The organism is Sporosarcina koreensis (assembly GCF_001531445.1).
GTDB classification, from domain to species: Bacteria; Bacillota; Bacilli; order Bacillales_A; family Planococcaceae; genus Sporosarcina; species Sporosarcina koreensis_C.
Genome location: NZ_LQYA01000047.1, coordinates 38,747 through 95,488 on the forward strand (window position 1 = coordinate 38,747; position 56,742 = coordinate 95,488).

Below are 56,742 nucleotides of genomic sequence, written 5' to 3' on the forward strand. Positions count from 1 at the left end.
CTTGAACTTGATTGTCGTCCTTTGGCAATCGGCATTGATCATTTCATTTCTTTCGTTCTTTTTCGGCTTATTCACCAAGTCTAAAACGTCTTTGCTAATAAGCTTTTTCACTTCTTTACCGATTGCCTATTATTTTTTCGGAGCTAACAATGCATTTAAACTAATTGCGCTGTTCCCGATTATCACCTTATTGATCATCTATTTGTTTTATCGGCATGAAAAAAGGAGAGTGGAATCATGACCTTTACAGAAACGTTAGGTATTCAACATCCCATCATCCAAGCCCCAATGGCGGGCGTGACCACGCCGGAATTCGTGGCGGCCGCAGCAGAGGCGGGAGTTTTAGGGTCCATCGGGGCAGGCTATTTATCCGCGGAAGCAACGCGGGATTTCATTCACGAAGTCAAAAAGCTCACAGATAAGCCGTTCGCAGTAAATTTATTCGTACCGGAAAATACGGATATAGACCAAGATCAGCTCCGTCAGGCATACTTAGGATTACAACCGATCGGTAAAAAGCTCGGGATGCCTTTTTGGAAGGCGCCGCTGTCCGAGCAGTCATTTGCTGGACAAATCGATGTGATCATTGAAGAAGACGTTGGAATCTGCTCCTTCACTTTCGGTTTGCCCGACGAATCGACTGTCCAGAAATTAAAGGAGCATAACATCTACTTGATCGGCACGGCAACGTCAGTCGAAGAAGCCGTTGTAGCCGAACAGGTCGGAATGGACGCAGTCGTCGCGCAAGGAAAGGAAGCAGGTGGGCATCGTGGTTCATTCCTCGGTGAACAGCTCTTGCCGCTCGCGGAACTACTTCCTTCAATCGTCGGGGCTGTCGGCATTCCGGTAATTGCGGCTGGTGGAATCGCTAACCGCGAGCACCTCATACTGCAACTTTCCCGCGGAGCCCAAGCCGTGCAGATCGGCACCGCGCTGCTTGCGGCTGATGAAAGCGGGGCACACCCGCTTTACAAAGAGGCGGTCCTTAAGGCAACCGGGAATTGCACCGTGCTTACGAAAGCCTTCTCCGGAAAACCCGCAAGAGGCATCCGAAACGAGTTCATCGACAGGATGGTGAACGTCCCAATCGCACCTTATCCGTACCAAAACGATTTGACGAAGAAAATCCGGAGCGAAGCAGCAAAGCTTGGAAAACCGGGATTCATGTCCCTTTGGGCGGGGGAGAACGTGCACGAAACAGTTGTTGGGACTGTCGAGGAGATTATTAAGAAGTTTATATAGAGAAAAAAGGCATGTGCCGGATCAACCGATCAGTGCATGCTTTTTTGTGTTCAATTAACAGAAAATAATGATTTAACTACTTTTTTGAAGTATACTAAACATCAAATATCACAAGTTGCTGGAGGAATGACAATGTTGGATTTGCTTGTGATCATGCTGGAGCGAGTGGGGACGATCGTGGCGGTGGCGTTCATCTTGACGCGCTTCCGCTTCTTTAAAAATATGGTTCACCAAGATTCATTGGACCGGAAGCAGGAAATGACGGCCATCCTGTTTTTCGGATTCTTTGGTATCATTGGCACGTATTTCGGGGTGGCGTTCAATACGCATACGCTTCATTTCAATAGTGTTTCCATCGAATTGACAACGGATGAGGCAATCGCGAATTCGCGGGTCATCGGAATTGTCGTCGCGGGTCTGCTAGGGGGTTATCGGCTTGGCGTCGGAGCTGGGTTGATTGCTGGAATCCACCGGATGTCGCTCGGCGGATTTACGGCTATTTCATGCGGCGTCTCAACGATTATTTCCGGATTATTGGCAAGCGCATTTTACAAGCGCGGAAAGCATATTAAGCCACTGGCCGCTTTCGGTATCGGAGCGTTTGCGGAGACGATTCAGATGGGTCTCATCCTTTTGATCTCCGAGCCGTTTGAAAAAGCGCTCTCTTTAGTCCAGACGATCGGGTTGCCGATGATTCTTGCGAACGGTATAGGAACAGCCCTTTTCCTACTCATCGTCTACAATGTCATCAGCGACCAAGAGAAAGCGACCGCCATCCAGGCCCAGAAGTCTTTACGGATCGCTGACCAGACAATCGGCTATTTGCGCAAAGGGATGAATTCGGAAACAGCCCTCGCCGTCTGCAATATTCTGTTTCGAGAACTGAAACCGAGTGCGGTCGCCATGACGAATAAGACGGATATCCTCGCCCATGTAGGGGTGGCGGATGACCATCACAAAGCATCAAGCCCCCTTCAGACGCATATTACAAAGAAAGTGCTACAACATGGAGAACTTGTCATCGCCAATGAGGAATCGATTCATTGCGTCCGGGATGATTGTCCGTTAGGGGCGGCGGTCATTGCGCCATTGAAATTACGGGATGAGACGATCGGGACATTAAAACTCTATTATCCTTCTGAAAAAGCGATTACGAATGTCACGATCGAATTGATTGCCGGGCTCAGCTCCCTTCTGAGCAATCAGCTTGAAATTGCGGAAGCTGACAGGTCGTTCCAGCTTGCCAAAGATGCGGAAATTAAAGCATTGCAGGCACAAATCAGCCCGCACTTCCTATTCAATTCTATGAATATCATCGTTTCCTTAATACGGACAAATCCCGATGAAGCGAGAAGGCTGCTTACATCACTTTCCTATTTCCTCCGTCAAAATCTTGAAGGGACGACTGCCGAGAAAGTAACTTTGGAACAGGAGCTTGCCCATGTAGAAGCCTACTTGAAGATTGAAGAAGCTCGTTTCATTGATAAGTTGAAAGTATGCATTGATGTAGATCCGTCCATCCTCCAAGAAACGATTCCTCCGCTCACGTTGCAGCCACTCGTCGAAAATGCCATCAAGCATGGCATTAAAGATATGGAGAAAAACAGCATCGTGCAAGTGATGATTCAAGATGAAGGAGATGCGATCAGTATACTTGTCCAAGACAATGGTATGGGGATTGTAAAAGAAAGGCTTCCTCTTCTATGTGCCCATCAAATCGAATCCGACACGGGTACGGGAATGGGACTCTACAATGTAAATCGTCGGTTACTGATGACATTCGGGAAACAGGCCGCATTGCATATTGAAAGCGAAGTCGAGAACGGCACGGAAATATCTTTCCGAATACCGAAAATGGGGGTGGGCATATGAACCGGAAGATTCGCGTCATTGTCGTGGATGATGAACGATATGCGAGGGAGGAATTGATCTATTTAATTGAACAACAGCCTTTTTTCCAAGTCGTCGGCGAGGCGGATTCCGGGGAGGCTGCCATCATGCAAACAATTCAACTTCAACCCGACGTTCTGTTTTTGGACGTGGAGATGCCAAAAATGAACGGGATGGATGCGGCAAAAGCCTTGGTGGAACTAAAGAAAGTACCCCTTATCGTTTTTGCGACCGCTTATCCGCAATTCGCGGCTGAAGCTTTCCGTATCAATGCGGTCGATTATTTGCTAAAGCCGTACGATGAAGCACAAGTAAAGCAAGCGATCATGCGGATCCAGGAAAGATTGATGCCGAATCAAAGCACAGAGAAAGCATGGACTTTAGGGAAGCTTGCGATCGAGATGGATGGGGAAATCGATTATATCCCGATCCATAAAATCCTCTATATGTTCCGCAACGAAAAAATGACGAAGATTGTAACATTGGAAAGGGAGTATGAGTTGCGGATGACGCTGAAGGAGTTGGAAAGCAAATTGACGCCGTTTTCGTTTTTTCGTATCCATAAAGGCTACCTCGTCAACCTATTGCATGTAAGAAGGTTGACGCCTTGGTTTAACGGAGCTTACCAGCTGGAAGTCGAAGGTCGGAGCGAGAAGCTTTCCGTTAGCCGGAATTATGTCCGGGATTTGCGGCAACGGCTTGAGCTCTATTAAACTTGCATGTTATATCGCCTATCCTGCATGTAAATCTACGATTTGGGCATCTTACGATAGAATCGTCCGTTTTTGGAACATTTCCTTTAAACTGAATGAAATCGCTATCATTTGGGGAAGGGGAAACAGAAATGATTACATTTTTATTTGGTATCGTCTTATTAATTCTCGGGTATTTCACGTACGGAAAATTCATCGAGAAGATGTTTGGGGTGAAGGAAAACCGTGCGACACCTGCGTATACGAGTGGGGACGGAGTGGACTATGTGCCGATGAGCACGAAGAAAAACTCGCTGATCCAGCTTCTGAACATTGCGGGGGTTGGTCCGATTTTCGGTCCGATCATGGGGGCGCTTTATGGTCCGGTTGCTTTCATTTGGATTGTGATCGGCGCAATTTTCGCAGGTGCTGTCCATGACTATTTGACGGGGATGATCTCGATCCGTAACCGTGGAGCTCATTTGCCGGAGCTTGCGGGCAAGTTTTTAGGGAAATTCATGAAACATATTGTAAATGCTTTCGCTATTCTTTTATTGGTGCTCGTTGGAACGGTTTTCGTTTCCGCACCTGCAGGGTTGCTGTATAACTTGATGAACGGTTGGATGGCAATGGGTATTATCGTTGCACTAATTTTTGCTTATTATATTTTTGCAACACTATTGCCGATCGATAAGATCATCGGCCGTTTCTATCCGATTTTCGGTGCGCTTTTGATTATTAGTGCTGTCGGGGTTGGCGGAATGATGGTCGTCAAAGGCGTCAGCATTCCTGAGTTGACGTTTGCCAATATGCACCCTGACAAATTGGCGATTTTCCCACTTTTATTCCTAACGATTTCATGCGGTGCATTGTCCGGTTTCCATGCGACACAATCACCGATCATTTCACGTACGACGCAAAAAGAAGGGCAAGGCCGTAAGATTTTCTACGGCATGATGATTGCAGAGGCGATCATCGCGATGATTTGGGCAGCTGCAGGCATGGCGCTGTTCAATGGGTATGGCGGCTTGAGTGAAATGCTGGCTGCAGGCGGTCCTGCGTTGATCGTCAGCGAAGCTTCCACGATGATGTTGGGCGCGGTTGGTGGAACACTCGCAATTCTCGGTGTCATCATTCTTCCGATCACTTCCGGCGATACGGCTTTCCGTAGTGCACGTATGATCATTGCGGACTACTTCAAGATGCCGCAAGTGAAGATGGCAAGCCGTCTTTGGATTGCTGTTCCGATGTTTGTCATTTCCATCGCTTTGACGCAAGTCGACTTTGACATCCTTTGGCGCTACTTCTCATGGGCGAACCAATCGACAGCGGTGATTGCATTATTTGTAGGTGCGATGTATCTGTTCATTGCACGGAAGAACTACTGGGTGGCACTCATCCCGGGAACGTTCATGCTAATGGCGACAATGACATATATTTTGAATGCGACGATCGGCTTCGGATTACCGATGAATGTTGCGTATATTGGGGCGACAGTCATTTCGCTCTTCCTCGTCGTCCTATTTTTCTTAGCAGCGGTTCGGGCACGAGCTGCACAAATTCCTTTGGAAGAAGACATTTCCAATTGGAAAGGTGCAATAAACTAATTACCATAAAGGAAAAGAGGCGGCTGAAGCTGCCTCTTTTTACATGTACCAAAGCAAGTCGTACTTCATCTTTTTCCCACTCTGGCTGTCCTGATCAATGACTTTCCAAATGCCATTCTCTTTCAGGACTTTGTAATAAAAGTTAGTTCCGTCAGCTGTCTTGAACAGGATGAAACCTTCATTGCCTTTAACAAAAGTTACCGGATTGATCACATTTTTGTAAGGTGGTTGAATTTCGGTGCTTAGAATATTGATGACAACCTCCTCTGCGATATGTGCCAGTGAATTGAAGTCATTTTGTTTTTCAGCCTTGTACCGCAACTGGTTGTAATCGTATCGTTCGTATGGCAATAAATTCAAGTGGAACGACTGTTTAATATCGATGAGCACTTCTTTATAAAACTTATGGATTTTCTTTTCTTCGTCATCGCCTTCGTGCGTAAAGTCGAGCAGTTTGACACCTTTCGGACTTATCTCAAACTGCAGTGTCTCCTTGCCGTATGGCGGGTTCTCCGCGGTTTCGAATGTATTCACTTGCACTTCAACTGTAAAGGAAAATCCGCCTTTCTCTTCCCGTTGGATAGTCAGTATTTCCGCATCAAACAATCCGTATGATTTATCGTAGCCGTAATAGTCGATGATTCCCTCCGAAATATATGGTGAAAGGATTGCCAGCAGTGCATCTTGAGCGGATTGTTGATCGGCCTTGGTCTGTTCCGCTTGGGGTGCAAAAGGTTGGATAAGCAGTGAAATCAATAAGAGTGGAACTAGGTAACGTAAATGTTTCAATAGGGAACCTCCTAACCGGGTTTTGAGCTTATGTTTTCCTACGTAAGTGAAACGATACATGATCCGAAAAATATAGCCGTAAATGAAAGTAATTGCGCTATAATAGATTCAATTGAAAAAGTGGATATCGGAGGATCATATGAAGAAATATATTGGTGAAATCGGATTGCTGTTAACAGCAATCATTTGGGGAAGCGGGTTTGTCGGCAGTGCGGTTGCATTGGATTCCTACACGCCTTATCAAATTTTAGCGGGCAGGTTTCTAATCGGCGCCCTATTATTATGTGCCGTTTTTTATAAAAAATTGAAGTGCATTTCAAAAAACACCTTGATCAAAGGGGCTGTTTTAGGCGTTTTCTTATACATAGCATTTGCGTTGCAAACGGTCGGGCTCCAATTCACAACTCCATCCAAAAATGCATTTTTGACGGCGGTGAATGTGGTCATTGTGCCGTTTATTGGTCTGGCGATTTATAGAAGGAAACTGGATGTGTTTGAACTCGTCGGCGCTTTTCTTGCGATGTTCGGCGTGGCGGTTCTGTCACTGCAATGGTCAGCGGGACTTAATATCGGCGATTTCCTTTCGTTTTGCTGTGCCATAGGATTCGCGTTCCATATTTTTTACACATCCCAATTCGTGAAGACTGAAGACCCGATCGCTTTGACGATTGTCCAAATGGCGACAGCGGCTGTCATCGGCTTCGTCGTTGTGCTGATGAAAGGAGAAATGGCATTCAGCATGCAGCCGGAAGGTTTGTGGTCGTTGCTCTATTTAGGCGTTTTCTCGACGACGATTGCGTTTTTATTGCAGACCGTGTCACAGAAATTTATTACAGAAACGAAGGCAGCCATCATCCTTTCGACGGAATCATTATGGGGGATGATCTTTTCCGTCATTCTCTTGAGCGAAATCCTTACGCTTAAGATGGGGATCGGCGCGGTTTTAATACTTGCTGCGATTATTTTATCGGAAACGAAATTAAGTTTTTTAACGAAAGGAAAACAAGTTCAGTTATAGAAAAGATTTTTGTTGACCTGTCCCTTAGAGGCAGGTTTAAAGTAAACAAAAGCAGAGGGTGGCGTTTAGCTGCGACAGGCATAAGACAGATCTGCTAAACGGCGTAATTTGCCGTGCAGCGGAGCTGGCTTATAACCCAAGCAGCTACCACCCGGAGCTGGATGTGGAAAAAGGGAGGGGAGCTATGCTATCAATCGGGAAAACCGCCTATCTTGTCGGGCTGACAACGAAAGCGATCAAACATTATGAGGAAATCGGGCTTGTCCAGCCTGCTTATGTGAGTCCGGAGTCGGGGTACCGGTTTTATTCACAAAAAGAACAGCAACAGCTTGTACGGATCAAAACGTTAAGGAATTTCGGCGTATCCCTTTCCGATATTTTGCGGGAGGGTGATGAACAGATGGAATCATTGTTGATGAACCGAAAAAAAGAAATTGAGCAGGAAATTAACGAGCTGCAAGGGAAGATGGAAGGAATCGACCAAATATTAAGCAAAGGGGAGAAGGAAATGGAAACACGTATTGTGGAAAGCGAAGGGTTTACAGTAAAAGGGTATGAGGTGGTAGGTCCTGTTTCAGAGATTCCAGCTGAATGGGATCGGTTAATCAAGGAAATTAATGAGAACGATGTCGTTACAGAAGAATCATTTGGCGTCTGTTTGAAGATGGAGAACGACATCATCCATTATATTGCGGGACTCAAAAAAGAATTGACGGAAGGATTCCCGGACACGAAAGAGGTTGTCATTCCAGCAGGCAAGTTCATTGTTGCGAAGGTGGAAGGCGGAATTCCAGGTATCCCGGCCGCGTATGACTACATCATTCAAATGGAGGATATACAACTACGGGATTGCTACGATTTTGAGCGATATGTCCATCCGGTTGGGGCGACGGAAGACGTTATCGAGATTTGGATGCCGATTGAGTGAGAAGGGAGATAGGAGAAATGGAAACACGTATAGAACATGTTGAACAATTTACGGTGAAAGGCTATGAAATGAATGGGCCGGTTACAGAGATTCCGAAGCTATGGGACAAATTGAATGGAATCATCTGTGAAAAGGGTGCTACTCCTGAAGAGTCTTTCGGGATTACGTTAGGAATGGAGAATGGCAACTTCCACTACTTGGCGGGTATCCATTCGGAATTGGCAGAAGGATTTATGGATACGAAGGAATTGTTGATTCCTAGCGGTAAATTTATTGTCGCGAAGGTCGAAGGCGGAGTGGAGGCAATTCCGGCTGCTTTTGATGCACTGATGCGCAATCCAGATGTGACACTTAGACATAGCTACGGGTTTGAGCTATATATCCATCCAATTGGATCTGAAGGCTATGAAACGGAAGTTTGGGTGGCGATTGAATAGGGGCAGGATCTGGCTTTTAGCCGGGTCTTTTTTTATTGAGTAATAGTGAATCCAAATGGTGTTCGTTACGTATAGAGAAGTAAACAGATAACGGGGAGAGGTGTTTACATGTGGATTATTATTTTTCTACTTCTCATCATATCGCTCTTGTTTGCTGTACTTTACAGTCTATCAACCATTATACAGCAATTAAAAATGATATCGGAGCACTTTGATGTGAAAGAAAAGGAAATAGAAGCAGTTACAATAAGTGACGAAGAGATTGAAAAGGAATTGGAAGACGAAGACGAATTCATGAAGAAATAAATGCATGATGTAGGGGTGGCAGCATGAAAGAAATTTATCGGAAGACATCGATTGCCGGTTTTATTGGTGGAACCGGTTTGATTCTATTTAGCATTCTATATTATTTTATTTGGTATGAAGGTTTTTCCGTGAATGGCGATGTTTTATTTGAAATAGGGATTGTTGGAGTGTTTTCACTTGGGGCAGGAGTTTATTTCAAAAAAGCGTACGAAAAGCTGTTGTATCACCCTGTTGTTGAAAGTGAATGGGATATGGAGAACATCGGGGAATTAAATCTGAAACGTGTTCCCTCGCTCCTGCCGAAATTTGTCCATGTCGATCATAATGGACAGCCGTTGTTTCAAATCCAGCCAACAAAGGGGCAGTTCCGCAGAAACCTTCTCTTCTTTCAGCTATTTGAAAAAGGGATGATGTTTCCAGTGGACTATGACGTTTCCACAATGGATGGAAATGTTTTGGCGACCTTCCGAATCAAAAACAATGTGAAGGAATATGCATTGACGTTAAAGAAACCGGATGGAACGGTCATTGGCCGATACATACAACAATTATCAAAATCAGCGGTGAAAAACCGCGGTACGCTTTATCACTCGGACGATTCGGTCTGGCGGCAGCTTGAAGCGAAAAATATGGCTGGCGATATCGACGTTACAGATGAGGAAGGCAATCGGACAGCTTCCTATCGCTACGGCCTGTTCCCTTATGCGACGCTTCCTGCATTTCAAAGTACCGCACATCATGAGCATATTCGTTTTGGGGCGCAAATTTCAACGGAGGAAAAGCTTGCATATGTGATGATCTTTTTCTTTTGGTTGGATGGATGAAAGTTGGAGTTGATTTTTTAACATATAAAAAAACCACCAGGTTATGGTGGGGAAAGTACCTAATTAAATTTGTATGAGCAGCAAAATGATTGAAGATAAACAGAGACATGCGCTAGCTAAAAACAAAAAGGCAAGTACTTGTTTCGGTTTCAGGCCAGCACGCAGTAAACGATAGTGGATTTGACTAGCATCTGCTTGAAAGATAGATTTTCCTTGCACATAACGTTTGGCTATGACAAAGAGATTGTCAAAGATTGGCACTCCCAATGCCAAGATGGGAATGAACAATGAGAGGACGGTCGCTTGTTTGAAGACTCCATCCAAGGCGATGACCGCAAGCAAAAAACCAAGGAAACTTGCACCCGCATCGCCCATGAAAATCTTGGCAGGTGGCTTGTTGAATCGTAAATAGGCAATAGAAATTCCTACCAGAACAATAGCCATTACGGCGGAATTCGGCTGGCCTTTTGCCACCGCAACAATAAAAAGCGTAACAGCAGAAATTGCAACAAGCCCACCGGCAAGACCATCCATGCCGTCCGAAAAATTAATGACGGTTGTCACTCCGAATATCCATAAGATCGTCAAGAGAAATTGAAGAATAAACGGAAGGGTGACATATTCACCCGATAGCGGATTGACGAAACCACTGAAAGTTATTCCCGAAGCAAAAACTAGAATCGCTGCAGATACTTGCACGACGAATTTCGGGAAGGCAGGAAAGTCCTTTCCTTTCGTTTTATACCAGTCATCAATCGTCCCGATGGTTAACAGCAATACCCCGCCAGCAAAGATTGCGCCAGTCTCCCAAGTGAACTCTCTAGTAAAAAGAAGATAGACGGAAAAAAAGCCGATAAAAAGTGCGTAACTCGCCGTCAGCGGAATTGGTTTACGGTGTAATTTACGTTCAACGTTTTCCTGGGGCTTGTCCACAAAATTGAGCTGGAAAGCGAGCTTTCGCAACGGGGGAATTAAAGCATAGACAATAAGAAATGACGCAAAAAATGCTAATATGTAAAAGATTTTTCTCACCACCGTTTTAATAATTTTCTATTAACAGCCATGTCTAAATAGTAGACGTATTACTTTTTGTTTGGTTCCCCATTTACTTCTGACATTTCCCACTGCATCAGATCGCCCTCTTGCCCATTCTTTTTCATTCCCAACCTTTCCAACACTTTTATGGAAGCGAGATTATCGTGTAAACATTCAGCAATGATTTTCTTCACTTTCCCAGTTGCAAATGCCCATTCAATTAGCGCTCCTACTGCCTCAGTCGCATATCCTTTTTTTTGCGCAGCGGAAATGATGCCGTAACCGATTTCCACGGTAAGATCGGAAGAAGGCTTTCCTTTAAAGCCGATGTCGCCGACAATGCTATTCGTTTCTTTATCCATAACGAACCAAACACCCCATCCTAATTGGGTAGCGTCGTTTTGAAGTTCAGCAACATGTTCCCTTACATGATCACCTATTTCATAACTCTCGGGCGAAATGGTTGATAGAAATTCAGGTGTGCAAGCGATTACTTTAAGTCTATTTGTATTGATAATCAATGAATATTCCCCCAATTAAGTCGATGAACTCATTATACTTGAAATTCCTTTCAAGTTCTTTATTATTTTGTGTTGACTCTCACGTTACGTCATACTCTATAGTCAATAGTGAAGGGAGGCAGGGAGTTATGAAAGTGAAAGAAGTAGCGGATTTGACCGGTGTGAGTGTGCGCACGCTCCATCATTACGATGAAATCGGTTTACTTGTTCCGGACAACGTGACGGAGGCGGGCTATCGGGTTTATTCCGATGAAAACTTGACGACCCTCCAGCAAATCTTGTTCTTCCGTGAAGTCGGCTTCCCTTTGAAGAAAATCAAGGAGCTATTGGATAGTCCATCGTTTAACCGGTTGGAGGCGTTCGAGCTGCAACGCGATATGTTAGTGGCGAAGCGCCGGCAATTGGAAACGATGATTGAGACGATCGACAAGACGCTCCAATCTGAGAGAGGAGAAATGACAATGACGAACGAAGAGAGATTTAAAGGATTCGATTTCAGTTCGAATCCTTATGAGCAGGAAGCACGTGATCGATGGGGGGATGAAGCGGTCGACAAGGCGAATCAGAACGTTTCGAAATTCGGTGAGAAAGAGCAAGAGGAGATGAATCGGATTTATTCCAATCTAGCGGCATTGCGCGGTACTGATCCGGCTGCAGCGGAAGCTCAGGCGGCAATCAGTGATTGGTACATGTTCTTGAATAAAATCGGTGACTATTCAATGGAAGCGTTCGCTGGGTTAGGTGAAATGTACGTTGCGGATGAACGGTTTACGAAGAACATCGACCAGTTCGGAGAAGGCTTGGCTGTATTCATGCGCGATGCGATGAAAGCATATTCAGAAAGTAAATGACATAATGGCTGGCACCTGCGATAATAGCAGGTGCCTCAGCCTGTTGACAAACGCTCGCATCCGTTGTTGAGGCCTACAGGAAGTAGGTCATGCATCCGTTGCCGCAGGACGCGGCGCCCTTAGGATGCCTACCTTATTTGCTCGTCCGCTCATGAACTTTAGTTCTATTCGCGTCTTCGCTCGACTTCGCGCGGGCTCGCAGGAAGCGAGTCATGCAACCGTCGCCACAGGACGTGGCGCACTTAGGTTGCCTTCCTTGGCAAGCATTTTCAATCAGGCTGAGGAAATTCCTGCCCATTGCTACTTGCTTTTTGAGCCTAAACATTTATTTTCAAGAAAAGCAAGAAAGTCGGAGCGATTCGTAGTATAATAGGAAAACCATCGATAGATGAACGATCGTTACTTCCCTGACATCTAGTGCCCACCGCTTTCAGGGGGATTGAAAAATCTTCGGAAAGTGAAACTCTACGTATAGTTAAAACGTATAATACATATATAGAAAATGCTTGAACTGTCCACACCCCGTATCTTGACTACAACTTAGGGCTTAGAAGGTTTCCACCTGTAGACGGTTTAGGTTCCCAAAAAAATTGTACATACTTGTAGAGAGAGATGAGTTAGGGGTTGGAATAATGGGAAAAACAATCTATATCGTACTTACTGACACGGGAACATTGTTGTCAAAGGCGATTGGCATGTATACGCGCAAGGATCTGAATCATGCATCCATCGCATTCGACGAGCAATTGACCGAAATTTATAGTTTCGGTCGAAAGCAGCAATACAATCCGTTCATAGGTGGATTTGTACGTGAAAATGTTGCGGAAGGCATTTTTCAGGAGGCCGATTGCGCTGTGTATCGTTGCGAAGTTTCCGCGGAGGCATATAAGCGGATCCGTCAGAAAATCGTCCAGTTCGAGTTGAATCAAAGTAATTATAAATATAATTTTATCGGTTTGTTTGGCGTGGCGCTGAATAGAGAGATTCGACGGGAAAGGGCTTTTTTCTGTTCACAATTTGTCGCGACGGTCATGCAGGAGAGCGAGACGCATCGACTGCTAACGCGGCCTTGCCTGACAATGCCGCATCATCTGGCGTATTTGCCGCATATGGAAATGGTGTATGAAGGCAACTTGAAGTCGTATTTGAATAAGGTAAGAGGGCCGCAAACGGAACGTCCACTTCGTATGGGACTTTTGAAAAGTCTGGCGTTTCGTCTGCTTGCCTAATGTGGAAGCTTCTCCGTTACGAGAAGCTTTTTTCATGTCTTCATGCGATAATGAAAAAAATGATGGGAAAAGGATGACACGATGACGAAAACAATTGATGTACAACTGAATGCGCAAAGTATAGCGGCTTTTAAAAAGGGCTACCCATTGATTTTGAAAGATGCAGTGATGAATTCGGAAATATTGAAAGAAGAGGGAACAATCATCCGCCTGGTCGATAAATATCGTAAATTTATTGCAAAAGGCTATTATGGTAATCAAAACAAAGGGATCGGATGGGTTTTGACGAGGGACGACAACGAAGCAATCGATTTTGTATTTTTTGAATCAAAGATTGCTGCAGCTATTTCGAGACGGGAGTCTTTCTTCGATGATAACGAGACGACAGCATTCCGCGTCTTCAATGGAGAAGGCGATGGCGTCGGCGGGTTGACGATCGATTATTTTGATGGCTATTACATGGTGAGCTGGTATAGCGAAGGGATTTATTCCTTGAAGCATCATGTGTATGGCGTGCTGGACAAGCTTGTGGACTACAAAGCGGTCTATGAGAAAAAACGGTTTGATACGAAAGGCCAATACATCGAGCAGGATGATTTCGTGAAGGGAACTCCTGGCGATTTCCCAATTATCGTGAAGGAAAACGGCATGAGCTTCGCCGTCGATTTGAATGACGGCGCCATGACGGGGATTTTCCTTGATCAACGCGATGTCCGTAAAGCGTTGCGGGACAAGTATTCAGAAGGCAAGCATGTGCTGAATACATTCTCGTATACAGGTGCGTTTTCGGTTGCCGCGGCTCTTGGCGGTGCACGGGAAACGACGAGTGTCGATTTGGCGAAGCGCAGTTTGCCGAAGACGATCGAACAGTTCAGTGTGAACGGGATTGACTACGAAGCACAGGACATCAAAGTGATGGACGTGTTCGATTATTTCCGTTATGCAAAACGCCATGAATTGAAATTCGACGTGGTTGTATTAGATCCACCAAGCTTCGCACGTTCGAAGAAATATACATTCAGCACAGCGAAGGACTACCCGGCGCTACTGATGGATGCGATTGCCATTACTGAAAAGAACGGCATTATCATTGCATCGACGAATAATGCAAGCTTCAGCATGAAGAAATTCAAGACGTTCATCGAGAAAGGATTTGCGGATGCCGGATCGCGCTATAAGATTCTGGAGGAATCTTCATTGCCGAAGGATTTCCGCACAAACCGGGACTTCCCGGAATTCAATTACTTGAAAGTCGTCATTTTGCAGAAGTTGAAGTAAATTGGAAGCGATCTCCGTAGGGAATCATTTATGATACAAGTGAAGACATTTATTTTAGATCCCAAAATTCAATATCCCGGAATAGTAGGCCAAGAGCTTCTCGAGAACTTTTTCATTGATATTGAAGAGCCGTCTAGGGAGACTGAGCTAAGAGATATTTTTTCAGGCGGAGGAAATATATATGCCTGCATTCTAATCACTCAAGATGATAAGGTTATTCTAAACGATGAGGTCTTGGAACGTGTCCCTTTGTATTGGATCATTTGGGCTGATCTTTTAGAGGATTACCTAGCAATGGAAGACGGAAATGATGTCGTTTCTATAGAACCGTACTTTTCACTTGAGAAAAAAGCGAATGATACAATTCTTTTAATCTATAGTGGGGGAGTATTTTCTTTCCATCTCCCGGAGAAAGAATTTCTACTTTCCGTTTTACAAGGCGGTATGAATTTCTTCAGAAAATATCAAGGGTTAAATCCGGGTGCAATTATTGATCATGCGGCGGAAGAAAAAATTAACAGACTGATACCATTAGCGAAGAATCTATAAATAAATTCTTTTTAAAACGTACGAAATGAGAAGCCATCTCCGCATTAGGAGATGGTTTTTTTCGGCTGTAGCGTACAACATTTCTCATTGCAATTAGTATGAGAAAGCCTTTCAATAGATAGAAAGAGAAAAAAGGGGGAGAGCCGATGATGATTGAGGCAGTTCTACATGGCGTTATTCTGGCAATTGGACTTATTTTGCCGCTAGGCGCTCAAAATGTATTTGTGTTCAATCAAGGGGCATTGCAGCCAAAATTGGTAAGAGCACTTCCCGTTGTAGTGACCGCAGGCGTTTGCGACACGATTCTAATTGTGGCGGCTGTTTCGGGTGTTTCTTTGCTTATCTTAACTTTCAATTGGTTGGAAACCATTATGTTGGCCGTCGGTATTCTGTTTTTATTGTATATAGGAATCTCTTTATGGCGGAGTATCCCTTCGTCAATGGAGGCCGAAACAGAATGGTTTTCTTCGAAAAAACAAATCTTGTTTGCTGCGTCGGTTTCTTTACTGAACCCCCATGCAATCATTGATACGATTGGCGTCATCGGGTCGAATGCATTAAGTTATTCGGGAGAGATCCGTGTCGCGTTCACGTTGACGACGATCCTCATTTCTTGGTGTTGGTTTTTCGGGCTTGCTCTTGCAGGAAGGTTGCTTGGCAAGATGGATACGAGCGGGAAAGTCATTGGCATGTTGAATAAAATCTCCGCCGTTGTCGTATGGGCGGTCGCCATCTATATGGCAATCCGGCAACTCGGCAAGTTTTTTTGAAAATATCTATCGAATCGATGGAATTATCTATTAAATCCGGGAAGTTATCTATCGAATCCCGCAAGTTATCTATTGAATCTGCAGTTTTATCTATTGAATAATGAGAAATATTACCGAAAAAGGACTTTGTAACTAATGAATAAAGAATCGTTTTTGTTGTTGCCTGTGTAAGTGCATTTATGAAAATTTAATAAAATGTATAATAATTCAACTATAAAGCCGACGAAACTTACTATCGTTGGCTTTTTCGTATTCATTTATACAATAGTGGTGCATAGTCGGAATAGTGTCATGCACAGGTACCTTAATAATTCTTTACATTAAGAATATTTCTGCTTAACAATCACCGCGTAGAATATGAGCTGTAAGAAATCGGAGGAGAAAAGGAGGCAAAGGGCATTTCATACCCGGGTTTATCAATCAATGAGGCTACTAAACTATCAATTGCTAACTGGAGGAGACAAGTTGAAAAACATTGGACGGTTCATCACATTGCTCGTTTTAGTTTTAGTATTAAGCGCATGCGGAGACAACCAGGAAGGTACAGGCAGCAAAGATAACAAAGCTTCAGCGGATAGTGGCAGGACGGAAATTACGTATTGGTATGCATTCGGGGATAAGATCGGGGAAAACAATGAGAATTTAGTTAAAATGTTTAACGATTCACAAGATAAAATTTTGGTGAAAGCGGAATTCCAAGGCGGATATGGCGACCTTCATTCCAAAACGCAAGCGGCTTTTGCAGCGAAAAATGCACCGGAAGTTACGTTGAATGAAATCGCATCGATGGGTGTATTCGCACGTTCGGGTATGACGGAAAACTTGACACCGTTCATTGAAAACGACAGTGACGTTAATTTGGAGGACTTCAATCCTGGCCTGATGGGCAACTCGTATGTGGACGGCAACATCTACGGGCTTCCGTATTTGCGGAGCACGCCAATCCTCTACATGAACGCTTCTATGTTGAAGGAAGCGGGTCTTGACCCGGCAGGCCCGAAAAACTGGAAGGAATTTGAGGAATATTTACGGGCATTGACAGTTGATGGACAGAGTGTCGGCATGAGCATGCCTGTAGGAATTTGGTATTTTGAGGCATTCGTTGGAGCGGGCGGCGAGGATATGTTAGCATCCGACGATTCTGAAGTGACATTCAATGGAACAGCTGGGGTAGAAGCGCTGGAATTTTGGAAACGCCTTGCAGAAGAAGGCATCTTGAAAATCCATGCTGGTGATGAAGCCGCTGCACAAGCAACACAGGACTTTGCAAACGGCCGATCTGCAATGATGTTTACATCCACTGCAAACCTGACGCAGAACTTGGCGATTGCAGAGGAGAACGGATTTGAACTGAACACGGCATTCATGCCATCAAATAAAACGAGCGGTGTACCGACGGGCGGTGCAAACCTTGTCATGACGGCTGGGCTGTCGCCTGAAAAACAGCAAGCCGCTTGGGAATTCATCAAATGGATGACAGCGAAAGAACAGACAATCTATGCGAGTAAATACACAGGCTATTTGCCAAGCCGACTGTCCGCAATTGATTCGGAAGAGATGCAAAGCTTGTATGAGGAAATTCCTCAATACAAAGTGGCTGTCGACCAATTGCAATATGGAAAAGCTCGCCCGATGGCGGAAGCCTATCCGGAAATTTCGACGATATTGGCAGATGAAATTACGAGAAGCTTATTGGAGCCGGATCTGTCACCAAAAGACGCGCTGGATAAAGCAGCTGAATTGGCGAACCCCCTCTTACAATAATCCGATTCGGGAAGATGGGCAATCGGGCTCCCTCTTCCTGTTTTCGTAAAGGAGACGATCACATTGAACTGGATGACGAAAGTGAAAGTGGCGATTTTCGATATGGACGGGACGTTGTATCAGGACGATGCTTTTTTAGGACGGTACGTAACGTATTTATTAGATGGAGTAATGGATGAAGAGGAAATAGCAATAGCCGTATCTGAAGCCTACGATATTTTAGACGGCAGTCATACTGTAAAGCTTGGCCATTTCTTTGATCGGGAACAACATATCTTCTATGAGCATGACCAATTCCTGCCAACGAACTGTTACTCCTGGGAAGGCAAGAAGCATGAAAATCCATTGGAGGAAAATGCCTCGCTTTTGTTTATCGGAGATCCGTGGGGAGTCGCCAATCAATGCGCCGAAAAATATGGCATTCCTCGTGAAAGCAGAGCGGAAGCATTTGAAAAAGTACGTTATGAAATGATTGAAGATCCATTTAAAATCAGACTCCATGCGCCTCTATTCGATAGCATCACCGCACTTGGAATAAAGAAAAAAATATTTATGACAAATACACCGGGGGATACCGGCCCTGCTTTCGTTACGTATTTGAATATCGGATCGGTATTTGATGATTATGTGTTTGACGCGAAAAAGCCGCTCGGAATGGAAACGATCGTGAAAGGTCTATTGAAAGAAGGATACGAACCGGACGAAATACTTTCCATCGGGGATAATCCATACAATGACTTGGCGCCGGTACGGAAACTGGGAGGACGGACTTGCCTCATTTCACCGTACACACATTTTGGAATGCAAGAGTGGGATCACACTGTCAAAACTGTGGAAGAGTTAGCGGATTTCTTGCACCAATCATCCGTTGTAAAGCTATAAAGCGAAAAGGAGATGAACGGAATGGCTGAAATCAGATTAGTGAACATCGTGAAAAAGTTCGATGAGGATACAGTGGTAAACAATTTGAATCTTACAATCGAGGACGGCTCATTCACTGTCATCGTTGGTCCCTCGGGCTGTGGGAAATCGACGACGCTTCGGATGATTGCCGGGTTGGAAACACCGACGAGCGGTGAAATATGGATTGGCGATGAATGCGTGACGAATATGGAGCCAGGCAAGCGGAATATCGCAATGGTGTTCCAAAACTATGCCCTTTATCCGACGATGACGGTGCGGAAAAATATCGAATTCGGCCTTGTGAATAAAAAAGTGCAGAAAGCGGAGCGTGATTCTTTAATTCAGGAAATCAGCGATATCGTCGGTTTGACGGATCATTTGGATAAGAAGCCACATCAATTGTCGGGTGGGCAAAGGCAACGGGTCGCATTGGCGAGGGCAATGGTGAAAAAGCCGAAAGTCTTCATCTTGGATGAACCACTTTCCAATTTGGACGCTAAACTGAGAGGGCAGATGAGACGTGAACTGATTCAGTTGCATAAGCGTTTGGGCACGACGTTCGTCTACGTAACCCATGATCAAGTCGAGGCAATGTCGATGGGGGATCAAATCATCCTTCTCGATAAAGGCGTTACGCAACAAATGGATTCTCCTATGAATATGTACCATGATCCGAATAATGTATTCACCGCTGAATTCATCGGCACCCCACCTATGAATATTCTCGAACGCGGACATTTGAATGCCGTTTTACCGACGTTATTTGAAGATGTGAAATATGTCGGGTTCAAGCCGGAGCATGCGGAAATCATTGCTGGCTCGGAAGAAAGACAAGATCATGTCGTTTTGAAAAGTGAGATATTGACGACGGAAACATTAGGCGCGGAAACAATTTACACAGTGTCGAACGCTGCTGGCATGATGAATGTCAAAAGATTCGACACGCCAATCGAGGAGACGAATGATGTGCAAATCGCCATTCCATACGAAAAGCTGTATTTCTTCGACGGACAGGAAGAACGGATCCGTTTCATCGAAATAGACAGAACGGCTCCACAACAACCGAAGCCGGTACTTGTTGGAGGCGTCTAAGATGACATTGGCAAATAGTAACGAGACGTTACATCGTAAACGCGAGCAATCAGCGCTTTCTGCTTTAAACTGGGTGGCGGTCAGGCCTTACATGATGATTTTTCCAGCAATCATCGTGTTTACGCTTTTCTTCCTTTATCCGATCGGCTATATGATTTATTTAAGTTTCCATGATTGGAACTTCGTCAGCCCGGATAAGGACTACGTCGGATTTTCCAATTTTACTGCCTTGCTGCAAGACGCGAAATTCCAGCAAGTGTTGCGAAATACCTTCATGTATTCGTTCGCGACGGTGTCATTGACGATCAGCATCTCTTTGTTATTGGCCCTTTGGTTGAATAAAAAAGGGGCGATGTACGGATTTGTACAAGGGGCGATCTTCAGTCCGCATATCATTTCTCTCGTATCGATCTCAATGCTTTGGATGTGGATTATGGATACGGATTACGGGCTGTTGAATTGGTTTTTGAATCTATTTGGCATCTCCAACATCCCTTGGCTGACAGACCCGAAAACGTCGTTGCTGTCGCTCATCATCGTGGCGGTTTGGAAAGGAATCGGCTATTACACGCTTATATTCATCGCAGGTTTGCAAAGCATTCCGAAAGACATTTACGAAGCGGCAGCGCTTGACGACACGAGCAAGGTACGGACCTTTTTCAAATTAACGTTGCCGATGCTGTCGCCGACATTGTTCTTCTTGACCATTATTGGCTTGATCGGCTCATTCCAAGTGTTCGAAACGATTTCGATCATGACGAAAGGCGGACCGATAAATTCGACGAATACGATCGTTTATTACATTTATGAAAACGGCTTCCGTTTCTTTAAAATCGGCTACGCTTCGACAGCGGGTGTCATATTGCTGTTAGTCGTAGGTGTATTCACAATCATTTATTTCAAACTGCTGTCACGGAAAGTCCATTACCAATCATGAAAGGTAGGAAGACATGAAGAGAAATCCGATTTGGATGGTCGTCAATGGAATCGGCTTGGTACTACTCATTTGCATTTTTGCGCTGCCGTTCGTCTGGATGATCTCCACCTCCTTTAAAACGTTAGGAGAAACGATGACCTTCCCGCCGAAATGGATTCCGAACCAATTGTTGTGGGAGAACTTTTCAAAAGCATGGAATTCAGGACCGTTTCTTAAGTATTTGATGAATAGCACGATCGTCTCCGTCGGCATTCTCATTTTACAATTTGCAACGATCATTCCCGCGGCATACGCATTTGCACGCTATCGATTCAAAGGGAGCAATTTTTTCTTCGGAGTCACTATGATTACGCTGATGATTCCAACACAACTCATATTTCTTCCGGTCTATTTGCAGATGAGTTCATGGGGACTTTTGGATACGCTGTGGGCTTTAATATTGCCGTTTGCGTCAAGTGCGTTCGGAATTTTCCTGTTACGCCAGTCGTTCAAGCAAGTTCCGGAAGAGTTGTTGGAAGCCGCTCGGTTAGATCAGGCCAGTGAATGGAAGATTATTATGAAAATCATGGTGCCGATGGCGAAGCCTGTCCTCATTACGTTCGGAATGTTCAGCTTCATCGCGCATTGGAATGATTATTTCTGGCCGCTCGTTATGACGACGACCGATGCTTCTCGCACGCTACCACTTGGAATTACAAAGCTGCGCGAAGTGGATGGCGGTGTTGCTTGGAATATCTTGATGGCGGGGAACCTCATATTGGTCATCCCAATCCTATTTATTTTCTTTTTTGCCCAAAGGCAGATTATTCGAGCGTTTATTTATACGGGTGTGAAATAAAAAAACAGCTTAGATCTAGTGAATTCCATGAAAGCGGGTGAGCAAATGGAACAGTTGATGATTTCGTTTGTCATCCCTTCCTACAATGAGGCGGGGAATATTGCTAACGTGATGAAGGCAATTAAAGATGAAATGGTGCAGCAGCAAATGGCCTATGAAGTGCTGTTCGTCGATGACGGCAGCACGGACGGGACAATGATTGAAATAAGGGATATCCAATATATGCACCCGGAAGCTGAATATGTTTCATTCACACGGAATTTTGGAAAAGAGGCTGCAATCATAGCTGGACTGCAGCATGCAAAAGGGCATGCAGTCATTTTAATGGATGCTGATTTACAGCATCCTCCCGCGTTAATATCCGAGCTATTGAAAGGCTTTGAAGAGGGCTATGATCAAGTGATCGCGAAGCGCAACCGGAAAGGGGATTCCCGTCTACGTTCGCTGCTATCGAGCACTTATTACCGCTTTGTCAATAAAGCGATTGACGTTCAATTGAATGATGGGGAAGGTGATTTCCGGTTGCTGAGCAGGAGGGCAGTGGACTCGCTTTTATTGCTTAGCGAAGGCAATCGTTTTTCAAAAGGGCTGTATGCTTGGATTGGATTGGAACAGAAGACGATTACTTATGAAAATGTCGCGCGCGAACATGGGGAGACGAAATGGTCTTTTTCGAAGCTGTTGAACTATGCAATCGACGGAATTGTTTCTTTTAACACGAAACCGTTGCGTCTTTGTATGTACATCGGCTTAGCGACATTGACTGCGGCATTTGTTTATATTTTCGTCACTCTTGTCGGCATTTTTCTGCACGGGGTGGCGGTGCCCGGGTATTTCACGACGATTTCCGCTGTCCTTTTCTTAGGTGGGGTGCAATTGCTGTCACTCGGAATCATCGGTGAATACATCGGAAGGATCTACAATGAAACGAAAAAGCGCCCGCATTATTTAGTCAAGCAGACGAGCATCGAATTGAAAAGGGAAGGAAAGGCGACCATTCATGGCTCGTGAGTTCAATTTGTTTTTCATCGTAGGCGTCGTAAATACGGGCATTTACTACGGCCTCTATTTGGGCGGATTGCACGCATTGCATCTGCAATATGTGATTGCCCATTTTGCCGCAGTCGTCATAAGCATGGCGGTCTCCTTTTTGTTAAATAGCTACTTCACATTCGGTGTGAAGCCGACATGGAAAAAGTTCTTCCTGTTTCCGGTCACCCAATTGGTGAATATCGGCGTGACATTCATTGTCCTCTATGTTTTAGTCGAGTGGCTGCGCATGAATAGCAGTATCGCACCGCTCGCCGCCATGGTCGTGACCGTACCGATAACGTTCATTGTCACAGGGAGGGTGCTAAAAGCTGCATGAATAGACAAAGGACATATCAATGGATCGTTATATGGGGAGCTAGCCTAGTCATCGCGGTCTTGAGCCATTTTTTCTTTTTGACGGAATTTTTCAAAGGACGTTATATGACAGGGTTGAACGACGGTCTGTCCCAAATGATCCCGTTCAAGTATTTTCTTTATAATTTGTACACGAGCGGAGAGTTTTTCTACTCGGAAAGCTTTGGGCTGGGCGGCGGCGTTTTCTCACAGCTTGGTTATTATTTTTCGACGTCGCTCGTATTTGTCGTCACCGTGCTCGTAACGTTCTTACTTGAGAAAATCGGAGTCATTTCGACCCCAGACCTGTTTTACTGGGCAAATACGCTCATTGTCATTAGCATTTTGCGGATGACGTGCATTATTGCACTCACTACATATTATTTTAAAACAATCCGTTTCCAAGGAGTTCCGGCATTTCTAGGGGCGGTCCTTTACGGAACGAGTGTCATTTATTTTAGACATGTTACCTATTGGGAATTCTTTGCCGATGCAATGCTGTTCTTTCCATTGTTGCTGATCGGCGTAGAAAAAATTATGCGAAATGGGAAGAGCGCCATATTCATCGGGGCAGTTGCACTGAATATGATCGACAATTTCTATTTCGCGTATGTGAATTTTTTGCTCGCATTTTTGTACATCCTTTTCCGTTGGCTATTCCCGCTTTTCATTGAAGAGACAGAGAAGGGGAAGCAGTTAAAGCTGTTTCTCGTCGGAGGCATTGCCGGGGCGGGAATCAGCGCTCCGTTTTTCATACCGTCTGTTTACGGGTATTTGAACAATTACAGACCGGCATACGAGGATGCCATTCCACTCGTCGGGGCGGTTGATAACTTGCTGCTTCACGGAAGGATTGTCATCCTGCCTGCTTTCGTATTACTTTGCCTGTTGATGACTCCACTTTATAAAAACCGTGCATTCCGGTTTTTTGCTAGCAGTACAATTGTGTCATGCATCCTGCATTATAGCCCTTTTGTTGGCAGTATGTTCAACGGCTTTTCCGCGCCGCAATACCGATGGGAGCATTATCTTTCTCTTGCAGCAGGAGGTACGGCGGCAGCGGCGCTTCAACAGTTGCGCACGTTACGGTTGAAAGATATCATCTTCCCTGCAATCGTTGCAACGGGACTATATATATTGTTTTACACGTTCGATCCGAAACTTAAAATCCGAATATACGAGTCCTATTTGATTATTTGCGCGGGAATCACGATTGCAATGTTCTTTGTTTTCATTTGGAATAAAAAGCGGTGGGCGACATGGGTCATTATTTCATTTCTTTTATTCACAACAGTGCTCACAGCGAATATGTTCCAAGAAGAGAAGCTGACGTATCGGGACAATGGGAAAAATAAAGGGCCTGCATATGGCATCACCCGGGAGTATATGGAGAGTGAGCAGTACTACGGTGTGGATCAGCGGGCTTTAATCCGGAAAGTGCAAGCAACTGAAAAAAATCCCCTCGCCAGGTTTGACTGGATGATTGAAACGAGGAACAATACGCCGATTGTCCAGGATTTCAATGGAATGAGTGTGTATTCGAGCATTTTAAACAAACATCTATTGTTCTTTTATTTGCACGACCTCCACATCGATATGAGGCGGGAGAGTGTCAGCAGATATGGCTCTCTCGGCGATCGAGCGAATCTATATAGCATTTTGAATGGAGGCTATGCGATTCGGAAGGACGGAGGAGATCCGGTTCCGTTTGGGTTTACTGAAATTGCGAGGGAAGGCAAGTACCAGGCGTATAGAAATGATTACCTCCTTCCATTCGCCCGGACGACTTCGACTCTATATTCCGAAGAAAATCTTGAAAATGCACCCGCGCTCGTAAAAGAGCATGCGATGCTGAAAGGAATCATTTTGCCTGACATCGAAGGGGAGGAAATTCCTGAGCTAGAGAATAACGTTAACGAAGTCACGTTTGAACCTGTGAATGCAACGTATGAGGATGGGATGTTGCATGTGGCGGATGGAGAGGGGGGGCTCGACGTCGTCATGGGGGAAATGGATTTGAAGGAGGACAGTTTCCTGTCGTTCTTCATTAAGCGGAAAACAAACGACAAGGATTTCACGTTGAAAGTGAACGGGTTCACAACCGAACGGAAGGATAATGATTCCATTTACCGGACGAATGTCAACGATTTGACGATCAGAGTACCGTCCGAGGAACGGATTGCCATCCGGGTGCCGATAGGGAAGTATGACCTGCGCGATTTCTCATTGTATACGGAAGACTATTCATTGCTGAAAGCAGTGAAAGAACAAAGCGACCGAGAAGCCCCTATCGAAGTGGAATGGAGCGGCAGCAAGGCGAAAATCGAATTGGACAATCAAAAAGGGGATTCTCATATCGTCCTCCCGATTCCATTTGAAAAAGGGTGGACTGCGAAACGGAACGGGGAGAAAACACCAATCCTACAGGCGAATTACGCCTTTACGGGCATCGAACTCCAGAGCGGGAAGAACGAAATCGTATTGACCTATTACCCACCTTATTTCTGGCCAGCAGTTGGGATCAGCCTCTTGTCGATCTTGTTTTCCGTTTATTGGAGTAGGAGAAGCAGAAAAGTATGAGGTTGTGCTAATGAAGAGCGATGGGTTCGAATTGTAGAGTTTCTGCCACTGTGCAGAAATTCTACATCCCCCGTAATCGCAAGTATCCATTGGTTAATCTCTTAGATACCATTCAAAATAGAAATTGGGGAAATCGCATGTCTGATCACATTGGCGTATTCATCCGAAACAATTCTTGCTCCTGCGCTGTTCAGATGTATGCCATCTAATGTTAGTTTCAGACCACGCCGTTTTGACATTTGATCAATTCTGTCAGTTCTTTTATAGAAGAAAACATCCAACATGACACGAAACGGATTGGTGGTAATATAAGCCGAACTATCCTCATTAGCTAATGCTCTTTCAAAGACTGCATGGAGATCTAAATAATGTACGTGCATCTTTTCGCCTATCGATTTGATCAGCAGCCCTAATTCTTTAACTTCCTTATTGGAAGGGTTATCAAAATGTTCACCAACAAGAGCCGGTGAAACCAACACTACCAACTTGGATGAAGACACGACGAAATCCACTACCTGTTGGTAAACCTCTTTGAATTCCCCAAGATCTTGGACTACTGGTTGCGCCTGAACCTTCAGAAGCTTTGAATACACGTCATTTGTACCAATCCAAACAAATGCCAAATCAAAATCATCATCTAATCCAGTCTTTGTTAAACGACTAGAAAGACTTTTTACCGTCTCCCCGGGTTTTCCGAGATTCACAAACGAATCCCTTGGAAAACTCTCCTTTAACATATTTGCAAATGAAACACCTGGACGCCCCTCAGTTAAACTGTCACCAATTAATGCGATCTTCATGTCATTTTCCCCTTTTCTTTATTGAACTTAAAAAAATGGTAATTGCTAGTTCAAATAAAGGCTCAAGTGACTGTAATGGCTGTGTATTCGTCAATTGGCATAGTCCCCCAAGCCAAGTCCCTAATAGTGCGGTCCATTCATCTACGTTCCCGTTTTCAAACTTTTTGACTGATTCCGGTGATGAATTAGGATTGGCGGCCAATTCCTGTCCTGCCATTAGCAGAGGCGTTTGATAATTGTACATGTTTAGCCATCATGTACCATTTTTCAGCGGCTGACGAATAGTTTGGTTCGTTTTCCATCCATTTGGTATACCATTCATGCATGGAATTCTGCGCAAATAGTACAAACAACTTTTCCTTGTTTTCAAAGTGATAGTAGATGTGACCTTTGCTGTATCCAGAAGCTTTAGCAATACCTCCAACCGAGGTCTGATTGTAGCCATTCAGTGAAAACAATTCAAAAGCTTTTCCCCTAATAATTCGTTTTGCCTCTTCGCTGTCATAACGCCTACTCAATCCATAAAGATCTCCTTCCATTAAATTGAACGACTGTTCCAATTCTAGTTTATTACTTATTTATCCAAATGGGAAGACAGGTGATTGATTTTTCGATGGATTTATATAAGTAAAAAAGAGCAACAAGTTATGTTGCTCTTCCTAAAGTAAAGAACACAAAACAAGGCTGGGAAAATTGATTAACTAAGCCTTGTTTTGTGTAAATGCTTTGCTTTATTGTACAAGTGATGACAGCAATGAGACGGTGCAATTACAGTCTTCATTGATGCCTTTCGCGTCCGTACGGTGTTTGAAATGATTCATATTTTCATAAATTAAGGTCGCGTTCTGCTTCAGCGCCTCATCATCCAAATCAATGGATGACACGACGATTTGCTCATCCTGTATTTCAATGACGCGGAATGATTGCTCATCTAAACAAGCTGCTGTTTGAACGAATGTCCAGTTATTCTCTTGCACGATCGAATCGCAATGCATGTGACCATTGAAATACATGCCGATGCCTTTCTTTTGTTCCAACAATCTTCGCATATCAATGCTTTGATGGATGGATCCGTTATTTAGCTCCGAACCTTTCGTCGTGTTGTGCACAGGATGATGCGCAAACACGAGTAACGGCTTTTCCCCTGAATTTTGAATGACATGCTCGAACCATTCCAGTTGCTCGTCATCTATCCAGCCGCCCCAGCATTCATAATCCAATTCCCGAGCTGTGTCCAAAAATGCCAAAACTGCCTGCTCCGTCTCGAATGAATGGTATTGTTTCTGTCCCGTCAAAGCGAGAAGCTCCTGTTTCGTCAATGAGTAATTGTCATGATTCCCTAAGACGTGGATGAATTCTTGGGAATCGCCGATCAATGAATAGATATTGTTCAATTCATGCGCCATGCCGTAATTCGTTAAATCACCGAGAGACACGTGCAAACGTGCGTCGATCGCCAAAAACTGATCGATGAATTCTTTGTAAAACGAAGCCCGCGCCTCCAACAAACCCGGTACTCTTTCATCGATTGCCGGATAATGCAAATCACTGAACAATGCAATTTTCAATGGAATGCTCCTCTCAATATGGATTCGACTTCATCATACCGGCTGAATGTAAAGCACATATGGCTATCTTGTTAATAGAGTGTAAAATCAGTCACTTACAACTCCCTCAGCTCCTCATTCAGTTTCGCTGCTTGCTTCCTGAAGTACATGTAGAAGGAGAGCCAAATGACCGTATAAAACATAATGAAAATGCCAAGCATGCCGATGAATCCTTTCACTGTGAACGGAATCCATCCAATGACGAAGGCGACGATGAAATACAAAACCGACACACAAATGAAATGCAAAGTTGTTTGCACAGGCAACGTCAGTTTTTCATTTTCGAATAGCAACGGCGTCACTGTAAAGAACCAGCCGCAAAAGACGGTGCCGAGTGCGTTTTTAGAAAGAATCGCTGCATCTAGCATATCCTTTTCTCCCAAATAGCTGACCAATAATATCGTAACGAGTGCCAGAAACGAGCCGAAGAAGATGCCCAATATGCTTCTCGTCAAGAATGTTTTCATCCATTTTTCCTCCTGTTCATTTTCAGAGCTTCCTTGATGCCACTCACGTATGTCCGTGACACATATTCCTTCGCTCCTGATTTGAAGTGGACGACTAGCGTACCGTTGAAAGAGGCTTCGAATCGGCTCAGCTCATGAAGATTGGCGATGACCGATTTTGAAAGCCTGATGAATTTCGTTGCAGGCAGCATTTCCTCAAGCTCATATAGCTTCTCTTTCAATGAAAAGGAGCCGGCAGCAGTGACCGCCACGACGCCTTCCTTTTCAGTATGGAAGTAATGAATTTCATCAGGCTTCAAAATATGCTGCATCTCGCCGTCTCGTCCGACGAGAAATTCCGTTTTCTTCCCCTTCAAAAAATCAAGAATCTCCTTTATCGAATCATCCACTTCAAAGCAATGGATCGTCACTTTTGTCTCCTCGTAAATTTCATCAATGTCCAGTGAAACTTTCATTCCGCACATCTCCTCCTCGGTTCCTATTAGTAGGATACCATTTGAAAGAAGATTTTCGCAGACTATTTCCAAAACGTAAGACCAGGAGAGAAATTGCTGTAATAATTACGATATAGCCGATAGAAATAAACGTCGCACTGTTCCATTCCAACTGTCCGTTCCACACCGTGATGAAGAGTTGATTCATATGATAGAGCGGGTTGAAATCAGCAATAATTTGCACGAACTTTGGCATCATAGCAATCGGCATCGTAAAACCGCCTGTGAACATGACGACTTGAAAGATGACAATGGAGAAAACGAGCGCGCCATTCAAGCTTGTGAATAAAGAGTAGATTGCTGAAGAAATTATGAGCAAGGCTGCATTGAATATCATGAACGTTCCGAATGCCAAGATGAAATTGGTCGGTTCGAATGAAAGATCATAAGCGATCATGCCGATGAAGAATACTAGGAAATAGCCGAGACTCGTAATGATGATTGACCTTAAAATATTCGACAACAGCAATGTCCTTTTCGGCACAGGCGATAAAATAATACGCTTTTCCACGCTAGTCGTCCGGTTCATCACCTGGTCAAACCCGAATGCGAAAAAGACGACGCCGAACGTGATCAGTAAAATGAAAGAAGGGGTGTACGTTTCCGCGTAACTGAGATTCCCGGCATACGTGGCATCCCCGAAAAGCTGCCCCATGAACAAATAGGTGACCGGTGGAACGATGATCGTGAACACCATATAAAAAATTTCCCGTGTAAACATAAGCAAGTCGTACTTCAATTGAGTCGCTAACATAGTAATTCCTCCTTAAATGGATACCTTTGATAGATAAAATTCATTGATCGATTTAAATCCTGTGGATAAAATCCCTTCCGTGGAATCAAAGATTTCATTGACACCGTCGTTTAACAGCATCACTTTATCGCAATACATTTCGACTTCGTCCATATTATGTGTCGTCAAAATAACCGTGCCGCCCGTGCGTTTGTTATAGTCGGTAATATATGTCCAAAGCATATTCCGCATATGTGGATCGAGCCCGGTCGTCGGTTCATCCAAAATGAGCATTTTCGGTTCGGATAAGAAGGCGATTGCCAAACTGACGATTTGCTTCCATCCGCCGGATAGCTTGTCAAAATATTTCTTTCGATGCGGTTGAAGCTTGAAGTCGGAGACGATCTGTTCAATATCGACCGGCGATTTGTAATACGCTTTGAACAGCTTTAGCAATTCGACGACTTTCAACGTTTTGTAAAATTGTGTCGGTTGCAGAACGGCTGATATGTCTTTCCGTACATGTTCAAGTTGGTTAGTCGATAAAGTTCGAAGCTCTTTATCGAACAATAGAACATTCCCTTCGTCATACGGCTTCAACGTCATTAGGATTTCAAGGAACGTTGATTTTCCTGCCCCATTTTTGCCGATAACCCCGATGACTTCTCCAGCGTTCGCTGTGAAGTCAATTCCTCGTAAGACTTTGTTCTCCCCATATACCTTTTGCAAATTACTGACACGCACAATTTCCATTTGCAATCCCTCCGTAGCTGTTCTTTGTACTCTTACTATATCCAGCCAATCCGGATCGGTCTGCCGTTTTTCGATGACAGGTCGTTTTTCCGCGGTCAGTTGCAAAAAAGCATCCGTCAGTTGCATTTGAAGGTGACGTTCTTGGAGTATTGCTCGAGTTCGAGGTGATTATGCTCGTCTTGGGACCTTTGACTCGTCATAGGGAAGTTGATGATGAAGGGAAATGGAGAATCCCTGTTGAATTAAGACTAAGATGGAGGTGGCTTTATGGTTTCATTAAAACCAATCAGACGAAGCAAACTAAGGATATTAATAGGGAAGAAAGTATATAGATTGAAACGATATGGTGAATGGTTGTTTGATGGGAAAAAGTATGCGCGCAAAATAGTAGATGATAAGCTGCCCTTCATTATCAAAAAGCACCGGACCCCTCTGCTAAGGCAATTGAAGGATGTCGATATGCAATTACAAAGGAATAAAATCATTAACTTACAAATCGCCGTAAAACGATTGCATAAGGTCATTATTGAACCGGGGGAAACTTTTTCATACTGGCGACTCATCGGCAATACGACGAAGCGGAAAGGGTATGTCGAAGGCATGATTCTCCATTACGGAAAAGTGACTGTCGGGACAGGTGGAGGGCTTTGCCAACTGTCGAACCTCATTTATTGGATCACGCTGCATACGCCGTTGATCGTAACGGAGCGCTATCGTCACAGTTACGACGTATTTCCCGATTCGAGGAGAAGCCAGCCATTCGGCAGCGGGGCGACGTGTGCTTACAATTATTTGGATTTACAAATAAAGAACGAAACGCACACGCCATATCAACTGAATGTCTATTTGACGGATACGCATTTAAACGGGGAGTGGCGTTCGATTGCACTTGCGACCCGGACGTATAAGATCTACGAGAAAGATCATCATTTCACGAGGGAATTATGGGGCGGTTATGTCCGTCATAATTCGATTTTTCGGAAAGTATACGACGCAGACGGGAACCAGATCGATGATGAATTCGTCACAGAGAATCATGCGATAACAATGTATGAACCATTTCTTACATACGAGGGGGAATGAGAAATGATTGTCATGATCAATGGGGCGTTTGGTGTCGGAAAGACATCCGTTGCGAATGAACTGCTGAACAGATTGGAAGGAGCGATGCTGTTTGACCCAGAAGAGGTCGGATTCATGCTGAGGCATATCATTTCGGAGGATGTAAAGCTGGAAGATGAGAAAACGGGAGATTTTCAAGACTTGGAAATGTGGAAACCATTGACGGTCGAAGTGGCAAGACAGTTACGTGAGACTTATGGCAAGGATTTGATCGTGCCGATGACAATTTACAATAAGGACTACTTCGATGCAATTCGTCGCGGGTTTTTACAAATTGACCCTGAAACGTATCACTTCTGTTTGACTGCAAAAAAGGAAACGATCCATGAACGGTTGCTGGAACGCGGAGAAGATAAAGGCAATTGGTGCTTCATGCAGACGGATAAATGTCTCGCTGGCTTTGAAGATGCGTGCTTTGAGAAATTTATTTCGACGGAAGATGCCGGAATCGAAGAGATTGCCGAATTCATTTGCAAAGAAATCGGGGTGAGGTTAACATGTTAGGTCTGAATAAAGATGTAGTCGCATTAACTCCGTACCGCCAAGAATGGAAAGAGCTTTTCGAGCGGGAGAAGGCATTATTGGATTCGCTGATCGGTGAGCATATAGTAGACATTCAACATATCGGAAGCACGGCAATCGAAGGGATTGCAGCGAAGCCTATGCTCGATGTCCTAATCGGCGTCAGGTCTATGGATGATGTAGAGAAATTCGATAAGTACCAATTGAGGGACGCGGACATTTATCATTTAGGTCGTGTTGAAATAGAAGGAAAGGCAGTGTTCGCCAAGTTCTCCGATTTGGAGGAATTGACGAAGACGCATGTCTATCATGTCGTTGAATACGGTGGTGACTGGTGGAAGCAACATACGCTTTTCAGGGATTATTTGAATGAACATCCAGACATCGCGTGGAAATATGAATCATTAAAAAAGGAATTGGCGTTGAAATACCCCGACAATGAACGGCAATATGCAGAAGCAAAGAAAGTGTTTGTGGATGAGGTATTGAAGTTAGCTATGGCGAATGGACAATAGAAAGCTGAAAGGGGTATCGCCAATGATTACAGGTATTCCACAACATATCGCTATTATGATGGATGGAAATGGACGATGGGGCAAGCAAAAAGGACTTACTAGAAGTCAAGGGCATTTTGCCGGTTCTAAAACGATGGAAAATATTATTATGGACTCCTTAGATATAGGTATTAACGTGTTAACCTTATATGCATTCTCCTCTGAAAACTGGAAAAGGCCTCAAAAAGAAGTTCAGTATTTAATGGATTTACCTGCAAAGTTTTTTAAGGAAAAGTTGCCTGAATTCATGGAGAAAAATATACGGATATGCGTTTCAGGGGATATTGAGAAGTTGCCAATGCATACTAAATCAGCTGTTCAATCAGCAGTAAAGGCAACGGAAAATAACGATTCGTTAGTTGTTAATTTTGCATTAAATTATGGCGGAAGAAATGAAATTATTTTTGCTGTAAAAGCAATCATAGGTGATATTAAGGAATCTAAATTAAAGATAAATAATATTAATGAAGAGTTAATTGATGGTTTTCTTTACACAAGTGGCTTACCCGATCCTGATATCATTATTAGAACTGGGGGAGAAAAGAGGATTAGTAATTTTTTGCTATGGCAATCTTCTAAATCTGAATTGTGGTTTACAGATACTTATTTTCCGGATTTTAATAAAGAGTTATTGCTTCAAGCGATTAATGAGGTTCAAGAAAGAAAGAGCTACCAAGCTAGGCTATGAAGTGGAATGTACTATTTGGTTATATTCAAAACAAACTTCAGAAAAAACGCGGAGGCAAACATCATGAGAGCAGTTAAACAACTTGTACATTTCGGCTGGCAGCAGGCCCTTTCCTGTTTGTTCCCGGTCGTTATTTTTGCCTCTTTGGCGCTGACGAAAGTCATACCGCTTCCTTTCCTTCCCCGATATGACTGGCTTCTAATCATTTGCATTCTCATGCAATGGTGGATGTTGCGTTCAGGGCTGGAAACAAAAGACGAACTAAAAGTAATTACCCTGTTCCACTTGATTGGATTAACTCTTGAAATCTTCAAAGTGAATATGGGTTCCTGGTCTTATCCGGAGGAAGGGTATTTTAAAATTTTCGGTGTTCCTTTGTACAGCGGCTTCATGTACGCGAGTGTAGCGAGTTATCTATGTCAAGCCTGGAGAAGACTGGACGTCGATCTCATTAAATGGCCTCCTTTTTGGATCGTAGTGCCTCTCGCATCTGCAATCTATTTGAACTTTTTCACCCACCATTATTGGATCGACATTCGTTGGTGGTTGTCTGCGCTTGTCATCATCGTCTTTTGGAAATCATGGGTGAGTTATAAAGTGAATGGAACTCAATATCGGATGCCTATTGCACTTTCATTTGTCCTCATTGGATTTTTTATATGGGTAGCTGAAAATATCGCAACGTTCTTCGGCGCATGGCAATATCCAAATCAAACGGATGCATGGAGCCTCGTTCACTTAGGAAAGGTGAGTTCATGGCTTTTATTAGTGATTGTCAGCTTCCTCATTGTCGCAACGTTGAAGCAGGTGAAAGGGAAGTCGCATTAATCTTAACAAACACTTTACATCATACTTTATCCCTATGACCTATAATCGTAATTGACTATAGATCAATAAGGGGATGCTATGATTTGAGAATGACAGTCGGGAAAAAGTTATGGGTTGGTTTTTTAGCGATTCTATCAATCGTTCTGTTAGTCGGCGCATCCGGATTATGGGCCTTATCCAAATTGGATGGAGAGTACCGTTATTTAATTGACGACAAAATTAACAATGTCGTGCTTCTGGAACAATTATTATCAGCCCAACATGCCGATGCGAAAAACATCCGGGGTTACATCATTTACAAAGATCAATTATATGTCGAACAACGAAATGAAATTATGGATGCTATTAAAACAAAAATAAAAATGTTAGATCAATCAATACATACGACATCTGCCCGTCAGATCATGAAAGAAGTGAAAGAGACATCCAAAAGTGCTGAGCAAATAAGTGAACTGATTATCCGTGATGTACAGGCGGGCAATATAAAAAACGCGATGGATTTGGCAAAAGAGGTTTCATTTTATCAGGAAGAGGTTTCCGTTAATCTTCAGCAGCTTATTCAACAGCAAGAAGCGGAACAGGAACATACGGAAGAACAGCTACAAACCGTCTTGAAGTGGATATATATGCTGATTGGGGGCTTGATCGGCACTGCGGTCGTGACAAGTATCGCGATTGCCCGAATCATCAGCCGCAGTATTGCTCGACCAGTTCGGAAGATGACGGCTTCCCTTACACAAATAGCAAACGGCGATTTAACAGCTGGGCCGATTACTGTACGAAACAAAGATGAAATAGGAGAGATGGCCGCCGCGCTGAATGGGATGACGGAAGATTTGAGAGTCATATTGACAACTGTTAAAGAATCCGCTGTTCAGCTTGCCACTCATGCAGAGGAATTGTCCGCAAGCTCGGAAGAAAGTCTTGCCGCCTCGGAAACCGTTGCCGAAATAACTGAACGGAATTTGATGGCGAGTGATGTCCAAGTAGCAAAAGTGAATGAGTCTACTCGTTCCTTAACTGAAATGCTTCAAGGGATTGACCGAATCAGTGAAGATAATGAAAGGATGCACATTGCATCTACAGAAGTTACAGAGCTAGTTGCGAATGGAGCGTCACGAATGAAAGAAGTGACAGAGCAAATGGGGAAAATCAGCTTGTCCATTCAAGCGTCGGCCAACACGATCGGTCAACTGGCGGCTCACTCAGAAAAAATTCGTGAAGTGACATCAGTCATCACGACGATGGCAGAGCAGACGAACTTATTGGCGCTGAATGCGGCAATTGAAGCTGCTCGAGCGGGGGAACATGGCAAAGGGTTCGCTGTAGTTGCGGAGGAAGTGCGCCAACTTGCAGACCAATCGAAGCGTTCTGCCGGACATATCGGTCGAATGATTGATGAGATGATAAGTGACGTGGAAAGAACGATCATGAGCTCTGAAGAAGGCAGTTCATTTATTGCCAAAGGGCGGGAGTTATCGGAAAGCACGGGTGATGTGTTTCAACGGATCGAACGTGCGGCAATTATTATGAATGGTGCGATGAATGCTGTCACGACGAATATTAAGGGAGTCCGGTCAATGACGGACATCGTATCTGCTGAATCGCAAAGCGTACAGGATCTCGCTATGCAATCTTCAGCAGAAGCCCAATCAGCAAATGCCGCGACAGAGGAACAGCTATCCGCGAATTCCGACATATCCTTACATGCACAGACGTTGGCCATTCTAGCGGATCGTCTACTTGGCGATGTGAATCGGTTTAGGATATCTGAAGAACTAAACATAGGGGGAGTTACTGGTGAGAGCAATCATATTTGATTTTGATGGGACATTGGCGAATACATTGCCAATCTGTTATTACGCATTTCAAAGCGTGTTTAAAAGGTTTGATAATAGAGAGATTACACCAAGTGAAATTCTAGTGATGTTTGGCCCTTCAGAAGTTGGCATTATTAGAGAAAATCTTTTAAACCCTCATAAGGAAGAGGCGATTGAATATTTCTATCAACAATACTCACAGTTCCATAAAGACCTAGTGGAAGTTAATCAAGACATACATGAGTTGGTTACGTCTTTAAAAGGGGCGGATATAAAGTTGGGGATTTTCACGGGCAAGGCAAAAAGAAGCTTGGACATTTCCTTGAAACAATTATATATGGAAGGGTTGTTTGACGTCATCATAACTGGCGATGACGTATGCAATGCAAAGCCTGATCCAGAAGGGCTATTGAAAGCTTTATCTATATTAGACGTGAAAAACTCCGAAGCGATTTTTGTTGGTGATAGTGATGCAGATGTAATTGCCGGAAAGCAATCCGGTGTTTTTACAATTGGCGTTCAATGGCTGCCTGAATATCAAACTGCAGCATTTAGCGAACAACCAAATCTGCTGATTAGTAGCGTGATGGAATTTGAGAATTACATAAAGGTGGGGACCAAATGAGTACGCGATGGTTGGATTGGGCAAAAAGGATTCAGGCATTGTCCCAGTCAGGGTTGGCGTTTTCGAAGGATATTTATGATATCGAGCGCTATGAGGAGTTTCGTAAAATCAGCGTAGAGATTATGGCGGCCTATACCGATCTTGACATGAATAAAATTGAAGGCTTGTTTACGAATGAAACTGGCTATCAAACGCCAAAAGTGGACGTCCGAGGCGTCGTTTTTAAAGATGGCCAACTATTAATGGTGAAAGAAAATATTGATGATAAATGGGCGTTGCCGGGTGGGTTCTGTGATATTGGATTGTCCCCTTCCGAGAATGTAGTGAAGGAAATTAAAGAGGAATCTGGATACGATGTGATCCCTGTGAAATTAATTGCCATTTTGGATAAAAACAAGCATCCGCATCCTCCTGAACCATACCATTACTATAAGATTTTCATTTTATGTGAAATTATTGGAGGAGAGTCCGCTGTAGGGCCAGAAACGAATCAAGTCGAGTTCTTTTCTGAGAACAATTTGCCTCCGCTTTCTACGAATCGAAATACTGAGTCGCAAATAAAAACAATGTTTGAATTCTTTAGGGAACCTGAAAAGGAAACGATTTTTGAGTGATTCGTTTGTAAGTTCTGTAATTTGACCGTTCAATGGCTAGAACGGTTTTTTTTGTTCGTAACCGATTCTCAAACTTAAGGAAACTATCAATAGGCTGCATCGTATATGTACTGTCGATGAACTATTAATGCGAGGAGAATGATTATGGCTATAGATTTACATGCATTTATCCCTCATTTGAACGAGGAAAGCCTGTCCACCTACTGGCCGGAATTCCAAGTGGGTGCGTATGCGTTGTACACAGATGAAACTGTGTATTTGTTTCATCATCCTGCCTATCCTGGTACAGAACAATCTTTTGTACAACTTCCATGGAGTGAGGAGTTTGCTGGGAATACGTCGATTTTGTTTCATGATTATCCGACTGCCATCGTTCAAATGGACAGCGGTATGGATGAGAACCGTTTATACGCAGTGCTTGCGCATGAGTTGTTCCATGGTTTTCAGTATGTGAAAGGGGAGTCAAGGTTCCCTGATGAAGTGTTGGGCATCACGTATCCGCTAGTTGCTGAAAACGTGGATTTGCGTCAACAGGAGCGGCTGCATTTGTACAATGCTGTTACCGCGACGGAGGCAGAAAAAAGAAAACATCACCTGAACCAATTCATTTTGTATCGGGAGAAAAGGGCAGAGGTCATCGGTCCGTATATGAAATATGAACAGTTGATTGAAACAGTTGAAGGCCCTGCATTTTATGTTGAATTGAATGCGTATGTTGCAAGGAGCGGTGCGCGAAAGGATGAAGAGATCCGGTCTTCTGGGGAGCTGTTGCTTGATATAGTAGACTCCACCAGGCATCTGCGTAGGAGTTGCTACGGCTCAGGGCTATTCATTTGTTTACTGTTAGATGAATTATATTCTGGATGGCAAGCGGATTTCATGCAATCCGAGCTGACGTTATACGAGTATTTCAGAAAGTTTGTCGAATCTGTACACGAAAAGCTAGTGGCGAGTGATTCAGCAGTGGATATCGGTGAACTCGTCTCTACTATAATGAACGAGCGAGATGAAGGGATCACTGACTCTCTCCAGCGGGCTAACTATGTACTTACCATTCATGGGGAAATCAGAGTTACAGGAATTGACCCGATGAACATCATCGCCAATGGAAAAAAAGTGCTGCACCAGAATTTTGTTCGTTTGAAGATGAATGAACAGGATTATCTAGTGCAACAGCCAGTCATTGCATTGCTGGAAGATAGCATTTTCCGTTGCAAGCATGTGCAAATCCCGTTGAATGAAAAGCCGTATGTAGTAGATGGGCAAATCATGATTCCGGGCGTCGGAATAATAAAAGGCCGATTGGATGAAGTGGAATCAAATTTGTGGTTATAACATGGTCGTCTGCACATAGGCAATGCCATTCCACTACCAGTAGAATCTCCTATTCAACCAATAGTTGATAGGCGGTTAGAAAGCGATATGCTACGCTGAATGTACAGTGCGCGCTGAAACTCATTGGGGAGGTAGTTGGGATGTTGGATACATTAAAGGTTGGGAGCTTTATTTCAAAGCTCCGGAAAGAAAAAGACTGGACGCAAATGGAATTGGCGGATCGCCTAAACGTAAGTCATCAAGCTGTTTCGAAATGGGAGCGTGGTGATTCGTTGCCGGATATCGGAACGGTGATGCAAATTGGGCATATTTTTGGGGTGTCAGTCGATGAGTTGATGAATGGGGGAGCCGACAAGGGAAGCTCGACTTATATCCATAATCTTGGCAGGATAATGACAGGAATTACTGAAAATCGTCGAGAGGAAGTTGCTCAGATGATCAATACGGGGAAAGCGGATATGGAAGGGCTCATTGAAGTGGCGCCATTACTAAAGGCAAGCGAGTTGGCAGAAGTGACGGAACGAGTGGACAAGCGGTTATTCAATCAGGATTTGATTGTACGGTTGGCTCCGTTTGTCGAAACTGAGTTGCTGGATGGTTTGGTGACAGAAGCGATGGAAGACGATGTCGATATGAAATTTGTTCAAAAACTTTCTCCGTTCGTCAGCAGAGAAGCGTTGCGACGTTTAGTTGACAAAGCAAATAAGGATGGAATGGATTTGAATGTCGTTGTCCGCCTGGCACCGTTTATCGGGAAGGAAACCGTAGATGAACTCATTGAGCAAGCGATAGATGAAGGGATTGAATGGAATCTCATCGTCCGCTTGGCACCCTTCTGCAGTAAGGAAAAATTAATGAGCTTAGTAGAACGGACTGTGGATGGCAAGTTGGATTCGAGTTGTCTCATTTCACTTGCGCCTTTTCTCGGAAGGGAATCTCTGAAACGGCTTGTGGATGAAAAGGAAATTGGCAATATGGATCCGGAAACGATTGCGCGATTGGCGCCTTTTGTTGATAAAGCGACACTAAGCGGATGGATTCAAGCGTTATTGGTAAAGTGAGAGGCGAAGCAGCACTGTCAAACGGTGCTGTTTTTTGTCGTGTTTTGAACGTGTGAATTGTCTGGTAAGTGTGAATGAGCGCATGGTATAATGTGAGAATAATAAGCATAGTTTTCAAGGGCGGTCAGCATCCCATAGTTGTAACAACATTCCAGTCTATTATAGATGGAAGGGGGTGCTGTAAAGTGACTACAGTCGAAGCAATAATCGTCATGATTAGTTTTTCTACACTAATCGTAGCAGTGATTGCACTAGTATTGTCACAAAAGAAATAATCCACCCTTGAGTTTTTAGCGGACTCGGGTGGATTATTTCCTGACGTGACGCTGATCCCCAAATGGAAACCATGTCTATTGAAGTTCCGCAATGATGCTACAACATCGTTGCGGTCCTTTTTACTATATCCATTCTATATTGACATTATAACAAATAGAGTTTTCAAAGTCTATTAATTGAAATAATTTAAATCTGCACGAGTGAGTAGGGGGAAGTGGGATGTTCATTCAAAATGAACGGTTAACGATACGGGAACTGGTTGATGCGGATAAGTCCTTGTTAGTAAAATGGTTGTCCGATCCTGAGGTTCTCCAGTTTTATGAGGGGCGAGATCGTCCGTTGGATTTGGCGCAAGTCGAAAAGGATTTTTACGGGGAAGCGGACGGTGAAACAAGATGCCTCATTTTGTACAACGAGGTGCCGATTGGGTATGTGCAGTTCTATCCGGTCGGGGAAGAGGAAAGGCAGATTTATGGCTATTCAGATTCATCGGAAATCCTCTACGGGATGGACCAGTTCATTGGCGAACCTGTCTTTTGGAATAAAGGAATCGGTACGCAACTTGTCGAAATGATCGTTGCGTATTTATTGACTGACAAAAAAGCAGAACGCATTGTCATGGATCCGCAAACATGGAATGAGAGGGCGATCCGCTGTTATGAGAAGTGCGGTTTCAAGAAAGTGAAGTTGTTGCCGAAGCATGAATGGCATGAAGGGGAGTTCCGGGATTGCTGGCTGATTGAATATGTCAGGGAGTGAAGTAGTGCATCCGAGAAATCGAGGTTCTGCCGTTGTTATCGAGGACGATAAAGTAGCGGTCATTAAGAGGTGTCGTGAGGGAGAGGAATATTATGTGTTCCCGGGCGGCGGTATTGAAGACGGTGAAACCCCTGAACATGCAACAATTCGGGAAGCATTCGAGGAGTTAGGTGTGCAGATTGAAGTAATAGAATGTCTTGGAATTGTTGAGTTCAATGGCGAGCAACACTATTTCATAGCGAAAATAGTTGGCGGGGAATTTGGAACAGGACAAGGTGAGGAATACGACGAAATTCGTAGTCATGGATTATATGAACCGATTTGGATACAGATTGCTGCACTCGACTCGTTGGATGTCCGGCCCATGCGGATTGCAAAGAAATTGATGGAACGAATGTAAATTTAAAAATAGTTGGAGGAACTAGGGATGAGAAGGATGAAAAGAATGAAAGCACTATTTGCAGCAAAACGATTTGTCGACGAATACTTCCCTCACTGCCAGGCAGCGATTCTTGCAGGAAGCGTTGTTAGGGGAGAAGAAACTCTTACATCTGATCTGGATATTGTTATTTTTGACAATCAAATTGACGGAGCCTATCGCGAATCCCGCATTGAATACAACTGGCCGATTGAAGTATTTGTACATTCTTTGACTTCCTATAAGACCTATTTCCGCTCCGATGTTGAAAGGGCACGTCCCTCATTACCGAAAATGGTTGCGGAAGGAATTGTTTTAGTGGATACCGGAATTCTATCACTCATTAAAAATGAAGCCGCAGAGCTGTTGAATGAAGGGCCGGCACCATGGTCGGAACAGACTTTGATGGTAAAGCGGTATATGCTGACAGACGCGCTTGGCGATTTAATAGGAACGCAAAATGAGGCAGAAGCGCTCTTCATCGCCAATACACTTGCCGAAGCGATCCATGAATTTGTGCTTCGAACGAACGGACAGTGGATCGGTGCCTCCAAATGGATTATTCGGGCACTGAAACAATACGACGAGGATTTTGCAGATCGATTTGTGATGGCATTTGATGCGTTTTATAAGACCGGCAATCGTGATGGTATCATCAAAATAACAGACGAAGTGTTAGCGCCATTTGGCGGGAGATTATTTGAAGGATATACTGCTGGGAAATGAGGGGGCGGCAATGACGGTTACGTATGTGGATTGGGGCGGACATCAATTGAAGCTCACGTGGATGCATGGTCTAATACCAGAGCGAGAATTCATCACAAGCGTTCACGCATTTTGTTTTCATGAGGAGAAGCTGCTCATGGTTAATTTGAATGATCGAGGTTGGGATTTTCCAGGGGGGCATATCGAGGATGGCGAAACGGCGGAAGCTTGTATCTGTCGCGAAGTTACGGAGGAAGCTTATGTGACTGGCAAGTGTACGCTTTTGGGCGCCATTGAAGTGAACCACGAAGAAAATCCGTTATGGAATGAAACAAGCCCCTATCCAAAAGTGGGCTATCAAGTGTTTTATCGTATGGATATTAAGGAACTCCTGCCGTTTGAAGCGGGTTTTGAATCATCAGAGCGGATACTGATTCGACCGGAAGAGGCAGCCCTCTACCATAAGGGATGGCAGAAAGGCTTTGATGCGATTATGGATGCGGCGCTACATGTGAATGGGTTATCTATTGAATAATGATAACTATCTATTGAATACAGGAAGTTATCTATTGAATATCCGGAGTTATCTATCGAATAAAGAAAGTTATCTATTGAATCTCGAGTTTTATCACCAAAACGGGACCTTTGCTCTACGAAAAATTAATGGGGTGGCTTGAATGAAAATACGAAAATTGCAGTATGGAGAGATTCCGCCATATGAATTGCTCCTGCTCGCAGATCCTTCTCGTGCTCTTGTAGAAGCGTATATAGCGGAAGGCGAATGTTATGTTGCCGAGGAGAACAGGGAAAGCATTGGCGTTTTTGTAGTAGTGGCATTATCCAAAAATACCATTGAGATTAAAAACATCGCAGTTCGCGAAGATCGGCAAGGGCAGGGGCTAGGGAAGAAATTGCTGCACCAGGCAATTGAGGTCGCGAAAAGCAACGGCTATGCGCATATTGAAATTGGAACGGGCAATTCAAGTATAGGTCAGCTTGCGCTCTATCAGAAATGCGGTTTTCGCATTTCAAGTGTGATCAAAGACTTCTTCGTAGAGCATTACGACGAAATCATCATGGAGAACGGCATTCAGTGTAGGGATATGATTCGACTTAGGTTGCAAATTTAGAAAATGAAAGAAGGAATTATGATGAGAATACCAGAGAAGTTAGAACGGGGAGATGAGATAAGGATCATTGCACCGAGTCGAAGTGCAAGCATTCTATCCGAGGAAGGCGTTCAAATTGCTAAGGAACAGTTGGAGAACTTGGGGTTTGTCGTTTCATTCGGCAAACATGTCTTTGAGAAAGATCTTCAAAACTCCACTTCTATTCAGCAAAGGGTGGAGGATTTGCATGAAGCGTTTGCTGATAAACATGTAAAAGGCATATTGACGGTTATTGGCGGGTTCAATTCAAATGAGCTTCTCCCTTACATTGACTACGAATTACTAAAAGAAAATCCGAAAATTTTCTGCGGATACAGCGATATTACAGCTATCGGAACAGCAATATCGACGCAATGTGGTTTTGTTACATACTCAGGACCTCATTTCTCAAGTTTTCAAATGAAAAAGGCGCAGGAATACCAAACCCATTTCTTTAAACAATGTCTCATGCAAGAGGAGCCATTTGAGTTGAAGCCATCTGAACAATGGAGTGATGATGCTTGGTATTTGGATCAGGAAAACCGGGTCTTTGAGAAGACGGTTTGGAAGATGTATAACGAGGGGACAGCGAGCGGCGAGCTATGGGGCGGCAATTTATGCACATTGAATTTGCTGCAAGGAACAAAGTACATGCCAAGTGTCGGGAATGCGATTCTTTTTATCGAAGATGATGAAATGACGATCCCTGAAACGTTTGCGAGAGATGTAACCTCTTTATTGCAAAATGCGCAGTCCATAAAGGCTCTCGTCATTGGCAGATTTCAACGAGCATCGAAAATGACAGAAGAACAATTGCTGTTCATTCTCGATAAACATCCATTATTGAAGGAAATTCCGGTTTTATACGACGTGGATTTCGGCCATACGCAGCCGATGTTTACATTCCCGCTTGGTGGAGAGGCGCAGGTGGATGCTGTGAATGGTTTATTGAAACTGATGAGGTTTTAAGAGTGAATTTTGTCCAGCTCCAGCGGCTTGATGCTCGGGTCATAAGTCAAAGCTGCTGCGCGGCAAAGGGCGCCACTTCGCATCTTTGCCTTATGCCTGTCGCATCTGGGCAAGCCGCTTCCGCTTTTCGATGTCACAATTCTGTCGGGAGACAAACAGTCATTTTCCCATTACGCTGAAGGTATGAAGTTTCCGTGAGGGGGTTGCTGTAGTGAGGCGATTGTTGATTGCAGTGCTTCTGTCTACCGCTGTAATGATGACGGGTTGTGTGTATGAGTATACGGAAGAGGACGGCTACCGGATGTCGGTCATCAATGAAGGGTTTCCTGTTCCGAAAAATGCCTATGAGCTGAAGCCGGAAGACTGCACGACGGAAATAGCGAAGTCGGCGAAGTATAAGTTAAAGGGCATCGGGGATGAAGAGGGCACTCCGCCAGCAGATTATTTGGAGGAGATCCAAAGATGGGGATGGACCGAGCTTGAAGACAAACGGGTTGGCCATGTTCATTACTATGAGAAAAAGGGCAAAATCATGTCGCTCATCATTCAGGAAAATGTATTTGATGTGTTTGAAATGAGTGATGATGTGGAGTTATGATGGGGATGAAGACGAATTGAGTCTTCATCCTCTGTTTTTTAGTTTGAGACGAATTTGGATATAGTCATCCGTACACCTTCCGCATGGATGGTTTTAATGATATAATATACATATTAAAGGAAGGGGATGGTAAAAGTGGTGGAATCGGAAAAAATCACGATCAATATGAACGTCGTCGATTTGGGGAAAGTCGATCTATTAGTTGAACAAGGGTTTTATTCCAATAGGACAGATTTCATCAGGACTGCAATTCGCAGTCAATTGGAAACACATGCTGATGAAGTCAAGGACATCGTAATTAGGAAATCGTATATCGTAGGGGTAGTGCGATATGGACGAAAAGAGTTAGAAAAACTTCGTGATTCAAGGACGAAGATTGATGTGAAAGTTGCGGGATTGCTAGTGATTGCCGAGGATGTCGATGCGGAACTTGTACAACAGACATTGGCTTCGGTGCAGGTAAGAGGTGTGTTGAAAGCGAATCCGGAAGTGAAATCGGCTATATTGGGGCTTTGAAAGACGAAATAACTAAAAGTTCGAACAGGTAATAATAATCAGAGGGGAAGTGATCGCGATGGCAATGGATAATTTTCAGGTCAATTTGCCAAAAACATTTTTACCTTTTATCAATCAGGCCGAGGGTAAAAACTTGGATGCAAACAAAGGTTAAGCTTACATTGGCGATTGGAATGTATGTTGAAAAACAAGTTACATTGGCGCGGGCTGCTGAACTAGCTGAAACTAATTTGGCTGACTTCATTGACATTCTAAAATCAAAAAAAATTCCATGGTTAGAGTACTCTGAAGAAAGTTTTCACGATGACCTCCACGCGATTAGTGAGTTGTTGTCTTTGGAAGAGGAGTCTCATGAGTAAGGTCATCATTAATTCAACCCCGGTTATTAGTCTATCCATCATTGGGAAATTACATTTTATTGCTGAACTGTTTGATGAAGTGTATGTTCCTGAAGCAGTCTATCGAGAAATTGTCCATGGTAAGTCAACTCGTCAATATGGCAGTGAAGAATTGAAACATTTAATCGAGATAGGCACTTTCCGGAGTATACAAGTAGAGAACAATAAATTAGTGGATACGCTATATGGAAAGTTGCATGAAGGTGAATTAGAAGTGATTGTTAGTGCGAAAGAAACGGGAATACAAAATGTCCTACTTGATGAGCGTGCTGCTAGATCTTTAGCGAAGACTCTTTTACTTCGTCCAATCGGCACGGTTGGTATGCTTTTGCTTGCTAAAAGGAAGGGGAAGATTGAACATTTGAACCCTTTTTTGGATGTATTGATTGACGAGGGAATTTTCCTTTCCAAATCACTTTATTCACAAGTTCTTCACGAGGCAGGAGAAGAATAAAAATTGTTTTGTTTATCCATGAATATGAGTTGAGGGATAAAGAATGCTTGCGTAACTTTGTATATAGTGTTGCGCAAGCATTCTTCTTTCTTTTTATTACGAAAAAAAATTGCAAGTTATTGTGATTTCCCTAAAACGACTCGGATTCTTTCATACTTTTCGTCTTCGCTATTATATTCAAAAAATCCAAGCTGATTCCCCCAAGGGTCAGAGAAAGTTCCCCATTTGACAGGAACCTCCTCCCTGGAATGAAGGTCGAAGTGTTTCACTCCTAATTCTTCTTGAATCCGTGTGCGCTCCTCTTCAATGTCAACCACCCCTAAGCGAATCGGACCGGAATTTATGGAAGGATCCCCGTCTGCAACTTGTAGCCAACAACCAGGTAGGAGCTCCCATTCAGCGAATCCTTCATGTGGAAGAAAATCTGGTTCTCTTTTGAGCAAGGTTGTATACCATTGTTGCCCTTTTGCAAATTCTGATACACGAACTTGTATCGTCATTTCATAAATCATTTAATCACCTTTCCGCTATTATTCAAACAACGCAACTTCAGGATCTTTTCCGACACAATGCACAAGCATGGCATGCAGCTGCCCGCGGTGGTGATAAAGGTGGGAAGAGATTTCTAACAGCCATTCAAACCGCGTATAGGAAACACCCCAGTACGAAGTCGTCGTTTGCACCAGTTCATCCTCTGTATAATTGAGATAGCGGTTTTCCAATAAAGCAAAGTTGGCCATCAGGGCTTCCTTCATTTCAGCTAAGGTATGAAGGGGATTAGAGGTATAAAAGGTGCTCATCTGATCCTCGGTTGCTTCATCTGAAATGAGCAGATCTGCCTTGCAAATCAATGACAGATGGGCTAACAGCTGCCCGATGGAAAACTTGTTTTCCGTTGGCTGGACTTCTAAATCGCTCGGCTCTACTTTGTCCATGATGTCAGTGATGGATCGCAATGCCAGCGAGATTTGATTCAAAGTTGCTTTTACGTATTCATTCATATTGTCACCTGTTCTTTCTAAAAGCTAATAGGAGCAGACCTCTACACAGTTGCCATCGGGATCTTTAGTAATGAAATATTTCGCTCCATTTTCCATTATATCGCTTACCTCAGCACTGCAAGATGCAAGATGCTCATGTGCTTTCTCAATGGATGCAGTATACAAGCTGAAAAGGCTATATTTCCTTTGTAAAGTAAGTTCATGTTGATTAATAAACAGCGTGACAGATGTGTCTCCGAAAGTTATTGCTTGATAGATTCCATTGTCATCCTTCCACCCGGGTTTTCCACCTAACACATCCACATACCAGTTACGGGCTTTTTCAAGATTTTTCACGGGGATGAAGACCGTATCAATTTTTTCAAATAGCATATATTTAAATGCTCCTTTTAAGAAAATGCATCGAATTCCCTCAGCACCCTCAAATTATCAAGTGTCAGCACACCGCTCCATTCCTGCTTCGCGATTTCCCAAACATCTTCATAACGACCCCATGCCCATGTCGGCTTCCAACTGCCATCTTCCGCTTGATTGGAAGCAAGATGATGGATGTTAGCAGGGATGATTTCCTGAAAGTCCTCATATAGAAAAGACGTCGGGACATATACGACTTGAAGGGGAAGCAGGCAATAGTCATGCCATTTTACCGGGTCCGTTGTCACGCTATGGTGAGCAATCTCACGCACACTGGCAGCAATCTTTTCGGCTTCTTCCGAAGGCAATTCCTTCATTAATTTCACCAAGCATTGCAATTCATGAAAGTCGTTCGTCGCCTCTTCGTTGATATACGCAACTGCATGTGCAGTCAATTTTTCCAGAAAATCCTCGGGGACAAGTCCTTTGTAATGATGAAGCAATCCTGTCATTTCAGCGCTCGGATTTCCCCATGGCCAATCGCCGCCATAATTCCACCAGATGGCACGCGGCGCTGTCTCCACTTCCTTCGGGACAATTTCCCATCCCATCTTCTCTTCGTCAAATGTATTAAGTGCATATTGAATCGCGCGTTGCACCATCGCATCTGATTCGTCTGCTCCAATGCGAATCAAATGCTGAAGCCCAATCGTCGTTGCCAACGCTGAAGAAGCCTCGCATCTGAAATCAGGTTCCAATCCATTTCCGAAACCGCCATCTTCATTTTGATAAAGCGTTAATTCCTCCAATACCTGCTCGCGGCTGCCATTTTCAAATTCGAATGCGAATAATGCTTTTTCCAATGGACGTGCTTTTGATTTGAGAAATTCCGTGGCTTGTAGATATTGTTCATTTGATATCTTTTCCATAGGGATCCCCACTTTCGAGATGAATTATTGATTATGGATACTTTCGCTATAGCCTTCTATAAATCCTTCCAATACAAAGTTTATTGGGCAGATTTTTAATGTACGGGTGAGTCTGACTTGTCCGAACCGGCTGTTAGCTAGACCTCAAAACAAAAATCCTTCCGTGAAAAATAAAAAAGATGAAGGAGCAATTTCCTTCATCTTTTTATCTTCATTAAAACTCATATTCCGCAAGCACTTTCGCAATCGCATCTTCAATTGGTGTAACAGGACCGGTAATATAATTGTTAATCATGACCGAGAAGATCAGTTCCGTGCCGTCTTTCGCAGTAACATAACCGGAAAGGGTGGAGACGCCTGTAATGGAGCCAGTTTTTGCGGTAACGTTCCCAGCGGTCAATCCATCACCCATCCGGTTCCGGAGCGTACCGCCGACCATCCGTTCAGGATTCCCTGCAATTGGCAGGGACGCCTCGAATACAGGGAACCAGCTTTTCCCTTGAATAGTATAGAGTAAATTCGTTAATTCCTCTGCTGAAACGAGGTTTTTATGGGACATGCCGGAGCCGTCACGTAGAACAACGGTATCCGTGTTGACGCCGAATTGCTTCAGCTTCTCCTTCATGACCGCAAGTCCCGCGTCCCAGCTACCTTCACCACTTTGCACTTTCCCCATTTCCTTCACCAATGTTTCCGCATGTCCGTTGTTGCTCAACTTCATGAATGGAATGAAAAGCTCTTTCAGCGGCATCGATTTTTTTGAAGCAAGGACAGTTGCGCCGCTCGGTGTGACACCCGTTTTCGTTCCACCATTACCGACAATCTGGATACCTTCCGCTTTAAGCGATTTTTGGAAAACATCAAGTGCCAGCATGGAAGGGTCCCAAACAGCGGACCAAGATTGGGAGCGCGTGCCGTCGAGCGGCATTTTCCCTTCGATGATGATCCGGTTCGTTCCATGTTCACGTGCAATGGAAATGCTCTTCTTTTCCCCTTTCGCGACAGTTGTTGCGTTATTGACGATTACGACAGAATCTGTCTCCGGAGTGAGTGTCACTTTCGGGTGTTCTCCTGCTTTATTGCCAGCATTCACTTCTACAATGACAGTTCCCGCATCATAGTCTTCGTTCGGAGACAGCGTCAATGCAGAAACTTGTGCACCGACATAATTATGCTCATCCGACCAGTTCAAATCCTGTGAATAGCGGACATCATCATACCAGCTGTCGTCAGCGATCAAGCTGCCATTGATCTTATTGATCCCTTTCGCCTTTAAGTCCTTAGCGAATTGGTCCAAATCCTTTTTCATCAACGTCGGGTCGCCTTTCCCTTTCAGATAAAGATTGCCGTGTATCATTTTCCCCTTCACTTCACCGTCCGTCAGCACTTCTGTAGAGAACTGATGGTCAGGACCCAATATGTCCAGTGCCGTCGAACCTGTCAGCAATTTCATATTGGAAGCAGGGCGCAGGCGGATGTCGCCAAAGTGTGAAAAGATTGCTTCACCTGTATCTGCTTTCCGTACACTGACCCCTGTAATTCCCCCTTGGAGCTTCGAGTCTTTCAGTATTGCTTGTAACTTTTGGTCTAAGGTTGTCGAATCAATGGATGCTACGGGAGTCGTATCCCCGGATGCGGCGACAGATGAAAGAGTTCCTTCATGTGTTACCGGAAATAAGGCGATCAAAGCAACGATCGTTGCTAGGAAGGCCCTTTTGAGAAAACAGTGCTGTTTCATTAAAATGCTCACATCCTTTCATCCTTTGTATTCGATTGTACTTCAACTTATATAAGGTGGGTAGGTTAAAATACAGAAAATTAGGAATTGAAGCGTTTTACCTATGACGTGTAGTCGTTATTAATTATATGTTTGGAGATGTTTAGTTCATACATTCGATGGTGGAATTAACATGTTGCGAAGAACGCGAAATGCGGAAGCGGCTCATCCAGATGCCACAGGCAAAGCCGTCACGTAGAACGGCTTTTGCGAGCAAAAGCGAAGCGTTGGGAGCAATGACGCCACGTAGCAACCTCGACTTATGACCCGAGCATCTAGCCGCTGGAGCTGGACAAGTGGTTCATGTAGAATAAAGTATATTCATAATTTAAGGAAGTGTCGGCGAAATGAAGTTCACTTTGTCACCTTTGGGAGATCAAGCCATTGTCATCGAGGTCGGCAAAAAGATTGATATATCATCCGAGCGAAAAGTGAAAGCGATTGTTTCTCGGTTGGAAGCAGGATCACCGTCTTGGATGATTGAATACATACCTGCCTATACGACGGTCACGCTTATTTATGCACTACAGGAATTCAGTAAAGAGGACAGTCCATACGGAGCGGTTTGCGAGCGAATTCGAGAGTTGCTGAAAGATGTGAAAGAAGCGAAAGCTGTTCAGCAAAAGATCGTCAATATTCCTGTTGTGTATGGCGGTGAATATGGCCCAGATCTGGATTTTGTGGCGCAACAAAATGGTTTGACAGTGGATGAAGTCATTGAAATCCATACATCGGGCGATTATACAGTGTATATGATTGGCTTTGCGCCAGGCTTCCCGTTTATCGGTGGCATGTCGGAACGGATTGCCGCTCCTAGACGAAAGACACCGCGATTGAAGATTCCCGCCCGATCGGTAGGAATAGCAGGAATGCAGACTGGGGTTTATCCAATCGAAACGCCGGGGGGCTGGCAACTGATCGGCAGGACGCCGCTTGAGCTTTTCTTACCGACAGAGGATCCTCCAAGCCTATTGGCGGCGGGGAATAAAATAAAGTTTTACAAGATTACGAGTGAAGAGTATGAAGGCTTGAGAGGTGGCGCGGATTGATTGAGATTAGTAAACCGGGTCTTCATGACACTGTGCAAGATTTAGGAAGGCATGGGTACCAAACATTCGGTGTCATAGCGGGCGGCGCCATGGATCCGTACGCTCATCGGATCGCGAATCTACTAGTCGGCAATGAGGAGACGGAAGCAACCCTTGAAATGACACTCGTCGGTCCTCGGCTTTTATTTAAGGAAGATGGATTGATCGCCATTTGTGGCGGCGATTTAACACCAACAATGGAAGGCTTGCCAGTACCGATGTGGCGACCGGTGTTCATTCGAAAGGGGAGCGAATTGCGGTTCGGAGCAACAAAGGAAGGGTGCAGGGCGTACTTAGCAGTTGCGGGAGGGCTTGATGTGCCGATTGTGCTTGGAAGCCGGTCGACGTACGTGAAGGCGGGGCTTGGCGGGTTGGATGGGAGGGCGTTGATCAAGGGAGATGTCGTTCAAGTTATGTCGGCATCTGGGTTGGCTGAGGTAATGAAGAAGAGGCTTTCTTCTGATGCATCATTTCGTGCAGCGGATTGGCAGATCGCTCAGAAGTTTCTACCTACCCTATCAAACCATTATGAAATACGAGTCATGCGCGGCAGGCAGTATGCGTTATTCGATGAAGCAAGCCGACATCGTTTTTGGAATGAACCATTCACCGTCAGTTCACAGTCTGATCGGATGGGCTACCGAATCAATGGTCCTGCTTTGCATCTGGAAGAGGCGGAGGAAATGATTTCGGAAGCAGTTACATATGGATCCATCCAAGTACCGGCGGATGGAAACCCGATTATTTTGGCGGCGGATCGGCAGACGACGGGCGGTTATCCGAAAATAGGGCAACTTTCTTCGATTGATTTCACAAAGCTTGCACAGGCGAAGGCGGGGGACCAGCTTTTATTCAAGGAAGTGACGATCGAGGAATCGCATCGTCTTTTTACGAAGCAGGAAATGAATTTGAAGGTTTTGCTTGCAGCGATACGGAATAGATTTAGTTAGGAGTGGGTGTAATGGCATTTGTAGTCGACTTGAATTGTGATATGGGCGAAAGCTTCGGCGCATATGTAATGGGGAATGACACAGCGATTTTGGAGACGATTACGTCAGCGAATATTGCTTGCGGCTTCCATGCGGGCGATCCGTCGACGATGCGGAGAACAGTGCGGATGGCGTTTGAAAAAAACGTTGGCATCGGCGTCCATCCGGGTTTGCACGACGTAGTCGGATTCGGGCGGAGGGAGATGGCGATTTCAGCTGAGGAAGCGTTCGATTTGGTTGTCTATCAAATAGGGGCTTTGTATGGATTTGTCAGGGCAGAAGGCGGGCGTTTGCAGCATGTGAAGCCACATGGCGCGCTCTATAATATGGCCGCCGTGAACCGGGATTTATCGGATTCGATTGCGGAGGCTGTCTATAAAGTGGATCCGGAACTAATCCTCTTCGGGCTTGCGGGCAGCGAGCTTGTGATGGCGGGGGAGCGAATCGGTTTGAAGGTGGCGCATGAAGTGTTTGCAGATCGGACTTATCAAGCGGACGGATCGTTGACGTCTCGACGGGAAGCAAATGCATTGATTACCGACCCCGAAGCCGCCATCCGTCAAATCGTCCGGATGGTGAAGGAAGGCAAAGTCCGCGCAACGAATGGGACAGATGTGACAATGAAGGCAGATACGATTTGCATTCATGGGGATGGGAAGACGGCGGTGGAGTTTGCGAGGGTGATACCGGGTGCTTTGAAGAGGGAAGGGATTGGAGTAAGGAAGATCGGCGACTTTCTATGAATGATTTAATGTCAGATGGAGTAGAAATCCTTTGTCATAAGTATAGATGAACATTCAAAGAGGAGAGTCATATACAAGGGGGCAATTTGGTATTGTACTGAGATGAAGTAATTAAATATAACTTCAGCGGAAACTGATGGAGAATTTTTGGTTACAAGGAAGTGATTAGTTGAAGATTGATGGAAAAAATGTAATTCTTTCAAGATTTACTCCGGATGATTTGGATTTTATCTGTGAACTTGAATGCAATAAAGATATTTGGTTATTTGAAGAATTTATTGAATCAGATATGAAAGTCGTTAGAGAAACGTACCTAAAAAAGATGACTTCTCAGCATAGTTTTGATTTTGTTGTCAAAAGCACTATAGATGGAGATGTTAAACCAATTGGACTGGCCCAAATTTGGCGTTATGTTGAGCATAGAAAAAGTTGGGAGATTGGTTTTGCTATTCATCCTACTTACCAAAGAAACGGTTTTGGGTATGAAGCAACGAGACTTTTAATAGAGTTTGCATTCGAGAGCTTACAAGCACATAAAGTAGTTGGAATGTGTAATTGTAACAATCTTAAATCAATAAGAGTAATGGAGAGCTTGGGCATGAGAAGAGAGGGGACATTTCAAGAAGAATTGTTTTGGAATAACCAATGGCATGATCAACATTTTTATTCAATACTGGAAAAAGAGTATTTAAATATATCAACGAAACAAAACCACCTCGCTTAAATAAAACGAAGTGGTTTTATTATTTATTCTCCTAAATCAACATTATGATAAACTTGCTGAACATCTTCCAAGTCATCCAACGCATCGATCATTTTTTCGAATAGCGCCTGTGCGTCAGCGTCCAACGTGACATCATTATGCGCGAGCATTGTCAATTCGGCTACGGAGAATTCCGTGATGCCGGCATCTTTCAACGCTTCCTGCACGGCGTGGAATTGGTCCGGTTCCGCATAGACGATAACAGTGTCTTCTTCTTCCAAAATATCGCGGACTTCGACGTCTGCTTCCATTAAGAGTTCCAACACTTCATCTGCAGTTTTGCCTTCCAAGCCGAAAACAGCAGTTGCATCGAACATATACGCAACGGAACCGCTGACGCCCATGTTGCCGCCGTTTTTCCCGAATGCTGCACGCACTTCGGAAGCGGTGCGGTTGACGTTATTTGTAAGCGCGTCGACGATGACCATCGAGCCGTTCGGGCCGAAGCCTTCGTAGCGAAGCTCGTCATAGTTTTCCTCTGCGCCGCCTTTTGCCTTCTCGATTGCGCGGTCAATGATCGCTTTTGGTACGTTGTATGTTTTTGCACGCTCGATGACCATTTTAAGATTTTGGTTCGTCTCTGGATCAGGGTCACCCTGTTTTGCTGCTACATATAATTCACGGCCGAACTTTGCGTAAATACGGCTTGTATTCGCATCCTTCGAAGCCTTCTTTTCTTTAATGTTATTCCATTTACGGCCCATTCTCATTCACTCGCTTTCAGTCTGAGCATTCATTTCATCAAGCAATTATACACCCGTTGCATGAATGCTGACAAGTGAAAAATCCTTAAATTGGAATGTGGAATGAACCGGAAAAAGAGTTCTCGTTCTTTCTAGAAGAGTTCTCATTTATCTCAGAAAAGATCTCAAATCTTTCTCAAACAAGCAACAATGCATCCATATCCACAATTTCAATCTCCCGCTGACTATGTTGCCGAATCCATCCCGCATCTTCGAATTCCGCGAGCTTCCGGCTGATTGTTTCGGGTGAAGTTCCGATATGCGATGCCAAGTCTTTCCGGGTCATCGGCAGTTTGATGCGGCTCGAATTCCGTTCCTCAGCGAGATCGGCAAGGTACATGGCGATCCGTGTGTCTGTCGTTTCCATGGCAATCCGTGCTGCCTGCTTCTCTGTTTTTGCGAGTCGGTTGGAGAACTCGCCGAGAACTTTGAGTGAGATTGCGGGGTATTTCAATAAAAACGTCTGGAAATCCTCACGATTCATGACGCAAAGTTCCACTTTCCCCATCGCTTCCGCGTATGCATCATGCACCGTTTCGTTGAATAAAGAAAGTTCCCCCGTGAAGTCGCCGGGTTCCAAGATCCGTACCAATTGCTCCTTGCCACTCTCTGATAGGCGATAGATTTTCACGCGGCCTTTATGAATGATGTACAAGCCGTCCGACGTATCTCCCTCATGGTAGATCGTATGGCCGCGGGGATGGCTCACCGAATTCGTATGCTTGATGATTTCACTCATTTCCGAAGGATTGAGATGGTTGAAAATCGGTACGATGGAGATGCACATTTTCTGCATCTCCACCGAACCATCACCGTGTCCGCAATGTCCGTTGTCTGTCATCCTCTTTCACTCCTTATTCCGCTACTAGTTCCCGTCCGAAGTGTTGTCGTTTCACCGACTTTCTCTTAGTATAGCGTATTAACCGGATGGCGTTCAAAATAACGAGTAGGACGCTCAATTCATGAATCAGCATGCCGGAAGCGAGGAATATTTTGCCGAGCATCACGCCTGCAAGTAGCAATGCGACAGTGCCAACTGCGAAGAATGTGTTTTGTTTCATATTGCGGACGGTCGCCTTCGCGAGTGAATACGCGTGTGAAAATCGGTCGAGACGGTCCGCCATGAGAACGACGTCAGCCGTTTCCATTGAAATGTCCGTTCCGCCTTCGCCCATCGCAAGGCCGATATCCGCAGTCGCGATTGCGGGAGCATCGTTAATGCCGTCGCCTGCCATGGCAACGCGGTGTCCGGCGCCTTTCAATTGTTGGATCATCGCAACTTTATCCTCAGGCAATAGTTCTGCATGCACTTGATCCAATCCCAATTGTGCACCGACAAGTTCCGCAGTATGGCGGTTGTCGCCTGTCAGCATGATGATCTGTTTGACGCCGCTTGCCCGTAGTTCGCGGATTGCATCAGCCGCTTCAGGACGAATCCGATCCGCGATTGACAGAACCCCAGCAATTTTGCCGTTGATGCTTGCGAAGATAGCGGTGTTCCCGGCTTTTTCGCGAGCGATTGCGTAATCGGCAATTTCTTTATCAATTGCTACTCCTTCAGCGATCATCAATTTGCGGTTGCCGATTGCAAGCCGTTTCCCTTGGATAGTGGCCCGGATGCCGTTCCCTTTGATCACTTCGGCGTTTTCGGGTTCATTGCTCAGCTCAAGTCCTTGGCGCTTTGCTTCTTTGACGATCGTTTGGCCAAGGTGGTGTTCAGAAATCATTTCTGCTTCCGCGACGAGACGAAGGAGGTCCGTTTTGTCGATGCCGATTGCGTGAATGTCCGTAACTTCCGGCTTCCCGCGTGTTAGTGTGCCGGTTTTGTCAAAGACGACCGTATCGATTTTCGCGAGCTTTTCCATAATGTCGCCGCCTTTGATGAGGACGCCGTGACGTGCGCCGTTGCCGATTCCTGCGACGATTGAAACGGGTGCGGAGATGACGAGCGCTCCAGGACAAGCGATGACGAGAAATGTGAGTGTCATTTCAATGTTTCTTGTGAATAAATAGACGAGGGCAGAAAGCACGACGATTGCGGGCGTGTAAATATTGGCGAAGCGGTCGAGGAATTTTTCCGTTTTCGATTGGGATTCTTGCGCTTCTTCCACAAGTTCGATGATGCGCGCGAACGTTGTATCATCACCGACGCGTTCCGCAATCACTTCGATGAACCCGTTATCAACGATTGTTCCGCTGAAGACACGGTCGTCGACAGCTTTCGCAGCGGGGACGGATTCTCCAGTGATCGCTGCTTCGTTCAATGTTGCATTCCCTGTCACAATCCGCCCGTCGATCGCTACTTTCTCACCGGATCGGATGATGACGCGGTCGTCTTCCTCAACGTCATCGACTGAAATCGTCATCGTTTCGCCCCCGCGGATGACTGTCGCTTCGAGTGGCGCCATGTCGACGAGCGCTCTCAGTGAAGAACGTGTTTTTTCAAGCGTGCGTGCTTCGAGATAGGCGCCGAATAAAAACAGGAAGGTCACTGCCGCAGATTCGACGTATTCGCCGATGAATAACGCACCGATAACAGCGATTGTCACTAATAGTTCAATGCTAAACGCCTTCATTTTCAATGCTTTGAACGCTTTAAAAGCGATCGGCATGCCTGCCAAGACC

Annotated in this window: 65 protein-coding genes and 1 pseudogene (1 of these 66 running past the window's edge); 48 read left to right on the top strand and 18 right to left on the bottom strand. The window is 44.5% G+C overall.

The window, feature by feature from the left end:
* The 5 genes from AWV70_RS07065 to AWV70_RS07085 all read left to right on the top strand — a co-directional run.
* A partial coding sequence (locus AWV70_RS07065) for a hypothetical protein (RefSeq protein WP_160327637.1) occupies positions 1–241 on the top strand: 241 nt, incomplete at its 5' end.
* On the top strand, positions 238–1,242 hold the full coding sequence (locus AWV70_RS07070; protein WP_060205578.1) for an NAD(P)H-dependent flavin oxidoreductase: 1,005 nt from the start codon (positions 238–240) through the stop codon (positions 1,240–1,242). The genes AWV70_RS07065 and AWV70_RS07070, both read left to right, overlap by 4 nt.
* A 132-nt stretch (positions 1,243–1,374) precedes the next feature.
* A complete protein-coding gene (locus AWV70_RS07075) occupies positions 1,375–3,114 on the top strand; it encodes a sensor histidine kinase (protein ID WP_060205580.1) in 1,740 nt (579 codons plus the stop codon).
* The gene (locus tag AWV70_RS07080) at positions 3,111–3,845 is read left to right on the top strand and encodes a LytR/AlgR family response regulator transcription factor (protein WP_060205582.1); all 735 of its coding nucleotides are present in this window, start codon (positions 3,111–3,113) and stop codon (positions 3,843–3,845) included. Before AWV70_RS07075 ends, AWV70_RS07080 begins: the two co-directional genes overlap by 4 nt.
* 131 nt (positions 3,846–3,976) lie before the next feature.
* Positions 3,977–5,431 (top strand): carbon starvation CstA family protein, encoded by a 1,455-nt coding sequence (locus AWV70_RS07085; protein WP_060205584.1) that lies wholly within the window; start codon positions 3,977–3,979, stop codon positions 5,429–5,431.
* 39 nt (positions 5,432–5,470) lie between these two features.
* Here the strand turns inward: AWV70_RS07085 and AWV70_RS07090 are convergent, their stop codons facing one another.
* Positions 5,471–6,220 carry a DUF3888 domain-containing protein gene (locus AWV70_RS07090; protein ID WP_060205586.1) on the bottom strand — a complete coding sequence of 250 codons (750 nt, stop codon included), beginning with the start codon at positions 6,218–6,220 and terminating at the stop codon, positions 5,471–5,473.
* 139 nt (positions 6,221–6,359) lie between these two features.
* Here AWV70_RS07090 and AWV70_RS07095 point away from each other — a divergent pair, with 139 nt between their 5' ends.
* The 5 genes from AWV70_RS07095 to AWV70_RS07115 all read left to right on the top strand — a co-directional run bounded on the left by AWV70_RS07095 (position 6,360) and on the right by AWV70_RS07115 (position 9,733).
* Positions 6,360–7,238 (top strand): DMT family transporter, encoded by an 879-nt coding sequence (locus AWV70_RS07095; RefSeq protein ID WP_060205588.1) that lies wholly within the window; start codon positions 6,360–6,362, stop codon positions 7,236–7,238.
* A gap of 184 nt (positions 7,239–7,422) precedes the next feature.
* Positions 7,423–8,166: a MerR family transcriptional regulator gene (locus AWV70_RS07100; RefSeq protein ID WP_060205590.1), complete on the top strand. Its 744-nt coding sequence runs from the start codon at positions 7,423–7,425 to the stop codon at positions 8,164–8,166.
* Between the two features lie 17 nt (positions 8,167–8,183).
* The gene (locus AWV70_RS07105; protein ID WP_060205592.1) at positions 8,184–8,603 is read left to right on the top strand and encodes a GyrI-like domain-containing protein; all 420 of its coding nucleotides are present in this window, start codon (positions 8,184–8,186) and stop codon (positions 8,601–8,603) included.
* A gap of 108 nt (positions 8,604–8,711) precedes the next feature.
* Positions 8,712–8,909, top strand: a complete 198-nt coding sequence (locus AWV70_RS07110; protein ID WP_060205594.1) for a hypothetical protein — start codon at positions 8,712–8,714, stop codon at positions 8,907–8,909.
* A gap of 23 nt (positions 8,910–8,932) precedes the next feature.
* Positions 8,933–9,733 carry a hypothetical protein gene (locus AWV70_RS07115; protein WP_060205596.1) on the top strand — a complete coding sequence of 267 codons (801 nt, stop codon included), beginning with the start codon at positions 8,933–8,935 and terminating at the stop codon, positions 9,731–9,733.
* Between the two features lie 63 nt (positions 9,734–9,796).
* On the opposite strand, the gene AWV70_RS07120 is transcribed toward AWV70_RS07115, so the two are convergent.
* On the bottom strand, positions 9,797–10,756 hold the full coding sequence (locus AWV70_RS07120) for an MraY family glycosyltransferase (protein WP_060205910.1): 960 nt from the start codon (positions 10,754–10,756) through the stop codon (positions 9,797–9,799).
* 59 nt (positions 10,757–10,815) lie between these two features.
* On the bottom strand, positions 10,816–11,289 hold the full coding sequence (locus tag AWV70_RS07125; RefSeq protein ID WP_060205598.1) for a GNAT family N-acetyltransferase: 474 nt from the start codon (positions 11,287–11,289) through the stop codon (positions 10,816–10,818).
* A gap of 128 nt (positions 11,290–11,417) precedes the next feature.
* On the opposite strand from AWV70_RS07125, the gene AWV70_RS07130 reads away from it, so the two are divergent.
* The 13 genes from AWV70_RS07130 to AWV70_RS07190 all read left to right on the top strand — a co-directional run bounded on the left by AWV70_RS07130 (position 11,418) and on the right by AWV70_RS07190 (position 25,466).
* Positions 11,418–12,140, top strand: a complete 723-nt coding sequence (locus AWV70_RS07130; protein WP_060205601.1) for a MerR family transcriptional regulator — start codon at positions 11,418–11,420, stop codon at positions 12,138–12,140.
* Positions 12,141–12,772: 632 nt separating this feature from the next.
* Entirely contained in the window at positions 12,773–13,369 is a 597-nt protein-coding gene (locus AWV70_RS07135; protein WP_082713508.1) for a hypothetical protein, read from the top strand.
* An 81-nt stretch (positions 13,370–13,450) separates the two neighbouring features.
* Positions 13,451–14,647, top strand: a complete 1,197-nt coding sequence (locus AWV70_RS07140) for a class I SAM-dependent rRNA methyltransferase (protein ID WP_060205602.1) — start codon at positions 13,451–13,453, stop codon at positions 14,645–14,647.
* 30 nt (positions 14,648–14,677) lie between these two features.
* Entirely contained in the window at positions 14,678–15,196 is a 519-nt protein-coding gene (locus tag AWV70_RS07145) for a hypothetical protein (RefSeq protein ID WP_060205604.1), read from the top strand.
* Positions 15,197–15,345: 149 nt separating this feature from the next.
* Positions 15,346–15,966 (top strand): LysE/ArgO family amino acid transporter, encoded by a 621-nt coding sequence (locus AWV70_RS07150; protein WP_060205911.1) that lies wholly within the window; start codon positions 15,346–15,348, stop codon positions 15,964–15,966.
* A 465-nt stretch (positions 15,967–16,431) separates the two neighbouring features.
* Positions 16,432–17,730, top strand: a complete 1,299-nt coding sequence (locus AWV70_RS07155) for an ABC transporter substrate-binding protein (RefSeq protein WP_235588567.1) — start codon at positions 16,432–16,434, stop codon at positions 17,728–17,730.
* Between the two features lie 72 nt (positions 17,731–17,802).
* Positions 17,803–18,612, top strand: coding sequence for an HAD family hydrolase (locus AWV70_RS07160; protein WP_349675584.1), 810 nt, complete (start codon positions 17,803–17,805; stop codon positions 18,610–18,612).
* Positions 18,613–18,633: 21 nt separating this feature from the next.
* A complete protein-coding gene (locus tag AWV70_RS07165) occupies positions 18,634–19,725 on the top strand; it encodes an ABC transporter ATP-binding protein (protein ID WP_060205607.1) in 1,092 nt (363 codons plus the stop codon).
* A gap of 1 nt (position 19,726) precedes the next feature.
* Positions 19,727–20,662, top strand: a complete 936-nt coding sequence (locus tag AWV70_RS07170) for a carbohydrate ABC transporter permease (protein WP_060205609.1) — start codon at positions 19,727–19,729, stop codon at positions 20,660–20,662.
* A gap of 13 nt (positions 20,663–20,675) precedes the next feature.
* Entirely contained in the window at positions 20,676–21,500 is an 825-nt protein-coding gene (locus AWV70_RS07175) for a carbohydrate ABC transporter permease (RefSeq protein WP_060205611.1), read from the top strand.
* Between the two features lie 45 nt (positions 21,501–21,545).
* Positions 21,546–22,511, top strand: coding sequence for a glycosyltransferase family 2 protein (locus AWV70_RS07180; protein WP_060205613.1), 966 nt, complete (start codon positions 21,546–21,548; stop codon positions 22,509–22,511).
* Positions 22,501–22,869, top strand: a complete 369-nt coding sequence (locus AWV70_RS07185; RefSeq protein ID WP_060205615.1) for a GtrA family protein — start codon at positions 22,501–22,503, stop codon at positions 22,867–22,869. Before AWV70_RS07180 ends, AWV70_RS07185 begins: the two co-directional genes overlap by 11 nt.
* Entirely contained in the window at positions 22,866–25,466 is a 2,601-nt protein-coding gene (locus tag AWV70_RS07190; RefSeq protein ID WP_060205616.1) for a YfhO family protein, read from the top strand. The genes AWV70_RS07185 and AWV70_RS07190 overlap by 4 nt, the downstream gene beginning before the upstream one ends.
* Before the next feature lie 101 nt (positions 25,467–25,567).
* On the opposite strand, the gene AWV70_RS07195 is transcribed toward AWV70_RS07190, so the two are convergent.
* The 7 genes and pseudogenes from AWV70_RS07195 to AWV70_RS07225 form a co-directional block, all read right to left on the bottom strand.
* Complete coding sequence (locus tag AWV70_RS07195) at positions 25,568–26,266, bottom strand: SGNH/GDSL hydrolase family protein (RefSeq protein WP_060205618.1); 699 nt, start codon at positions 26,264–26,266, stop codon at positions 25,568–25,570.
* Position 26,267: 1 nt separating this feature from the next.
* Positions 26,268–26,805: pseudogene (locus AWV70_RS07200) on the bottom strand (TetR family transcriptional regulator C-terminal domain-containing protein).
* Positions 26,806–26,997: 192 nt separating this feature from the next.
* Entirely contained in the window at positions 26,998–27,834 is an 837-nt protein-coding gene (locus AWV70_RS07205; protein ID WP_060205620.1) for a metallophosphoesterase family protein, read from the bottom strand.
* Between the two features lie 95 nt (positions 27,835–27,929).
* Positions 27,930–28,340 (bottom strand): DUF3021 domain-containing protein, encoded by a 411-nt coding sequence (locus tag AWV70_RS07210; protein ID WP_060205622.1) that lies wholly within the window; start codon positions 28,338–28,340, stop codon positions 27,930–27,932.
* Entirely contained in the window at positions 28,337–28,795 is a 459-nt protein-coding gene (locus tag AWV70_RS07215) for a LytTR family DNA-binding domain-containing protein (RefSeq protein ID WP_060205624.1), read from the bottom strand. The genes AWV70_RS07210 and AWV70_RS07215 overlap by 4 nt, the downstream gene beginning before the upstream one ends.
* On the bottom strand, positions 28,773–29,588 hold the full coding sequence (locus AWV70_RS07220; RefSeq protein ID WP_082713509.1) for an ABC transporter permease: 816 nt from the start codon (positions 29,586–29,588) through the stop codon (positions 28,773–28,775). Before AWV70_RS07220 ends, AWV70_RS07215 begins: the two co-directional genes overlap by 23 nt.
* A gap of 12 nt (positions 29,589–29,600) precedes the next feature.
* A complete protein-coding gene (locus AWV70_RS07225; protein ID WP_235588568.1) occupies positions 29,601–30,446 on the bottom strand; it encodes an ABC transporter ATP-binding protein in 846 nt (281 codons plus the stop codon).
* A 141-nt stretch (positions 30,447–30,587) separates the two neighbouring features.
* On the opposite strand from AWV70_RS07225, the gene AWV70_RS07230 reads away from it, so the two are divergent.
* The 21 genes from AWV70_RS07230 to AWV70_RS07325 all read left to right on the top strand — a co-directional run bounded on the left by AWV70_RS07230 (position 30,588) and on the right by AWV70_RS07325 (position 45,730).
* Positions 30,588–31,403 carry a VanW family protein gene (locus AWV70_RS07230; protein ID WP_060205626.1) on the top strand — a complete coding sequence of 272 codons (816 nt, stop codon included), beginning with the start codon at positions 30,588–30,590 and terminating at the stop codon, positions 31,401–31,403.
* Between the two features lie 3 nt (positions 31,404–31,406).
* On the top strand, positions 31,407–31,946 hold the full coding sequence (locus AWV70_RS07235; protein ID WP_060205628.1) for an AAA family ATPase: 540 nt from the start codon (positions 31,407–31,409) through the stop codon (positions 31,944–31,946).
* On the top strand, positions 31,940–32,479 hold the full coding sequence (locus AWV70_RS07240; RefSeq protein WP_060205630.1) for a GrpB family protein: 540 nt from the start codon (positions 31,940–31,942) through the stop codon (positions 32,477–32,479). The genes AWV70_RS07235 and AWV70_RS07240 overlap by 7 nt, the downstream gene beginning before the upstream one ends.
* A 22-nt stretch (positions 32,480–32,501) precedes the next feature.
* Positions 32,502–33,206: an isoprenyl transferase gene (locus AWV70_RS07245; RefSeq protein WP_082713510.1), complete on the top strand. Its 705-nt coding sequence runs from the start codon at positions 32,502–32,504 to the stop codon at positions 33,204–33,206.
* Between the two features lie 63 nt (positions 33,207–33,269).
* Positions 33,270–34,034, top strand: coding sequence for a DUF817 domain-containing protein (locus AWV70_RS07250; protein ID WP_060205634.1), 765 nt, complete (start codon positions 33,270–33,272; stop codon positions 34,032–34,034).
* Between the two features lie 89 nt (positions 34,035–34,123).
* A complete protein-coding gene (locus AWV70_RS07255; protein ID WP_235588577.1) occupies positions 34,124–35,854 on the top strand; it encodes a methyl-accepting chemotaxis protein in 1,731 nt (576 codons plus the stop codon).
* The gene (locus tag AWV70_RS07260) at positions 35,832–36,479 is read left to right on the top strand and encodes an HAD family hydrolase (RefSeq protein WP_060205638.1); all 648 of its coding nucleotides are present in this window, start codon (positions 35,832–35,834) and stop codon (positions 36,477–36,479) included. Before AWV70_RS07255 ends, AWV70_RS07260 begins: the two co-directional genes overlap by 23 nt.
* Positions 36,476–37,093: an NUDIX hydrolase gene (locus AWV70_RS07265; RefSeq protein ID WP_060205641.1), complete on the top strand. Its 618-nt coding sequence runs from the start codon at positions 36,476–36,478 to the stop codon at positions 37,091–37,093. Before AWV70_RS07260 ends, AWV70_RS07265 begins: the two co-directional genes overlap by 4 nt.
* Before the next feature lie 144 nt (positions 37,094–37,237).
* A complete protein-coding gene (locus AWV70_RS07270) occupies positions 37,238–38,428 on the top strand; it encodes a hypothetical protein (RefSeq protein WP_060205643.1) in 1,191 nt (396 codons plus the stop codon).
* A gap of 140 nt (positions 38,429–38,568) precedes the next feature.
* Complete coding sequence (locus AWV70_RS07275) at positions 38,569–39,489, top strand: helix-turn-helix domain-containing protein (RefSeq protein WP_060205645.1); 921 nt, start codon at positions 38,569–38,571, stop codon at positions 39,487–39,489.
* A 74-nt stretch (positions 39,490–39,563) separates the two neighbouring features.
* Positions 39,564–39,764 (top strand): putative holin-like toxin, encoded by a 201-nt coding sequence (locus tag AWV70_RS25290; protein ID WP_414714824.1) that lies wholly within the window; start codon positions 39,564–39,566, stop codon positions 39,762–39,764.
* A 220-nt stretch (positions 39,765–39,984) separates the two neighbouring features.
* Complete coding sequence (locus AWV70_RS07280) at positions 39,985–40,524, top strand: GNAT family N-acetyltransferase (protein WP_060205647.1); 540 nt, start codon at positions 39,985–39,987, stop codon at positions 40,522–40,524.
* A 4-nt stretch (positions 40,525–40,528) separates the two neighbouring features.
* Positions 40,529–40,924: an NUDIX hydrolase gene (locus tag AWV70_RS07285; protein WP_235588569.1), complete on the top strand. Its 396-nt coding sequence runs from the start codon at positions 40,529–40,531 to the stop codon at positions 40,922–40,924.
* A gap of 27 nt (positions 40,925–40,951) precedes the next feature.
* On the top strand, positions 40,952–41,668 hold the full coding sequence (locus tag AWV70_RS07290) for a nucleotidyltransferase domain-containing protein (RefSeq protein ID WP_082713511.1): 717 nt from the start codon (positions 40,952–40,954) through the stop codon (positions 41,666–41,668).
* Between the two features lie 10 nt (positions 41,669–41,678).
* On the top strand, positions 41,679–42,182 hold the full coding sequence (locus AWV70_RS07295) for an NUDIX hydrolase (protein WP_060205651.1): 504 nt from the start codon (positions 41,679–41,681) through the stop codon (positions 42,180–42,182).
* Between the two features lie 142 nt (positions 42,183–42,324).
* On the top strand, positions 42,325–42,777 hold the full coding sequence (locus AWV70_RS07300; protein WP_060205654.1) for a GNAT family N-acetyltransferase: 453 nt from the start codon (positions 42,325–42,327) through the stop codon (positions 42,775–42,777).
* 21 nt (positions 42,778–42,798) lie between these two features.
* On the top strand, positions 42,799–43,764 hold the full coding sequence (locus tag AWV70_RS07305; RefSeq protein ID WP_060205656.1) for a S66 family peptidase: 966 nt from the start codon (positions 42,799–42,801) through the stop codon (positions 43,762–43,764).
* Positions 43,765–43,975: 211 nt separating this feature from the next.
* The gene (locus AWV70_RS07310; RefSeq protein ID WP_060205658.1) at positions 43,976–44,362 is read left to right on the top strand and encodes a hypothetical protein; all 387 of its coding nucleotides are present in this window, start codon (positions 43,976–43,978) and stop codon (positions 44,360–44,362) included.
* 135 nt (positions 44,363–44,497) lie between these two features.
* A complete protein-coding gene (locus AWV70_RS07315; protein ID WP_201024332.1) occupies positions 44,498–44,878 on the top strand; it encodes a CopG family transcriptional regulator in 381 nt (126 codons plus the stop codon).
* Between the two features lie 137 nt (positions 44,879–45,015).
* On the top strand, positions 45,016–45,237 hold the full coding sequence (locus AWV70_RS07320) for a UPF0175 family protein (RefSeq protein WP_235588570.1): 222 nt from the start codon (positions 45,016–45,018) through the stop codon (positions 45,235–45,237).
* Positions 45,230–45,730, top strand: a complete 501-nt coding sequence (locus tag AWV70_RS07325) for a DUF3368 domain-containing protein (protein WP_060205662.1) — start codon at positions 45,230–45,232, stop codon at positions 45,728–45,730. Before AWV70_RS07320 ends, AWV70_RS07325 begins: the two co-directional genes overlap by 8 nt.
* Positions 45,731–45,846: 116 nt before the next feature.
* Here AWV70_RS07325 and AWV70_RS07330 read toward each other — a convergent pair whose 3' ends face one another.
* The 5 genes from AWV70_RS07330 to dacB form a co-directional block, all read right to left on the bottom strand.
* Positions 45,847–46,242, bottom strand: coding sequence for a VOC family protein (locus tag AWV70_RS07330; RefSeq protein ID WP_060205664.1), 396 nt, complete (start codon positions 46,240–46,242; stop codon positions 45,847–45,849).
* 18 nt (positions 46,243–46,260) lie between these two features.
* Positions 46,261–46,731 (bottom strand): DinB family protein, encoded by a 471-nt coding sequence (locus AWV70_RS07335; RefSeq protein WP_060205666.1) that lies wholly within the window; start codon positions 46,729–46,731, stop codon positions 46,261–46,263.
* A 24-nt stretch (positions 46,732–46,755) separates the two neighbouring features.
* Positions 46,756–47,103 carry a VOC family protein gene (locus AWV70_RS07340; RefSeq protein WP_060205668.1) on the bottom strand — a complete coding sequence of 116 codons (348 nt, stop codon included), beginning with the start codon at positions 47,101–47,103 and terminating at the stop codon, positions 46,756–46,758.
* A gap of 17 nt (positions 47,104–47,120) precedes the next feature.
* Positions 47,121–48,014 (bottom strand): hypothetical protein, encoded by an 894-nt coding sequence (locus AWV70_RS07345; protein WP_060205670.1) that lies wholly within the window; start codon positions 48,012–48,014, stop codon positions 47,121–47,123.
* 214 nt (positions 48,015–48,228) lie between these two features.
* Positions 48,229–49,752 carry a D-alanyl-D-alanine carboxypeptidase/D-alanyl-D-alanine endopeptidase gene (gene dacB / locus AWV70_RS07350; RefSeq protein ID WP_060205919.1) on the bottom strand — a complete coding sequence of 508 codons (1,524 nt, stop codon included), beginning with the start codon at positions 49,750–49,752 and terminating at the stop codon, positions 48,229–48,231.
* A gap of 386 nt (positions 49,753–50,138) precedes the next feature.
* On the opposite strand from dacB, the gene pxpB reads away from it, so the two are divergent.
* The 4 genes from pxpB (at position 50,139) to AWV70_RS07370 (ending at position 53,335) form a co-directional block, all read left to right on the top strand.
* On the top strand, positions 50,139–50,840 hold the full coding sequence (gene pxpB / locus AWV70_RS07355; RefSeq protein ID WP_060205672.1) for a 5-oxoprolinase subunit PxpB: 702 nt from the start codon (positions 50,139–50,141) through the stop codon (positions 50,838–50,840).
* On the top strand, positions 50,837–51,829 hold the full coding sequence (locus AWV70_RS07360) for a biotin-dependent carboxyltransferase family protein (RefSeq protein WP_060205674.1): 993 nt from the start codon (positions 50,837–50,839) through the stop codon (positions 51,827–51,829). Before pxpB ends, AWV70_RS07360 begins: the two co-directional genes overlap by 4 nt.
* An 11-nt stretch (positions 51,830–51,840) precedes the next feature.
* Positions 51,841–52,611: a LamB/YcsF family protein gene (locus AWV70_RS07365; protein ID WP_060205676.1), complete on the top strand. Its 771-nt coding sequence runs from the start codon at positions 51,841–51,843 to the stop codon at positions 52,609–52,611.
* Between the two features lie 169 nt (positions 52,612–52,780).
* A complete protein-coding gene (locus tag AWV70_RS07370) occupies positions 52,781–53,335 on the top strand; it encodes a GNAT family N-acetyltransferase (protein WP_060205678.1) in 555 nt (184 codons plus the stop codon).
* Between the two features lie 23 nt (positions 53,336–53,358).
* Here the strand turns inward: AWV70_RS07370 and AWV70_RS07375 are convergent, their stop codons facing one another.
* The 3 genes from AWV70_RS07375 to AWV70_RS07385 form a co-directional block, all read right to left on the bottom strand.
* The gene (locus tag AWV70_RS07375; RefSeq protein WP_060205679.1) at positions 53,359–54,078 is read right to left on the bottom strand and encodes a YebC/PmpR family DNA-binding transcriptional regulator; all 720 of its coding nucleotides are present in this window, start codon (positions 54,076–54,078) and stop codon (positions 53,359–53,361) included.
* Between the two features lie 175 nt (positions 54,079–54,253).
* Complete coding sequence (locus AWV70_RS07380; RefSeq protein WP_060205682.1) at positions 54,254–54,958, bottom strand: Crp/Fnr family transcriptional regulator; 705 nt, start codon at positions 54,956–54,958, stop codon at positions 54,254–54,256.
* A gap of 13 nt (positions 54,959–54,971) precedes the next feature.
* A protein-coding gene (locus AWV70_RS07385) for a heavy metal translocating P-type ATPase (protein WP_060205685.1) crosses the window boundary here: on the bottom strand, positions 54,972–56,742 show its 3' portion. Its footprint extends 119 nt past the window's final position; 1,771 of the gene's 1,890 nt are visible here — the last part of the coding sequence; its start codon lies beyond the right edge, outside the window; the stop codon is at positions 54,972–54,974.

Bases quoted from the DNA above. Each gene is read 5' to 3' on its own strand.
- AWV70_RS07195 (WP_060205618.1), bottom strand. From the start codon at position 26,266: ATGAAGATCGCATTAATTGGTGACAGTTTAACTGAGGGGCGTCCAGGT.
- AWV70_RS07165 (WP_060205607.1), top strand. From the start codon at position 18,634: ATGGCTGAAATCAGATTAGTGAACATCGTGAAAAAGTTCGATGAGGAT.
- AWV70_RS07105 (WP_060205592.1), top strand. From the start codon at position 8,184: ATGGAAACACGTATAGAACATGTTGAACAATTTACGGTGAAAGGCTAT.
- AWV70_RS07270 (WP_060205643.1), top strand. From the start codon at position 37,238: ATGGCTATAGATTTACATGCATTTATCCCTCATTTGAACGAGGAAAGC.
- AWV70_RS07095 (WP_060205588.1), top strand. From the start codon at position 6,360: ATGAAGAAATATATTGGTGAAATCGGATTGCTGTTAACAGCAATCATT.
- AWV70_RS07180 (WP_060205613.1), top strand. From the start codon at position 21,546: ATGGAACAGTTGATGATTTCGTTTGTCATCCCTTCCTACAATGAGGCG.
- AWV70_RS07110 (WP_060205594.1), top strand. From the start codon at position 8,712: ATGTGGATTATTATTTTTCTACTTCTCATCATATCGCTCTTGTTTGCT.
- AWV70_RS07210 (WP_060205622.1), bottom strand. From the start codon at position 28,340: ATGAAAACATTCTTGACGAGAAGCATATTGGGCATCTTCTTCGGCTCG.
- AWV70_RS07380 (WP_060205682.1), bottom strand. From the start codon at position 54,958: ATGACAGACAACGGACATTGCGGACACGGTGATGGTTCGGTGGAGATG.
- AWV70_RS07330 (WP_060205664.1), bottom strand. From the start codon at position 46,242: ATGATTTATGAAATGACGATACAAGTTCGTGTATCAGAATTTGCAAAA.
- AWV70_RS07255 (WP_235588577.1), top strand. From the start codon at position 34,124: ATGACAGTCGGGAAAAAGTTATGGGTTGGTTTTTTAGCGATTCTATCA.
- AWV70_RS07340 (WP_060205668.1), bottom strand. From the start codon at position 47,103: ATGCTATTTGAAAAAATTGATACGGTCTTCATCCCCGTGAAAAATCTT.
- AWV70_RS07185 (WP_060205615.1), top strand. From the start codon at position 22,501: ATGGCTCGTGAGTTCAATTTGTTTTTCATCGTAGGCGTCGTAAATACG.
- AWV70_RS07230 (WP_060205626.1), top strand. From the start codon at position 30,588: ATGGTTTCATTAAAACCAATCAGACGAAGCAAACTAAGGATATTAATA.
- AWV70_RS07225 (WP_235588568.1), bottom strand. From the start codon at position 30,446: ATGCAACTGACGGATGCTTTTTTGCAACTGACCGCGGAAAAACGACCT.
- AWV70_RS07300 (WP_060205654.1), top strand. From the start codon at position 42,325: ATGAAAATACGAAAATTGCAGTATGGAGAGATTCCGCCATATGAATTG.
- AWV70_RS07115 (WP_060205596.1), top strand. From the start codon at position 8,933: ATGAAAGAAATTTATCGGAAGACATCGATTGCCGGTTTTATTGGTGGA.
- AWV70_RS07375 (WP_060205679.1), bottom strand. From the start codon at position 54,078: ATGGGCCGTAAATGGAATAACATTAAAGAAAAGAAGGCTTCGAAGGAT.
- AWV70_RS07080 (WP_060205582.1), top strand. From the start codon at position 3,111: ATGAACCGGAAGATTCGCGTCATTGTCGTGGATGATGAACGATATGCG.
- AWV70_RS07100 (WP_060205590.1), top strand. From the start codon at position 7,423: ATGCTATCAATCGGGAAAACCGCCTATCTTGTCGGGCTGACAACGAAA.
- AWV70_RS07280 (WP_060205647.1), top strand. From the start codon at position 39,985: ATGTTCATTCAAAATGAACGGTTAACGATACGGGAACTGGTTGATGCG.
- AWV70_RS07170 (WP_060205609.1), top strand. From the start codon at position 19,727: ATGACATTGGCAAATAGTAACGAGACGTTACATCGTAAACGCGAGCAA.
- AWV70_RS07220 (WP_082713509.1), bottom strand. From the start codon at position 29,588: ATGTTAGCGACTCAATTGAAGTACGACTTGCTTATGTTTACACGGGAA.
- pxpB (WP_060205672.1), top strand. From the start codon at position 50,139: ATGAAGTTCACTTTGTCACCTTTGGGAGATCAAGCCATTGTCATCGAG.
- AWV70_RS07140 (WP_060205602.1), top strand. From the start codon at position 13,451: ATGACGAAAACAATTGATGTACAACTGAATGCGCAAAGTATAGCGGCT.
- AWV70_RS07240 (WP_060205630.1), top strand. From the start codon at position 31,940: ATGTTAGGTCTGAATAAAGATGTAGTCGCATTAACTCCGTACCGCCAA.
- AWV70_RS07075 (WP_060205580.1), top strand. From the start codon at position 1,375: ATGTTGGATTTGCTTGTGATCATGCTGGAGCGAGTGGGGACGATCGTG.
- AWV70_RS07085 (WP_060205584.1), top strand. From the start codon at position 3,977: ATGATTACATTTTTATTTGGTATCGTCTTATTAATTCTCGGGTATTTC.
- AWV70_RS07345 (WP_060205670.1), bottom strand. From the start codon at position 48,014: ATGGAAAAGATATCAAATGAACAATATCTACAAGCCACGGAATTTCTC.
- AWV70_RS07190 (WP_060205616.1), top strand. From the start codon at position 22,866: ATGAATAGACAAAGGACATATCAATGGATCGTTATATGGGGAGCTAGC.
- AWV70_RS07245 (WP_082713510.1), top strand. From the start codon at position 32,502: ATGATTACAGGTATTCCACAACATATCGCTATTATGATGGATGGAAAT.
- AWV70_RS07265 (WP_060205641.1), top strand. From the start codon at position 36,476: ATGAGTACGCGATGGTTGGATTGGGCAAAAAGGATTCAGGCATTGTCC.
- AWV70_RS07250 (WP_060205634.1), top strand. From the start codon at position 33,270: ATGAGAGCAGTTAAACAACTTGTACATTTCGGCTGGCAGCAGGCCCTT.
- AWV70_RS07325 (WP_060205662.1), top strand. From the start codon at position 45,230: ATGAGTAAGGTCATCATTAATTCAACCCCGGTTATTAGTCTATCCATC.
- AWV70_RS07145 (WP_060205604.1), top strand. From the start codon at position 14,678: ATGATACAAGTGAAGACATTTATTTTAGATCCCAAAATTCAATATCCC.
- AWV70_RS07290 (WP_082713511.1), top strand. From the start codon at position 40,952: ATGAGAAGGATGAAAAGAATGAAAGCACTATTTGCAGCAAAACGATTT.
- AWV70_RS07130 (WP_060205601.1), top strand. From the start codon at position 11,418: ATGAAAGTGAAAGAAGTAGCGGATTTGACCGGTGTGAGTGTGCGCACG.
- AWV70_RS07305 (WP_060205656.1), top strand. From the start codon at position 42,799: ATGAGAATACCAGAGAAGTTAGAACGGGGAGATGAGATAAGGATCATT.
- AWV70_RS07160 (WP_349675584.1), top strand. From the start codon at position 17,803: ATGACGAAAGTGAAAGTGGCGATTTTCGATATGGACGGGACGTTGTAT.
- AWV70_RS07150 (WP_060205911.1), top strand. From the start codon at position 15,346: ATGATTGAGGCAGTTCTACATGGCGTTATTCTGGCAATTGGACTTATT.
- dacB (WP_060205919.1), bottom strand. From the start codon at position 49,752: ATGAAACAGCACTGTTTTCTCAAAAGGGCCTTCCTAGCAACGATCGTT.
- AWV70_RS07070 (WP_060205578.1), top strand. From the start codon at position 238: ATGACCTTTACAGAAACGTTAGGTATTCAACATCCCATCATCCAAGCC.
- AWV70_RS07295 (WP_060205651.1), top strand. From the start codon at position 41,679: ATGACGGTTACGTATGTGGATTGGGGCGGACATCAATTGAAGCTCACG.
- AWV70_RS07275 (WP_060205645.1), top strand. From the start codon at position 38,569: ATGTTGGATACATTAAAGGTTGGGAGCTTTATTTCAAAGCTCCGGAAA.
- AWV70_RS07235 (WP_060205628.1), top strand. From the start codon at position 31,407: ATGATTGTCATGATCAATGGGGCGTTTGGTGTCGGAAAGACATCCGTT.
- AWV70_RS25290 (WP_414714824.1), top strand. From the start codon at position 39,564: ATGAGCGCATGGTATAATGTGAGAATAATAAGCATAGTTTTCAAGGGC.
- AWV70_RS07320 (WP_235588570.1), top strand. From the start codon at position 45,016: ATGCAAACAAAGGTTAAGCTTACATTGGCGATTGGAATGTATGTTGAA.
- AWV70_RS07335 (WP_060205666.1), bottom strand. From the start codon at position 46,731: ATGAATGAATACGTAAAAGCAACTTTGAATCAAATCTCGCTGGCATTG.
- AWV70_RS07135 (WP_082713508.1), top strand. From the start codon at position 12,773: ATGGGAAAAACAATCTATATCGTACTTACTGACACGGGAACATTGTTG.
- AWV70_RS07215 (WP_060205624.1), bottom strand. From the start codon at position 28,795: ATGAAAGTTTCACTGGACATTGATGAAATTTACGAGGAGACAAAAGTG.
- AWV70_RS07175 (WP_060205611.1), top strand. From the start codon at position 20,676: ATGAAGAGAAATCCGATTTGGATGGTCGTCAATGGAATCGGCTTGGTA.
- AWV70_RS07365 (WP_060205676.1), top strand. From the start codon at position 51,841: ATGGCATTTGTAGTCGACTTGAATTGTGATATGGGCGAAAGCTTCGGC.